Origin of the sequence: Mycobacterium colombiense (assembly GCF_001672755.1) — a bacterium.
Classification (GTDB): Bacteria; Actinomycetota; Actinomycetes; order Mycobacteriales; family Mycobacteriaceae; genus Mycobacterium; species Mycobacterium colombiense_C.
Window position 1 is genome coordinate 53,939 of the sequence record NZ_LZKI01000074.1, and the last position, 56,872, is coordinate 110,810.

At 67.4% G+C, this 56,872-nt stretch carries 54 protein-coding genes and 1 pseudogene (1 of these 55 only partly in view); 29 read left to right on the forward strand and 26 right to left on the reverse strand.

Annotated features, from left to right (window positions below):
• From A5708_RS11155 to A5708_RS11175, 5 genes are all read right to left on the reverse strand, one after another.
• On the reverse strand, positions 1–684 hold the 5' portion of the coding sequence (locus A5708_RS11155) for a lipase family protein (RefSeq protein ID WP_065028682.1). 171 nt of this gene lie to the left of the window's left edge; only the first 684 of its 855 coding nucleotides appear in the window; the start codon lies at positions 682–684; the stop codon falls past the left edge of the window.
• Between the two features lie 17 nt (positions 685–701).
• Positions 702–1,310: a YbhB/YbcL family Raf kinase inhibitor-like protein gene (locus A5708_RS11160; RefSeq protein WP_065028683.1), complete on the reverse strand. Its 609-nt coding sequence runs from the start codon at positions 1,308–1,310 to the stop codon at positions 702–704.
• Positions 1,311–1,377: 67 nt separating this feature from the next.
• Positions 1,378–1,824 (reverse strand): SRPBCC family protein, encoded by a 447-nt coding sequence (locus A5708_RS11165; RefSeq protein WP_065028684.1) that lies wholly within the window; start codon positions 1,822–1,824, stop codon positions 1,378–1,380.
• A gap of 41 nt (positions 1,825–1,865) precedes the next feature.
• On the reverse strand, positions 1,866–2,282 hold the full coding sequence (locus A5708_RS11170; protein ID WP_065028685.1) for an SRPBCC family protein: 417 nt from the start codon (positions 2,280–2,282) through the stop codon (positions 1,866–1,868).
• The gene (locus tag A5708_RS11175; protein WP_065028686.1) at positions 2,279–2,602 is read right to left on the reverse strand and encodes an ArsR/SmtB family transcription factor; all 324 of its coding nucleotides are present in this window, start codon (positions 2,600–2,602) and stop codon (positions 2,279–2,281) included. Before A5708_RS11175 ends, A5708_RS11170 begins: the two co-directional genes overlap by 4 nt.
• A gap of 96 nt (positions 2,603–2,698) precedes the next feature.
• Here A5708_RS11175 and A5708_RS11180 point away from each other — a divergent pair, with 96 nt between their 5' ends.
• The 6 genes from A5708_RS11180 (at position 2,699) to A5708_RS11200 (ending at position 8,792) form a co-directional block, all read left to right on the forward strand.
• Complete coding sequence (locus A5708_RS11180) at positions 2,699–3,412, forward strand: MBL fold metallo-hydrolase (RefSeq protein WP_065028687.1); 714 nt, start codon at positions 2,699–2,701, stop codon at positions 3,410–3,412.
• A gap of 246 nt (positions 3,413–3,658) precedes the next feature.
• Positions 3,659–5,947 (forward strand): isocitrate lyase ICL2, encoded by a 2,289-nt coding sequence (aceA, locus tag A5708_RS11185; RefSeq protein WP_065028688.1) that lies wholly within the window; start codon positions 3,659–3,661, stop codon positions 5,945–5,947.
• A gap of 261 nt (positions 5,948–6,208) precedes the next feature.
• Positions 6,209–6,427, forward strand: coding sequence for a hypothetical protein (locus A5708_RS26755; RefSeq protein ID WP_155765975.1), 219 nt, complete (start codon positions 6,209–6,211; stop codon positions 6,425–6,427).
• A 152-nt stretch (positions 6,428–6,579) separates the two neighbouring features.
• Positions 6,580–6,924, forward strand: coding sequence for a hypothetical protein (locus A5708_RS27225; RefSeq protein WP_196772606.1), 345 nt, complete (start codon positions 6,580–6,582; stop codon positions 6,922–6,924).
• A 167-nt stretch (positions 6,925–7,091) separates the two neighbouring features.
• A complete protein-coding gene (locus A5708_RS11195; protein WP_065028690.1) occupies positions 7,092–8,255 on the forward strand; it encodes an LLM class flavin-dependent oxidoreductase in 1,164 nt (387 codons plus the stop codon).
• Positions 8,256–8,420: 165 nt separating this feature from the next.
• A complete protein-coding gene (locus A5708_RS11200; protein WP_155765976.1) occupies positions 8,421–8,792 on the forward strand; it encodes a hypothetical protein in 372 nt (123 codons plus the stop codon).
• 57 nt (positions 8,793–8,849) lie between these two features.
• Here A5708_RS11200 and A5708_RS11205 read toward each other — a convergent pair whose 3' ends face one another.
• Entirely contained in the window at positions 8,850–9,317 is a 468-nt protein-coding gene (locus A5708_RS11205) for an SRPBCC family protein (RefSeq protein ID WP_065028692.1), read from the reverse strand.
• A gap of 207 nt (positions 9,318–9,524) precedes the next feature.
• On the opposite strand from A5708_RS11205, the gene A5708_RS11210 reads away from it, so the two are divergent.
• The 3 genes from A5708_RS11210 (at position 9,525) to A5708_RS11220 (ending at position 13,384) form a co-directional block, all read left to right on the forward strand.
• A complete protein-coding gene (locus tag A5708_RS11210; protein WP_065028693.1) occupies positions 9,525–11,372 on the forward strand; it encodes a fatty acyl-AMP ligase in 1,848 nt (615 codons plus the stop codon).
• A 65-nt stretch (positions 11,373–11,437) separates the two neighbouring features.
• Positions 11,438–12,670, forward strand: a complete 1,233-nt coding sequence (locus A5708_RS11215) for a serine hydrolase domain-containing protein (protein ID WP_065028694.1) — start codon at positions 11,438–11,440, stop codon at positions 12,668–12,670.
• 36 nt (positions 12,671–12,706) lie between these two features.
• On the forward strand, positions 12,707–13,384 hold the full coding sequence (locus A5708_RS11220; protein ID WP_065028695.1) for a hypothetical protein: 678 nt from the start codon (positions 12,707–12,709) through the stop codon (positions 13,382–13,384).
• A 9-nt stretch (positions 13,385–13,393) separates the two neighbouring features.
• Here A5708_RS11220 and A5708_RS11225 read toward each other — a convergent pair whose 3' ends face one another.
• Positions 13,394–14,164, reverse strand: coding sequence for an SDR family oxidoreductase (locus tag A5708_RS11225; RefSeq protein WP_065028696.1), 771 nt, complete (start codon positions 14,162–14,164; stop codon positions 13,394–13,396).
• Between the two features lie 57 nt (positions 14,165–14,221).
• Between A5708_RS11225 and A5708_RS11230 the strand changes: the two genes are divergently transcribed.
• Entirely contained in the window at positions 14,222–14,698 is a 477-nt protein-coding gene (locus A5708_RS11230) for a nuclear transport factor 2 family protein (RefSeq protein ID WP_065028697.1), read from the forward strand.
• A 65-nt stretch (positions 14,699–14,763) separates the two neighbouring features.
• Here the strand turns inward: A5708_RS11230 and A5708_RS11235 are convergent, their stop codons facing one another.
• Together A5708_RS11235 and A5708_RS11240 are read right to left on the reverse strand one after the other, a co-directional pair.
• Positions 14,764–15,507 (reverse strand): DJ-1/PfpI family protein, encoded by a 744-nt coding sequence (locus tag A5708_RS11235; RefSeq protein ID WP_065028698.1) that lies wholly within the window; start codon positions 15,505–15,507, stop codon positions 14,764–14,766.
• Positions 15,508–15,526: 19 nt separating this feature from the next.
• Positions 15,527–16,477 carry a GlxA family transcriptional regulator gene (locus A5708_RS11240; RefSeq protein ID WP_065028699.1) on the reverse strand — a complete coding sequence of 317 codons (951 nt, stop codon included), beginning with the start codon at positions 16,475–16,477 and terminating at the stop codon, positions 15,527–15,529.
• Between the two features lie 120 nt (positions 16,478–16,597).
• Between A5708_RS11240 and tpx the strand changes: the two genes are divergently transcribed.
• Positions 16,598–17,092 (forward strand): thiol peroxidase, encoded by a 495-nt coding sequence (gene tpx, locus A5708_RS11245; protein ID WP_065028700.1) that lies wholly within the window; start codon positions 16,598–16,600, stop codon positions 17,090–17,092.
• Between the two features lie 87 nt (positions 17,093–17,179).
• Here the strand turns inward: tpx and A5708_RS26200 are convergent.
• A pseudogene (locus A5708_RS26200) lies at positions 17,180–17,386 on the reverse strand (nitronate monooxygenase); the annotation flags it as partial.
• On the reverse strand, positions 17,383–17,763 hold the full coding sequence (locus tag A5708_RS11250) for an NYN domain-containing protein (RefSeq protein WP_065028701.1): 381 nt from the start codon (positions 17,761–17,763) through the stop codon (positions 17,383–17,385). The gene A5708_RS11250 and the pseudogene A5708_RS26200, both read right to left, overlap by 4 nt.
• A 78-nt stretch (positions 17,764–17,841) precedes the next feature.
• On the opposite strand from A5708_RS11250, the gene A5708_RS11255 reads away from it, so the two are divergent.
• The 8 genes from A5708_RS11255 to A5708_RS11290 all read left to right on the forward strand — a co-directional run bounded on the left by A5708_RS11255 (position 17,842) and on the right by A5708_RS11290 (position 30,895).
• Positions 17,842–19,026, forward strand: coding sequence for an acyl-CoA dehydrogenase family protein (locus tag A5708_RS11255; protein ID WP_065028702.1), 1,185 nt, complete (start codon positions 17,842–17,844; stop codon positions 19,024–19,026).
• A 253-nt stretch (positions 19,027–19,279) separates the two neighbouring features.
• Entirely contained in the window at positions 19,280–20,731 is a 1,452-nt protein-coding gene (locus A5708_RS11260; RefSeq protein WP_065028703.1) for a condensation domain-containing protein, read from the forward strand.
• A gap of 22 nt (positions 20,732–20,753) precedes the next feature.
• Positions 20,754–22,142, forward strand: a complete 1,389-nt coding sequence (locus A5708_RS11265) for a hypothetical protein (RefSeq protein ID WP_065028704.1) — start codon at positions 20,754–20,756, stop codon at positions 22,140–22,142.
• Positions 22,143–22,251: 109 nt separating this feature from the next.
• Positions 22,252–23,613, forward strand: coding sequence for a hypothetical protein (locus A5708_RS11270; RefSeq protein WP_065028705.1), 1,362 nt, complete (start codon positions 22,252–22,254; stop codon positions 23,611–23,613).
• 188 nt (positions 23,614–23,801) lie between these two features.
• A complete protein-coding gene (locus A5708_RS11275; protein ID WP_065028706.1) occupies positions 23,802–25,163 on the forward strand; it encodes a wax ester/triacylglycerol synthase domain-containing protein in 1,362 nt (453 codons plus the stop codon).
• 24 nt (positions 25,164–25,187) lie between these two features.
• Positions 25,188–26,549, forward strand: coding sequence for a hypothetical protein (locus tag A5708_RS11280; RefSeq protein WP_065028707.1), 1,362 nt, complete (start codon positions 25,188–25,190; stop codon positions 26,547–26,549).
• Positions 26,550–26,580: 31 nt separating this feature from the next.
• Positions 26,581–27,951 (forward strand): hypothetical protein, encoded by a 1,371-nt coding sequence (locus A5708_RS11285; RefSeq protein WP_065028708.1) that lies wholly within the window; start codon positions 26,581–26,583, stop codon positions 27,949–27,951.
• A gap of 97 nt (positions 27,952–28,048) precedes the next feature.
• Positions 28,049–30,895 carry an RND family transporter gene (locus tag A5708_RS11290; RefSeq protein ID WP_065028748.1) on the forward strand — a complete coding sequence of 949 codons (2,847 nt, stop codon included), beginning with the start codon at positions 28,049–28,051 and terminating at the stop codon, positions 30,893–30,895.
• A 4-nt stretch (positions 30,896–30,899) separates the two neighbouring features.
• Here A5708_RS11290 and A5708_RS11295 read toward each other — a convergent pair whose 3' ends face one another.
• Entirely contained in the window at positions 30,900–31,583 is a 684-nt protein-coding gene (locus A5708_RS11295) for a response regulator (protein WP_065028709.1), read from the reverse strand.
• Positions 31,565–33,250: a sensor histidine kinase gene (locus A5708_RS11300; protein ID WP_231117875.1), complete on the reverse strand. Its 1,686-nt coding sequence runs from the start codon at positions 33,248–33,250 to the stop codon at positions 31,565–31,567. Before A5708_RS11300 ends, A5708_RS11295 begins: the two co-directional genes overlap by 19 nt.
• 77 nt (positions 33,251–33,327) lie before the next feature.
• On the opposite strand from A5708_RS11300, the gene A5708_RS11305 reads away from it, so the two are divergent.
• Positions 33,328–34,230, forward strand: a complete 903-nt coding sequence (locus A5708_RS11305; RefSeq protein ID WP_065028711.1) for an NAD-dependent epimerase/dehydratase family protein — start codon at positions 33,328–33,330, stop codon at positions 34,228–34,230.
• Between the two features lie 12 nt (positions 34,231–34,242).
• On the opposite strand, the gene A5708_RS11310 is transcribed toward A5708_RS11305, so the two are convergent.
• A complete protein-coding gene (locus A5708_RS11310) occupies positions 34,243–35,064 on the reverse strand; it encodes an alpha/beta fold hydrolase (protein ID WP_065028712.1) in 822 nt (273 codons plus the stop codon).
• Between the two features lie 90 nt (positions 35,065–35,154).
• On the opposite strand from A5708_RS11310, the gene A5708_RS11315 reads away from it, so the two are divergent.
• The 3 genes from A5708_RS11315 to A5708_RS11325 all read left to right on the forward strand — a co-directional run bounded on the left by A5708_RS11315 (position 35,155) and on the right by A5708_RS11325 (position 37,586).
• Positions 35,155–35,604 (forward strand): helix-turn-helix transcriptional regulator, encoded by a 450-nt coding sequence (locus A5708_RS11315; RefSeq protein WP_065028713.1) that lies wholly within the window; start codon positions 35,155–35,157, stop codon positions 35,602–35,604.
• Between the two features lie 4 nt (positions 35,605–35,608).
• On the forward strand, positions 35,609–36,019 hold the full coding sequence (locus tag A5708_RS11320; RefSeq protein ID WP_065028714.1) for a VOC family protein: 411 nt from the start codon (positions 35,609–35,611) through the stop codon (positions 36,017–36,019).
• A gap of 112 nt (positions 36,020–36,131) precedes the next feature.
• Positions 36,132–37,586 carry an aldehyde dehydrogenase family protein gene (locus A5708_RS11325; RefSeq protein ID WP_065028715.1) on the forward strand — a complete coding sequence of 485 codons (1,455 nt, stop codon included), beginning with the start codon at positions 36,132–36,134 and terminating at the stop codon, positions 37,584–37,586.
• Positions 37,587–37,658: 72 nt separating this feature from the next.
• Here the strand turns inward: A5708_RS11325 and A5708_RS11330 are convergent, their stop codons facing one another.
• A complete protein-coding gene (locus A5708_RS11330) occupies positions 37,659–37,913 on the reverse strand; it encodes a hypothetical protein (RefSeq protein WP_065028716.1) in 255 nt (84 codons plus the stop codon).
• A gap of 185 nt (positions 37,914–38,098) precedes the next feature.
• On the opposite strand from A5708_RS11330, the gene A5708_RS11335 reads away from it, so the two are divergent.
• The gene (locus A5708_RS11335) at positions 38,099–38,761 is read left to right on the forward strand and encodes a hypothetical protein (RefSeq protein WP_065028717.1); all 663 of its coding nucleotides are present in this window, start codon (positions 38,099–38,101) and stop codon (positions 38,759–38,761) included.
• 30 nt (positions 38,762–38,791) lie between these two features.
• Positions 38,792–39,634, forward strand: coding sequence for a class I SAM-dependent methyltransferase (locus A5708_RS11340; protein WP_065028718.1), 843 nt, complete (start codon positions 38,792–38,794; stop codon positions 39,632–39,634).
• A gap of 10 nt (positions 39,635–39,644) precedes the next feature.
• Here the strand turns inward: A5708_RS11340 and A5708_RS11345 are convergent, their stop codons facing one another.
• The 3 genes from A5708_RS11345 to A5708_RS11355 form a co-directional block, all read right to left on the reverse strand.
• Complete coding sequence (locus tag A5708_RS11345; protein ID WP_065028719.1) at positions 39,645–40,493, reverse strand: glycoside hydrolase family 16 protein; 849 nt, start codon at positions 40,491–40,493, stop codon at positions 39,645–39,647.
• A 768-nt stretch (positions 40,494–41,261) separates the two neighbouring features.
• Entirely contained in the window at positions 41,262–41,903 is a 642-nt protein-coding gene (locus A5708_RS11350) for a carboxymuconolactone decarboxylase family protein (RefSeq protein WP_065028720.1), read from the reverse strand.
• A 222-nt stretch (positions 41,904–42,125) separates the two neighbouring features.
• Entirely contained in the window at positions 42,126–42,767 is a 642-nt protein-coding gene (locus A5708_RS11355; protein WP_155765979.1) for a cutinase family protein, read from the reverse strand.
• 175 nt (positions 42,768–42,942) lie between these two features.
• Here A5708_RS11355 and A5708_RS11360 point away from each other — a divergent pair, with 175 nt between their 5' ends.
• Complete coding sequence (locus tag A5708_RS11360; RefSeq protein ID WP_065028722.1) at positions 42,943–43,605, forward strand: class I SAM-dependent methyltransferase; 663 nt, start codon at positions 42,943–42,945, stop codon at positions 43,603–43,605.
• 12 nt (positions 43,606–43,617) lie between these two features.
• Here A5708_RS11360 and A5708_RS11365 read toward each other — a convergent pair whose 3' ends face one another.
• From A5708_RS11365 to A5708_RS11375, 3 genes are read right to left on the reverse strand one after another with little or no spacing between them, the layout of a single operon-like run.
• Positions 43,618–44,694 (reverse strand): prenyltransferase, encoded by a 1,077-nt coding sequence (locus A5708_RS11365; protein ID WP_065028723.1) that lies wholly within the window; start codon positions 44,692–44,694, stop codon positions 43,618–43,620.
• On the reverse strand, positions 44,681–45,439 hold the full coding sequence (locus A5708_RS11370; protein ID WP_065028724.1) for a class I SAM-dependent methyltransferase: 759 nt from the start codon (positions 45,437–45,439) through the stop codon (positions 44,681–44,683). Before A5708_RS11370 ends, A5708_RS11365 begins: the two co-directional genes overlap by 14 nt.
• Complete coding sequence (locus A5708_RS11375) at positions 45,433–46,683, reverse strand: glycosyltransferase family 4 protein (protein ID WP_065028725.1); 1,251 nt, start codon at positions 46,681–46,683, stop codon at positions 45,433–45,435. Before A5708_RS11375 ends, A5708_RS11370 begins: the two co-directional genes overlap by 7 nt.
• Before the next feature lie 321 nt (positions 46,684–47,004).
• On the opposite strand from A5708_RS11375, the gene A5708_RS11380 reads away from it, so the two are divergent.
• On the forward strand, positions 47,005–47,814 hold the full coding sequence (locus A5708_RS11380; protein WP_065028726.1) for a DUF1906 domain-containing protein: 810 nt from the start codon (positions 47,005–47,007) through the stop codon (positions 47,812–47,814).
• 64 nt (positions 47,815–47,878) lie between these two features.
• Here the strand turns inward: A5708_RS11380 and katG are convergent, their stop codons facing one another.
• The 3 genes from katG to A5708_RS11395 form a co-directional block, all read right to left on the reverse strand.
• Positions 47,879–50,119 carry a catalase/peroxidase HPI gene (katG, locus tag A5708_RS11385; protein WP_065028727.1) on the reverse strand — a complete coding sequence of 747 codons (2,241 nt, stop codon included), beginning with the start codon at positions 50,117–50,119 and terminating at the stop codon, positions 47,879–47,881.
• Between the two features lie 49 nt (positions 50,120–50,168).
• Positions 50,169–50,609, reverse strand: a complete 441-nt coding sequence (locus A5708_RS11390; RefSeq protein ID WP_065028728.1) for a Fur family transcriptional regulator — start codon at positions 50,607–50,609, stop codon at positions 50,169–50,171.
• A gap of 90 nt (positions 50,610–50,699) precedes the next feature.
• Positions 50,700–51,986 (reverse strand): L,D-transpeptidase, encoded by a 1,287-nt coding sequence (locus A5708_RS11395; RefSeq protein ID WP_065028729.1) that lies wholly within the window; start codon positions 51,984–51,986, stop codon positions 50,700–50,702.
• Positions 51,987–52,154: 168 nt separating this feature from the next.
• On the opposite strand from A5708_RS11395, the gene A5708_RS11400 reads away from it, so the two are divergent.
• Positions 52,155–52,970 carry a hypothetical protein gene (locus tag A5708_RS11400; RefSeq protein WP_065028730.1) on the forward strand — a complete coding sequence of 272 codons (816 nt, stop codon included), beginning with the start codon at positions 52,155–52,157 and terminating at the stop codon, positions 52,968–52,970.
• Positions 52,971–53,032: 62 nt separating this feature from the next.
• Positions 53,033–54,523 (forward strand): FAD-dependent oxidoreductase, encoded by a 1,491-nt coding sequence (locus A5708_RS11405; protein ID WP_065028731.1) that lies wholly within the window; start codon positions 53,033–53,035, stop codon positions 54,521–54,523.
• 9 nt (positions 54,524–54,532) lie between these two features.
• Here A5708_RS11405 and A5708_RS11410 read toward each other — a convergent pair whose 3' ends face one another.
• Both A5708_RS11410 and A5708_RS11415 read right to left on the reverse strand, forming a co-directional pair.
• Positions 54,533–55,576 (reverse strand): class I SAM-dependent methyltransferase, encoded by a 1,044-nt coding sequence (locus tag A5708_RS11410; RefSeq protein WP_065028732.1) that lies wholly within the window; start codon positions 55,574–55,576, stop codon positions 54,533–54,535.
• A gap of 60 nt (positions 55,577–55,636) precedes the next feature.
• A complete protein-coding gene (locus A5708_RS11415) occupies positions 55,637–56,803 on the reverse strand; it encodes a glycosyltransferase (protein WP_065028733.1) in 1,167 nt (388 codons plus the stop codon).
• Between the last annotated feature and the right edge of the window lie 69 nt (positions 56,804–56,872).

The window sequence follows — 56,872 nt, forward strand, 5'->3', positions numbered from 1 at the left end:
CTCGTAGTCGAGGGGCGGGGGCAGCGCGGGGACGATGTCCAGCCGGTTCGCGACCCGCCAGGAGTTTTTGACCACCTGGTCGAATGTGCCCGCAAACAGCGAATCGCCGGTGCGTGGACTGCCGTAGGTGTAAACGGCCGGGTTGGTAAACGTCGTGTTGGCGGCCACGTCAAGCGCGAGCAGTGTCGCGAGCGCGCCTCCCAGGCTGTGCCCGCAGATCGTCAGCGAGCCGACGGGTTGAGGGAACGCAACCGCCCCGAGCGCGTTGACCACCGCCGGCGAACCCGACGTGGCTCCGGTCCGCAGGGACTCGTACATTGCGGTGAAGCCGTCTTCGGTGTGGCCTGCGCCGGCCAGGAACGGGCATGGCACCTGGAGAAACTCGGCGTCGTGAATCCATTCCAGCCATCCCTCGGTGCCGCGGATTGCGATCGCGACGTCCCCCGTCTTGTCCTCCTGGCAGATCAGCCCGATGGACACTTCGTCGAGGGCACGGGCAGGGTTCATGTCGGTCGCGAGATCGTTGGCGTAGATCGTGGTGACCACCGTGTAGTCGACGCCGCCGGCGCTCAACGCTTGACCGGCCTTATTCGTCAGGTCGCCGGGCGGCGTCCCATAGGTCGCGTTGACGAGCTGGGCGAATTGTATTGCCTGCGTTACGTCTAACGTCGGTTGCGATGGCATGGCGGGCCCGCTCGGGTTCAGCCGCCGAACAATCCGGTGAGCTGCGCCTGTGCGGTCGCGGCGCCGGCGATCGTCTGCGCCGCCTGAACGCCGGCCAGGCCGCCGGGCAGTCGATAGTCATTGGGCAGCTGGTAGAGCGTGAACCGATAATGATGCGTCCCGGTTCCGCCCGGGGGACAGGGACCCTTGTATGCGGGCTGGCCCGCCGTGTTCGGCAGGGCGGTCGCCCCGGCCGGGGTCTGACCGTCGGCGCTGCTGCCCGAACCGGGGGCGATCCCGACGACGACCCAGTGGATGTACAGGCCGTTGATGGCGTCGGGATCGTCGACGACGAGGGCCGCGCCCAGCGGCGCCGACCAGGCCAGCGGCGGCGCGATATCGGCGCCTTTGCAGGTGTACTGCACCGGAATCGGCGCACCGTCGGCGAAGGCCGGGCTGCTGATCGTCAATGGCCCGTCCCCGGGCGCGTTCGGCACCGTGCGGCCGAGGGTGGTGATCTTCGGCGTCGACGGTGTGGTCTGGTGGCTATGACCTTGGCCGCCGCAGCCGGCCAGCCCCGGCGCGATCGCCAGCGCACCGATGATCGCCGCGATTCGGTGAAGCGTGCCCGCCGGCGTCGATTCCATGCATAACAGTCTGACTCGCGCGCCCGCGGTGGGGAAGGACCCGATTTTTCACCCGGGCGCGGTGACGTTACTTGCCGCGCTTCTCGACTTCGAGCACCCGCTTGCGCAGTCCCTCGGTGGCCGTGTCCATCAGGCTCTTGGCCCCCTTCTTGACCAGGAACCCGGGCACGGGCGCCACCAAATCCACCGTCAACTCGAAGCGAACCCGGGTGGAGTCGCCTTCACGGGTGAGCGTGTACCGACCCTCTTGAGCGCGTTGCTGTTTGGCGCTGATCAGGGTCCATCCCACGCCGTCGTCGTGGACGGTGTACGCCAACTCCTGTTCATCGCTGACACCGACGAGTTTGACGACCTGTCTGGATCTGATCGGGTGATTCTGGTCGTCCCGCTCGAGCACTTCGACCTTCTTGTGGACCGACGACCACTCGGTTAACGACTCGATGTCGAACAGCACGTCCATGATTTCGTCGGGCGTCGCCTCGATGACGACCTCGCGGGAATCGGTGATAGCCATGCCGGGGAAATAGCCAGCGCGGTGCGCCTCGAAACCGGGCGTCAGGGACCTGGTTGGGCGCAAATCCGAGCGAGCCGGGGGAGGACGACATCGCGCCATCCCGGCCCCATCCGCTTGAAGGCCTGCGCCATGCGATTGTCGTCGAGGTCAAAGCCGCTGTGTTCCAAGAACACTCGGGTACCGCCGCCTTCGGCTTCCAGCCGCCAGGTCAGCGTCCAGGCGGCGGTGAACGTGTAGACGAATAGATGCGGGGGGTCGACCTCGAGCACCGTGCACGGCTGCTCGCCGTAGCCCGGCATGTCGAGAGTGAACTGGTGGCCCACCACCGCGGCCACCTGGCCCTCGGCCCACCACAGCTTCATCAGCGCGGGTTCGGTCAGCAATCGCCACACCGTGGCCGGTGGCGCCGCCACGAATTGATCAACCCGGACGGTCGCGAACCGTGCCGTTTCGGTCATGTCAACTCCTCTGCTACCTCGGCGAGCTTGGCCAGTCGGGCACGCCAGAACTTCTCGAAGGGGTGCAACCATTCGCCGAGCTCCGCCAGTGGCTCCGCGGTCAGGCGGTAGATGCGGTGGCGCCCGTGCGGCTGGTCGGCCACCAGCCCCGCCTCACGCAACACCTTGAGGTGCTCGGCGACCGCCGGTCGGCTGAGCTCGAACCGTTCGCTGAGTTCCCCCGCCGACAGCGGCTTGTCGAAGAGGATCTCCAGCAGTTCGCGTCGCACCGGGTTGGCCAAGGCGAGGAAGACGCGATCGACACTGGCCACATCCGCCAACTTATGTCGGATATTCCCGACATGTCAACTGTTTCCGACATAAGGGCGTTGGAAAATGGCGGTGACCGAAACCCGGCGCGGCTACCTTCGGAGGGTGTGCACCTCGCCTGGGAACGACTGACCGGCGGCGTGCATCGCTGCCGGCTCCCGTTCTGCGACGTGACCATCGGACTGGTGTGGGGCAGTGACGGGGCGTTGCTCGTCGACACCGGAACCACACTCACCGAGGCGGCCGCGGTCGATGCCGACGTCCGGCTGCTCGCCGGGCGCCCGGTGAGCCATATTGTCTTGACGCACAAGCACTTCGATCACGTGCTGGGTTCAGCGCTGTTCACCGGGGCACGGGTGCACTGCGCTCCCGAGGTGGCCGAACACCTTCGCTCGGCAACCGACCAGCTCCGCGAGGACGCCCTGCGGCATGGCGCCGACCCCGCCGAAGTGGACGCGGCGATCGCGGCCCTGCGGCCCGCGGACAGCGGCGGTTACGACGCCGTCGTCAACCTGGGCGATCGGACGGTGGCGATCGCCCACCTCGGCCGTGGCCACACCGCGACGGACCTGGTGGTGGTCGCGCCAGGGACCGACGATGGCGACCGGGTCGTGGTGTTCACCGGTGACTTGGTGGAGGAATCCGGCGACCCCGCGGTGGACACCGACTCCGATGTCGCGGCCTGGCCGGCGACCCTGGACCGGCTGCTGGCGGTCGGTGGCCAGGATGCGATCTACGTCCCGGGCCATGGCGCCGTCGTCGACGCAGCGTTCGTCCGGCGCCAGCGGGACTGGCTGGCCCGCCGTGCAGCCGCGCCCTGATCGATACCGTGCCGAAAAGTATTGTCGCCCAAGGCGTTGACGCCCCGCCGGGCCGCGGCACCCCGGTCGGCGAGCATCCCGGGCAGCGAACGATCCGCGCCGATCACCGACCCGCCGCCGCAAAGCTCTCGCAAGTACTGGGTGCGGCAACAGTTTTGGCTCGAGTCCTTCGACCCCTGATTGAACTGGCGTTCCCGGGGATAGACTCACGTTCAGTGGAATCGTGTGCGAAGAGGAGCGTAAGACATGGCGATCATTGACAGGGACACGCAAGTCCGGCCATCGTTCGATGACGAGGTCGCTGCCACGCAGCAATACTTCGACGACCCGCGCTTTTCTCGCATCACGCGCCTCTTCACGGCCCGCCAGGTAGCCGAGCAGCGCGGCACCATCCCCACCGACTACACCGTCGCCCGCAACGCGGCGGCCGCCTTCTACGAGCGGCTGCGCGAGCTGTTCGCCGAGAAGAAGAGCATCACCACGTTCGGCCCGTACTCGCCCGGCCAGGCCGTCGCGATGAAGCGCATGGGCATCGAGGGGATCTATCTGGGTGGTTGGGCGACGTCCGCCAAGGGCTCCACCACCGAGGATCCCGGACCTGACCTCGCCAGCTACCCCCTGAGTCAGGTGCCCGACGACGCCGCGGTGTTGGTCCGCGCGCTGCTGACCGCCGACCGCAACCAGCAATACCAGCGCCTGAACATGAGCGAGCAGCAGCGGGCCACCGCCACGCAGTACGACTACCGGCCGTTCATCATCGCCGACGCGGATACCGGCCACGGTGGTGACCCGCACGTGCGCAACCTGATCCGCCGGTTCGTCGAGGTCGGCGTGCCCGGGTACCACATCGAGGACCAGCGCCCCGGCACCAAGAAGTGTGGCCACCAGGGCGGCAAGGTGCTGGTGCCGTCGGACGAGCAGATCAAACGCCTCAACGCCGCGCGTTTCCAGCTCGACATCATGAAGGTGCCGGGGATCATCGTCGCCCGCACTGATGCCGAGGCGGCCAACCTGCTCGACAGCCGGGCCGACGAGCGCGACCAGCCGTTCCTGCTCGGCGCCACCAACCTCAACATCCCGTCGTACAAGTCGTGCTTCCTGGCGATGGTGCGCCGCTTCTACGAGCTCGGTGTCAAAGACCTCAATGGTCACTTGCTCTACGCGCTGCCCGAGGGCGAGTACGCCGAGGCCGGCGCCTGGCTCGAGCGGCAGGGCATCCAGGGCGTGATCTCCGACGCCGTCAACGCGTGGCGCGAGAACGGTCAGAAGTCGATCGACGACCTGTTCGATCAGGTCGAGTCGCGGTTCGTGGCGGCCTGGGAGGATGACGCCGGGCTGATGACCTACGGCGAGGCCGTGGCCGACGTGCTCGAATTCGATGCCAGCGAGGGCGAGCCGGCCGACATGAGCGCCGACGAGTGGCGCGCGTTCGCGGCGCGTGCGTCCCTGTACTCGGCCAAGGCCAAGGCCAAGGCGCTGGGCGTCGACCCCGGTTGGGACTGCGAGCTGTCCAAGACCCCCGAGGGCTACTACCAGATCCGTGGCGGCATCCCGTACGCGATCGCCAAATCGCTGGCGGCCGCGCCGTTCGCCGACATCCTCTGGATGGAGACCAAGACCGCCGACCTGGCCGACGCCAAGCAGTTCGCCGACGCCATCCACGCCGAGTTCCCCGACCAGATGCTGGCCTACAACCTGTCGCCGTCGTTCAACTGGGACACCACCGGCATGACCGACGAGCAGATGAAGCAGTTCCCCGAGGAACTCGGCAAGATGGGCTTCGTCTTCAACTTCATCACCTACGGCGGGCACCAGATCGACGGCGTCGCGGCCGAGGAGTTCGCCACCTCGCTGCAACAGGACGGCATGCTGGCACTGGCCCGCCTGCAGCGCAAGATGCGCCTTGTCGAATCGCCTTACCGCACACCGCAAACCCTGGTCGGCGGGCCGCGCAGCGACGCGGCGCTGACCGCCTCCTCGGGCCGCACCGCGACCACCAAGGCGATGGGCGAGGGCTCGACTCAGCACCAGCACCTGGTGCAGACCGAGGTGCCGAAGAAGCTGCTCGAGGAGTGGCTGGCGATGTGGAGCGAGAATTACAACCTCGGCGAGAAACTCCGCGTGCAACTGCGGCCCCGGCGGGCCGGCTCGGACGTGCTCGAGCTGGGCATCTACGGCAACGACGACGAGCAGCTGGCCAACGTCGTCGTCGACCCGATCAAGGACCGGCATGGCCGCAGCATCCTTCAAGTGCGCGACCAGAACACCTTCGCCGAGAAGCTCCGGCAGAAGCGGCTGATGACGCTGATCCACCTCTGGCTGGTGCACCGCTTCAAGGCCGACGCGGTGATCTACGTGACGCCGACCGAGGACAACCAGTACCAGACCGAGAAGATGAAATCCCACGGCATCTTCAGCGAGGTCTACCAAGAGGTCGGCGAGATCATCGTTGCCGAGGTGAACCGGCCCCGCATCGCCGAGTTGCTGCAGCCCGACCGGGTCGCGCTGCGCAAGCTGATCACCAAAGAAAATTAGCCAGCGGGTCGACAGCGGCCGTTGCGTCGACGAGTGCGGCGGCCGCTGATCGCTGCTATCGATCCAGGCCGCCACCCTTTTCGCGCAACGTGCGCGCCCCGTCTCAGTCCATCCCGTCGGGCGCGTGGCCGTGCCGCGTCGTTTCGCCACCGTACCCGAGGCCAAGAATTCACCTTGCGAATAGTTGCCCAAGTGTAGAATTAGCTTGTAACAAATTTGTTTTGGATTTAACAAACGCGCCAGAGCAGAAAGGAGCGCCTGATGAGAACCCCAATCAAGAAGGCGATCGCCGTGTTCGGCGGTGCGGCAGCGGTCGTTCTGACGGTCGGATCCGGTGTCGGCGGTGTTAGCCCGACGAGTAGCGCATCGACCGCGGCAACGCATCCGTCACCGGGTGTCACGACGACGCGGCCCGGCGCACCCGAGCCAGGCGTGCACATCGCCACCCTCGCCGGTTGCATCCCGGGAGCCAACTGCTAGCCCTTCACCATTCGCGATGGCCCATCACACCGGCGTGATGGGCCATCTTCGTCTGGTGCGATCTCGGCGCCGAAATCTGTTTGCGCGGCCGCGCCCGGGGGTAAGAAAATGTGGGCGGGGCGAAGTGGCGCAAGTGAAGATCGGGGGATCTGATGAGATCTGGACCAAGGACGACGGTCGCGCTGTTCGGCGGTGCGGCGATGCTCGTGCTGTCGGTCGCCTGCGGCGGCGGCCATAAAGGCGGCCCGAGCAGCACCACCACTCCGACGACCACCCCGTCGTCCAGCGTTGCGCCCACTACAGCACCAGGTGGCGGCGAGCCCGGCGGCCCGAATGGCGGCGGCGGCCCCGGCGGTGGCGGCGGCAGTGTGCCCGGCGGCCCGACCGGTGGCGGTGGCCCCGGCGGTGGCGGCGGCAGCATTCCCGGCGTCGGCGGTGGCGGCGGCGGACCGGGCGGCGGTGGCGGTTGCGTCGGCAACGTCTGCGGCGGCTACTGATCGCCGGGCCGCTCTGAGTCGGCGCTGAAACGCACCACGAAGACTTGTTTCCCTAGCCGGTGGGGCCGGGATAACCTGGCCCCATCGGCTGAACCCTTCTCAGAGGCCTAGGGCGAGCCCACGATCCGGGTTATGGTTCTCCGCAACTCGGATGCAAGGGGACTTCAATGTCGAAGCTCAGGTTCGGATACTTCATCGCCCCGTTCCACCGCGCCGGCACCAACCCGACGCTGGCCTTGCAGCGGGATCTGGCGTTCGTCGAGCACCTCGACGCCCTCGGCTTCGACGAAGTGTGGTTGGGCGAACATCACTCGGCCGGCAGCGAAATCATCAGCTCCCCAGAGGTTTTCATCGCCGCCGCCGCCGAACGGGCAAAGCGGATTCGGTTCGGCACCGGGGTCATCTCGTTGTCGTATCACAACCCGCTCTGGGTCGCGGATCGGCTGATGCTGCTGGATCACCTGACGCATGGCCGCATCATCGGCGGCGTGGGGCCCGGCTCGCTGCCAAGCGACTCGTCGATGATCGGACTCACGCCCACCGACACCCGAGAGCTGCTGGAAACCAACCTCGACATCGTGGTGCGATTGCTGGCGGGGGAGACGGTCAGCGCCAAGACCGCAACCCACCAACTCTTCGATGCCAAGCTGCAGCTTGCTCCCTACTCAGACGGCGGAATTCCGCTGTCCGTCGCCGCCGTCGCGTCGCCGACGGGCGCGCGGCTGGCCGGCAAGCACGGCATCGGCCTGCTGTCCATCGGGGCGACCCTGACGGTCGAGGGTTTCAATGCGCTGTCCTACCACTGGGGCATCGTCGAGGAGCGCGCCGCCGCCTTCAGCACGCAGGTAGACCGCAAGAACTGGAGCCTGGTCGGGTTGTTCCACCTCGCCGAGACCGAGAAGCAGGCCCGCGAAGAGGTCAAGTTCGGCATCGAGCCGTGGTTCCACTACTTCCAAAAGGTGGCCGCTTTCCCGCAGATGACGATGCCCGGCGAGCAGCTCGACGAGATGATCGACGTCATCAACGAGAACGGGGCGGGCGTCATCGGCACCCCCGAGCGCGCGCGCGAACAGGTGCAGCGGTTGTGGGATCAGTCCAGCGGTTTCGGCTGCATGCTGCAGATGGGCCACGAGTGGGCCAACCCGGCCGCCACCCGGCGGTCGGCCGAGTTGTTCGCCGCCGAGGTGATGCCCCATTTCCAGGGGCAGGCACAGCCGACGCTGGACGCCGCCGCGCGCGCCGGCCAGGCCCGGGAGAACCTCGCGCAGTCGCAGTTGGACGCCGTGGCCCACATGACCAAGAAGTACCAGGATGAGGTCGACGCGAAGTAGCGCTGAGCATTCGTACCCGCGAATTCCCTTCGCGGTCAACGTCTTTCGCAGGGATCCGGGATGGCTTCCGACGACGGCCGGGACCCGGCGGTCATCGCGCGGCTTCATATCCAGGCGACAGCCCGGTCCCAGGGGGCAGCTAGGGACGCGGCGCATACCTGGAGGATGACCACCAACACCCCCGGCCCCACGATCGCCGGCGGATGCCGCCGGCGCCTACTGCGCCTCACCCTCGCGGGCGCCGCGACCCTGGCCGTCCTGGCCCTCTACGACGCGGCGCAGCCCCAGACACCCGGAACCACGCTGGGATCCGGATCGGTGCGCCTGACGGACATGGCCTTATCACCCCAGGCGCCGCCAGGCCTCACCGGCGGCGGCCTCGCGGCCGATGACGGCGACGACCAGGCTCAGCTGCAACAGCAGCTGAATCAGCAGTCCATGCAACAGGCCGAAGAGCAAAACGAGCAGGCCCAGCAGCAGTTCAATCAGGACATGCAGCAGCAACAGACCTACGAGAACCAGTTCAACGACCCGTAAATCGTAAATCGAAGCGTGGCGGCCGCTGTGCGCGGCCGTCACGCGCCATGCGAGAACCTAGCGGCCGCCGGTGGATTCGCGATCGGCCGCCTTCACCAGTCGGCCCGCGAAAAACCGGACCGCTCCGCCCATCGCAGCGCGCATCAGCGGGCCCGTCCCGCGAACGCCTTCGATGAACGAGCCGGTCCAGCGGATATCGGTCCCGCCCGACGCATTCGGCGTGAGGACCACCTCGCCGGCGTAGTCCTTGGCCGGGGTGGCCGGGCCCACCAGCTTGTAGGCGTGGCGACGGTCCGGCTCGTACGCGACCGTCTCCTCCTGCACGTAGACCGGCCACATGCCCACCTTGCGGATGGCCCCGACGCCGCCCGGCGCGGGATCACCCTGGCGAGCCCAACTCGAGTGCATGACAATCGGCTTGGCCCACTGCGACCAGTTGGCGCCGTCGGCTACCAGCCGGAACACCGTCGCGGGCGGCGCGCTGCTGGTGCGGGTGATTTCGAAGGAAAAGTTCCGGCCCGGCATGACAACTCCTGGTGGTAGCAACGGACGGCCCTGGACGCCGCTCGCCGTAGGCTACCGCCCACGCCGGGCGTCGGCCGGATCGGGTGGATCGCCGCTGTCAACCCGGTGACCGAACGTCTGCCGGAATCGGCGAATGCGTCGGCCGCTCTTGATGTTTGCCGATTCACCGCGCCGGGACCATCGCATCGGCTTGCCTAGACTGCAGTCATGGATCGCGGTTCCCGGCAGGACGGCACAGGTGTCGGTGGGCTACTTCGGATCGAGGACTGCCTGGACGCGGCCGGCCGGATCGCGCTGCCGCCCTGGGTCAATCTGATCTCGCTCATCGACCGCAACATCGCGAACGTCGGGAACACCGTGGCGTATCGCTACCTCGATTACAGCCGTTCGGCCGACGGCGACGCCGACGAGGTGACGTGGAGCCGGTTCGGCGTCCGGCTGGAGGCCATCGGCGCGCGCATCCAGCAGGTGGCCGGTCACGGTGAGCGCGTTGCGGTCCTCGCGCCGCAGGGCATCGACTACGTCGCCGGCTTCTACGCGGCGGTCAAGGCCGGAACCATCGCGGTGCCGTTGTTCGCTCCGGAACTGCCCGGGCACGCCGAACGGCTTGATATCGCGCTGCGCGACTCCGAGCCCACCGTCGTACTCACGACGACACCCGCGCGAGACGCGGTGGAGAAGTTTCTGGCCGGCCACCCGCACTTGCGCCGGCCGTGGGTGATCGCCATCGACCAGATACCCGATTCGGCGCGGGAGTCGTTCGTGCCCACCGAGCTCGGCATGGACGACGTCTCGCACCTGCAGTACACGTCGGGCTCGACCCGGCCGCCGGTCGGCGTCGAGATCACCCACCGCGCGGTGGGCACCAACCTGGTGCAGATGATCCTGTCGATCGACCTGCTGGACCGAAACACCCACGGCGTCAGCTGGTTACCGCTCTACCACGACATGGGTTTGTCGATGATCGGCTTCCCGGCCGTCTACGGCGGCCACTCCACGCTGATGTCTCCCACCGCGTTCGTCCGCCGGCCCCAGCGCTGGATTCAGGCCCTGTCCGACGGGTCGCGGCTGGGAAACGTCGTCACCGCCGCACCGAACTTCGCCTACGAGTGGACCGCGCAGCGCGGCCTGCCCGCCCGCGGCGCGGACATCGACCTGCGCAACGTGGTGATGATCATTGGCTCCGAACCCGTCAGCATCGATGCGATCAGAACCTTCAATAAAGCGTTTGCGCCGTACGGGTTGCCGCGGACCGCGTTCAAGCCGTCCTATGGCATCGCTGAGGCGACGTTGTTCGTCGCGACCATCGGCCCCGACGCCGAGGCGACGGCGGTGTACCTCGACTCAGAACGGCTGGGCGCGGGGAATGCGGTGCGCGTCGGCGCGGATGCTCCCAACGCCGTCGCGCAGGTGCCGTGCGGTCGGGTCGCGCGCAGCCAATGGGCCGTCATCGTCGATCCCGCCGGCGGATCCGAGTTGCCGGACGGCGCGGTGGGCGAAATCTGGTTGCAGGGCAACAACGTCGGACGCGGCTACTGGGGTCTGCCGGACGAGACACGGCGGGTGTTCGGCGCCGAGCTGCGATCCCGGCTCGCCGAGGGCAGCCACACCGACGGTGCCGATCCGGACCGGCCCTGGCTGCGCACCGGCGACCTGGGCGTGTACCTGGACGGTGGGCTGTACGTGACCGGCCGGATCGCGGACCTGGTGACGATCGACGGCCGCAACCACTACCCGCAACACATCGAGGCCACCGTCGCCGAAGCGTCGGAATTCGTCCGGCGTGGATACGTGACGGCGTTTTCCGCGCCGGACGGCGATGACCCGGATGCCGCCCGGCTCGTCGTGATCGCCGAACGCGCCGCGGGCACCAGCCGTCAGGATCCACAGCCGGCGATCGAGGCGATCCGCGCGGCGATCGCGCAGCGGCACGGCCTGAGGGTCTCGGACGTGCGTCTCCTGCCGGCCGGCGCCATCCCGCGCACCACCAGCGGCAAGCTGGCCCGCAGGGCCTGCCGGGCGGAATACCTCGACGGCGTCCTGGGTGCCCGCTAACCGGTGAGCTCTCAAAAGGGCCTGGGCGCGAACCGGGCTGGATAGTCTCCACTCGGAGGCGCGAGATGGTTCTCAAGTTGAGGGTGTCGCCGGATTTGATCGGCGGCGACGTGGAGGCCGGCTACGGCAAGGTGGCGGACGCTTTTCGCGCGACCTTCCGCGACGGCGCCGAAGTCGGCGCGGCCGTCGCCGTCTACCGGGACGGCGTGAAGGTGGTCGACCTGTGGGGCGGCTACCGCAACGGGCTGACCAAGGATCCGTGGCAGGCCGACACGATGGTGAACATGTTCTCCACGACCAAAGGCGTCGCCGCCCTGGTCGTGGCGGTGGCGGCATCGCGCGGACTGATCTCCTACGACGCCAAGGTCGCCGACTACTGGCCGGAATTCGCGCAGGCCGGCAAGGGCGACGTCACCGTCCGCCAACTCCTGGCGCATCAGGCCGGAGTCTGCGCGCTCAAGCCGAAGCCGACGCTGGCCGACGTGGCCGATCCGCAACGGTTGTCACCGATCCTGGCGGCCCAGGTGCCGGCGTGGCCGCCGGGCACCCGGCACGGCTATCACGCGATCACGCTCGGCTGGTACGAGTCCGAGTTGATCCGCCGCACCGACCCGGCCGGGCGCACGCTGGGCCGGTTTCTGGCCGACGAGATCGTCGCGCCGGCGGGACTCGACCTGCACATCGGCCTGCCGGCTTCAGTCGACCGCGCCCGGGTCGCCCATGTTCACAATTGGGTCCGCGCGGAAACGGTGCTGCATCTGGGCGTGATGCCGGCTGGCTTCGTGGGCGCGTCGCTGAACCCGGTTGGCCTGACGGCGCGCACCATCGCGGTCCCGCGCGGCGTCAACCCGTTCGACGGGGACTACAACCGCGACGACGTCCGGGCCGTCGAGATCCCGTCGGCCAACGGGATCGGCACCGCCCGGTCGGTGGCGCGCATGTACGGCAGCGCGGCGCGCGGCGGTGCCGAAGTTCCGCTGAGCCCAAACACCCTCGAGGCGTTGATGGCACCGGCGGTTCCGCCGAGCCACGGTGTGCGCGACAAGGTGATGCACATCGACGTGGCTTATTCACTGGGGTTTTGTAAGCCGGTGCCGCAGTTCGTGTTCGGCTCGTCCGACAGGGCCTTCGGCACGCCGGGGTTCGGAGGATCCTTCGGGTGCGCCGACCCGGATACCGGCATCGGGTTTGCCTACGTCATGAACCGGCTCGGGTTTCACCTGTGGAGCGATCCGCGTGAACTCGCGTTGCGGCAGGCGTTGTTTCGCGATGTGCTCGGGGCGCGCCCGCAGAGTTGACCGAACGCCGGCCGTCGCGGGTGGCATCCTGGCCAGGTGGGCTTGATATTCCGGTTGGCGGAGCTGTTGATCTTGATCCTGCCGCTGACGGGCGCGATCGTCGCCGCGGTGCGCGCGTTCGGCGCCTACCGCCGGCGCACCGACGAACGGTCGCGGGAAATCGACCGGACACCACCACCCGAGGCGCCCCCCGCGGATGGGGCCGGCGTGAATCAGGCTGCCCGGTGGCGCTCGATCCGCCGCGTTCTCGATGAGCACGGCCGAACCGACGCGCGCTGGCTCGAGTACGAACTCGACGTCGCCAAGCTGCTCGACTTCCCGCTGATGACCGACATGCGCGACGCAAACACCATCGCGTTCCACAAAGCCAAGCTGCGGGCCGACTTCCTGCGCCCCATCAAGGCCGAGGATCTGCTCGACGACCGCGACGGCGCCGCGCGATACATGGCCGCCGTCGAGGACTACGTCACCGCGTTCAACGCCGCCGAGGCCGAAGCGATCCGCCGGCGTCGCAACGATTTCTCCCGGGCGGATCAGCAGCGAATTGCGCGGGCGCAGAACCTGTTACGGGTCGCGGTCGACCCCGCGGCCGCGGCGCACGAACGCCGGCGCGCCTATGACGTGGCCCGCAACGAACTCGACGGCCTGCTGGTGCTGCCGTCGGCGACACAGGCGAGCCTCGAACGCGGGATATCCGGCGAGCTGGAGCGATAGCCGGCCCGGCTAGGGGCAGGTGTAGCCGCCGTCGATCACGACGTCCGAACCGGTCATGTAGCTGGAGGCTTCGCTGGCCAGGTAGACGTAGAGGCCGGTGAGCTCCTCGGGGCGGCCGATGCGCCCGAGCGGAATTTTCGGCTCCCACTGGCGGTGGTATTCCGTCAACGGCTCGACGAGCTCGGTGAGGATGTAGCCGGGGCTGACGCTGTTGACCCGAATGTTGTGCGGCGCGAATTCGACCGCCATGGCCTTGGTCAGGTGGATGACGGCCGCCTTGGAGGCGCAGTAGTGGCCGACCTGTTGTGGGACGTTGATGATGCTGCCCGACATCGAGGCCGTGGTGATGATGACGCCGCCGCGCCCCTGGGCCACCATCGCCCGCGCCGCCGCCTGCGCGGTCAGGAAGACACCGGTGACGTTGGTGTCCTGGATGCGCTGGAATTCTTCGGGCGACATGTCCAGCATCGGGACGACGTCGATGACGCCGGCGTTGCAGACCGCGATGTCGACGCCGCCCAGCTCCGCGATCACCCGGTCCACCATGCCGGTCACCTGGTCGGGCCGGGTCACGTCGCATCGGAGCGGCACCACCTTGCCGGCACCGTCCGCCGCCAGCTCGTCGGCGATGCGTTGCAGCGCCTCGACATTGCGCGCCGCGATGGCCACGTCGGCGCCGGCCTGCAGGTAGGCCTGGGCCACTTTTCTGCCGATGCCGCTGGACGCCCCGGTGACCAATGCCCTCTTGCCCCGCAGGCCGAACAAGTCCATCACGTTCATCCGAGACCCCATCCATACGAGCGACCCAAAACCGGAACACGTTCTAGTGTGTCCGCTATGGGCAAATTCACCAGGGCAGAAATCGATAAAGCCGTCGACAACTACACCAAAGTCGTCGAAGGGTGCAGCGCTTCGGGCGACTGGCGGCCGTTCGCGGACCTCTTCACCGAGGACGTCGTCTACACCGAGCACCACTACGGCGTGTTTCACGGGCGCGAGGCGGTCCGCGACTGGATCGTCGCGGTGATGGCGCCCTTCCCGCACATGCGTTTTCCCAATGACTGGGTCGCTCACGACGAGGACAACGACGCCGTCGTCGTCATGATCAAGAACCTGCTCGATCACCCGACCGATCCGAACGGTGAACCGTTCTGGTTTCCGAACTGGACCCGGCTGGTGTACGCCGGCGACGGACTGTTCTCCAGCGAGGAAGACATTTACAACCCCGACCGGGACGCTCCCGGCGTCGTTGCGGCGTGGCTGCAGGCCGGCGGCCAGCTCGCCACCACCGAGATCCTGCAGCCCGGCGCCTAGCGTCGAAGAGCGATAGTCCTTGCGCGCGAAGCGCTATCACCGGCGCTGGCTGTTTTCTGGCTCACCTACGCCGTCCCGGACGCGACCGCCCGCCCGCGGCGCCGCGACCGGACCTTCCCCAGCGCCTGCTCCCAGGCGAGCAGGGTGGCTGCTTTGACGTTGACGGGCTTCACGCTGTCGCGCGACAGCAGCGCGGTCGCGGTGGCCTTCGTGGTGGCCGAGGCCTTCGACATGTGACCCGAGTCGAACGGCGGCTGTGGGTCGTATTCGAGCGCGAGCTGGATTGCCTTCGCACGGGATTCGCCGCCGATCTGGCCGGCCAGCCACAGCGCGAGGTCGAGCCCGGCGGACACGCCCGCACTGGTGACGATGTCATCGGAGTGCACGATCCGTTCGTCGGCCACCGGGACCGCGCCGAATGCCTTCAGCGCGGGGACCGTCAGCCAATGCGACGTCGCCCGGCGGCCGTCGAGCAGGCCGGCGGCCGCGAGAATCACCGATCCGGAGCACACCGACGTCGTCCAGCTCGCGCTGTGGTGCGCCTGGCGCAGCCAGTCCAGCAGCGCGTCGTCACGGGCGTGAACCGGTGTCGACGGGCCCCCGGGAACGAGAATCACGTCGGGGGAGGGGGTTTCGGCGAGCGAGTGGGTGGCGCCGATGACCAGCACCCCGGAGTCGGCGGTGATCGGTCCGGCTTCGTGCCACACGAAGCGCACATCGGCACCAGGCAGGTTGCGCAGCACCTCGTAGGGACCGATCATATCCAGTGCGGTGAATCCCGGATAGGCCACGATGGCGATTTGGGTCATCAGAGTCGTCCTTTCGAGGTCAGGCGAAGGCCTTGCGGTATTGGTCGGGCGAAATGCCAACGCGGCGAAGGAAATTGCGTCGCATGGTTTCCGCGGTGCCGAAGCCACACCGAGCGGCGATCGCGACGACGGTGTCGTCGGTCTCCTCCAACTGCCTGCGTGCGGCCTCGGTGCGGATGCGTTCGACGTATTGGCCGGGCGCCTCACCGATTTCGGCGGTGAACACCCGGGTGAAGTGCCGCGGGCTCATCGCGGCGCGGCGAGCCAGCTCGTCGACGCTGTGCGGACCACCCGGCTCGGCCTCGATCGTCTCCTGCACCTCCCGGATCGAGTCCCGTCTGGCCCGCGGCATCCACACCGGCGCGGCGAACTGGGTCTGGCCGCCCGGCCGGCGCAGATACAACACGAGCCAGCGGGCGACAGTCTGCGCGAGCTCGGTGCCGTGGTCGTCTTCGATCAGCGCGAGCGTGAGGTCGATGCCCGCGGTGACGCCCGCGGCGGTCCACAGGGTGTCCGAGCTTCGCACGAAGATCGGGTCGGCATCGACGTCGATGGCGGGGAATTCACTCGCCAACCGCTCGGCGAAGGCCCAATGGGTGGTCACCCGATGCCCGTCCAGCAGGCCCGCCTCGGCGGCGAGGAACGCACCGGTGCACACCGTGACCATCCGGCGCGCATGGGTGGCGACGGTCTTGATCCAGGCGACCAGGTCGGCGTTCGAGCGGGCGGCGTCGACGCCGGCCCCGCCCGGGAGAACGACCGTGTCGATCGGGCCGCGCGGGTCCGGTAACGGGGTAGCCACGAAGGCCAGCCCGGTGGCCGTCTGCACCGGTTGGCCACCGACCGAGGCCATCGCGACGTCGTAGCCGCCGCCGGTCAACAGCGATGCGCCGGTGAACACGTCATACGGGCCCACCACGTCGAGCGCCTGCACGCCGGGAAACCCGACGATGACCACCTTGCGAGGCATGGATTCAGTGTTGGGCACGCCGGGGCCTGTCGTCTACGCCATGTATCCCACTGATTAGGACACGGGACCTGCCCCACCCTGCCCAGTGGCGGCCACGGCGGCCTTGGCAGACTGTTGCCCATGGCACAGATAACGTTGCGTGGAAACCCGATCAACACTGTCGGCGAGCTGCCTGCCGTCGGATCCAAAGCCCCGGCCTTCAGTCTGGTCGGCGGCGATCTGGCCGCGGTGAGCAGCGAGCAATTCGGCGGTAAGCCCTTGGTCCTCAACATCTTTCCGTCCGTCGACACGCCGGTGTGCGCCGCCAGCGTGCGCACCTTCAACGAGCGCGCCGCCGGCGGCGGGGCGACCGTGGTGAACGTCTCGAAGGACCTGCCGTTCGCTCAGGCGCGATTCTGTGGCGCCGAGGGCATCGAGAACGTCAAGAGCGGTTCGGCGTTCCGCGACAGCTTCGGTGAGGACTACGGGGTCACCATCACCGACGGTCCGATGGCCGGATTGCTCGCCCGGGCCATCGTGGTGATCGGCGCCGACGGCAACGTGGCCTACACCGAGCTGGTGCCCGAAATAGCGCAGGAGCCCAACTACGACGCGGCGCTGGCGGCGGCGGGCTGACCTCCGCGCCCGCCCCGGGCTAGGCCTCTTCGAGTTCGGCCCGGCCCACCCGCTCCGACGTGGCCGCCAGCATCTCCCGGCAGCCTCGCCGCCGGTCAGTTCGCGCACTCGTCGCAGGTCGGCGCGACCCTGGTCCGAGGTGGGCTCGATGATGCCCAGGGCGCCCGCATTGGATACCGCTGCGGCCAGCTGGGCGCCCGCGATGTAGGTCATCGGCGCCTGGAGGATCGGGATGTCGATGTGCGCGAGCGCGCAGACCCGGTTGGGCGCGGGACTCGGGCCGCCGGTGGTCATCGGTCCCGCCGATCGATCAGGTCGCGGAAGGCCTCCGACCGGCGGACTGATGCGCCGAGACTCCGCACTCGCTCAGTCAACGCTCGGTCGGACGTGACGACGCGAATGTCGTGCGGCGCAGCGTCGGCCGCGACCAGCCGGACGATCTCGTCATCGGCCGAATTCGCGGCCGCCCTGGGTGCGTGCGCAATCTCGACCACCGATGACGTGATGGCCGCCGACGGCGGGCGTTCAAAAACCACTGTCACCGCTTCTCCTTGACCCGACGCCCATCGGTCCAGGCTCTCCACCAGTGCGACCATGGCCCCGTCGCGGTCTTTCCACCAGCCATCGGGACGACTTCCGATCACATTCATGCCGTCGACGATCCAGCGCACAACCCACACCGTAAACGACCCGGCGCGACCGATTGAATTTCGTTCGGGAAGCCATCAGTGGTTGATACGGTCACCCTCATGACCTCGATCGCCGACACCGAAGACCGGGTGATCGCGCTGGCCCGCGGTATGCGGGACCTGGTGCGCGCCGAAGCCGCCGAATCCGAGCGGGCGCGAACCCTCACCCCGGCGATCGTCGACGCGATGTGGGCCGGTGGGCTGATGTCGGCGTTCAACCCGATCGTGGCCGGCGGTGTCGAGCCGTCGTTCACCGAGATGATCGAAACCTGGATCGAAATGGCTTGGCAGGATGGATCGTTCGGCTGGGTGGGAATCGCCAACCTGCCGTCGTCCTTCGCCGCGGCGGCCTACCTGCCCGACGAGGGCTTCGCCGAAGTGTTTACCGCGCACGACAACCGGGTCACCATCGGGGGCCAGTTCTTTCCGAACGGGCAAGGCGCCGCCGTCGACGGCGGCTACCGGGTGACCGGCGCGTGGAACTTCGGTTCGGGCACCGGTCACGCGCAATATGTTGCGGCTGGTTTCCTGCCGATGGACAACGGCGAGATGCGCTGGATCAGTGAGGGTTTCCCGGAGATGCGGGTCGCCGTGATTCCGCGGGACGAGATCAGTTTCAACGACGGCTGGTTCGTGCAGGGCCTGAAGGGGACCGGCTCCTACGACTACAGCGCTCAGGACCTGTTCGTGCCCGAGAGCCGCACTTTCGAACTGTTCGTGCGGCAGCCCTGCCGGGGGACCTCGCCGGCCACCCGGATGGGGCTGATGCCCGTGACCGCCGCCGGACACGCCTCGTGGGCGCTGGGCGTGGCCAAGAGCATGCTCGACGACGTTCAGGAATTGGCCGCGACGAAATTCCGGATGAGCGACATGGCGGCACTGGCCAGCCGACCCACCTTCCAGAAGGGGCTGGCGCATCACCGCGCGGCCTGGCGTGCGGCTCGCCTGCTGGTGCTCGACGCGTTCACCACCGCCGAGGCGGCGGTGGCGTCCGGGCAGGACCTGACACCGGCGCTGCGCGCCGACATGCGGGTGGCCGCCGTCTACGCCACCGACACGGCCCGCGGCTGCGCCGAATGGGCACACCTGGTCGCCGGGACCAGCTCGATCCGGGAGGGCAGCCGGCTGGAGCGCGCCTTCCGCGACATCTACACCGGAACGCAGCACGCCTTCATCAGCGAGAAGGTCGCCATCGACGTCGCCCAGATCTGGCTGGGCATCATCGACGACCAGCCCGGTTTGTAAGTCACCGATTTCGGCGCGAGTCCGCGTCGGCTCCACTGAGTCGTGGTCGAGCACAACGCGCAAAACCCCGAAATCGTCGGTTATCCCGACTATCGCCTACAAGCGCGACACCGGTGCGGGGGCGCCGTAACTTCGGTTTCACCGATAACCGAATACGCCGCCCGGCCGCAGCGTGAAATCCGTTCTCCAACAGCACTTTCGCGATTCCGCGCCACGCACCGAAGGTCGGCATCGCAGAGAACAGGATTCAGACATGGTCACGCTGGGCAAGATCACCGGATGGCAGCCGCCGGCGGGTTCGGTTACCACCTGGACGGCCTCACCCGCGGCGCGAGAAGCGGCGCGAAACGCACGGCGAAGCGATCTGCCGCCTGGCTACCAGCGAGCCCGGCACCTCCGCGCGGCCCACCACGGCGAGGCCGCGGGCGTGCAGCTTCCCCGGCTGATGGTGGTGGCGTGGGATATCCCCGGCGTGTGCGACGTCGAGGCCATGACGGCGACGATCAATGCGCACGTCCGCCGGCATGACACCTACCACGATGCGTTCGAATTCGCCGGCGACGTCGTTGTCCGCCGGACCATCGACAATCCCGACGTCATCGACTTTGTCCCAATGGAATTCGGCTACCTGACACCCGAGCAAATACGCGAGCACGCGTTGACGACGACACCGGGCACGCTCGAATGGGATTGCTTCACCTTCGGCATCGTCCAGCACGCCGATTACTTCTCCTTCTACGCCAGCGTCGACCATCTCCACATCGACGGCATGTCCGCCGGCCTGATCTTCTTCGACATCCATTTGACGTACCAGGCCATTGCGCACGGCGTCGAAGGGCCGGCCATTTTTCCGCGGACTGCGAGCTATCGCGGCTACACGCAACGCCAGCACGACAACCTGGCGAAGCTTTCCCTGGCGTCCCCCGAGGTCGAGGCGTGGGTCGAGTTCGCCCGCGACACCTCGGGCGAGTGGCCGAGCTTTCCACTTCCGCTGCGCGCATCCGAAACCGACACCGCAGGCGACTTTCTGACCGTCGATCTGTTGGACGCGCCCCAGACGGAGTCGTTCGACACCGCCTGCCGCGCGGCCGGGGCGCGGTTCAGCGGGGGAGTCCTGGCGTGCGCCGCGTTGACCGAGCACGAGCTGACGGGCAACGACACGTTTCACGGCTTCACCCCGTACGACACGCGGACGCCGGCACTGGACTCGATGACCGTGGGCTGGTTCGCCAGCCTGATCCCGGTCACCGTGCCGACCATCGCCGGCTCCTTCCCGGAGGCGGCGCGGGCCGCACAGGAATCATTCGACGGCGCCAAGCATCTCGCCGCCGTCCCGCTCGACCGGGCCATCGAGTTGGCCGACCCGCATGGACTCTGGATCGAGCCACCCACGGCCCGCGCAATGATGGTGTCGTTCATCGACTTCCGCGCCGTGCCGGCCGCGGACCTGTTGGACCAGTACAACTTCGGAACCTACGCCGACAACCTGTCGCACGGCGGAATCAACCTGTGGATCAACCGCCACGCCGACAAGACCACTGCCACCATCTCCTTCCCCGACAACGCCGAGGCGCGCGCGTCGGTGCAGCACTACCTCGAGTCGCTGACCCGGTCGTTCGCCCGGGCCGTCAAGACCACCTCCGACTGGGTGGATGCGGTTGCCGCGCACGCGAACTGCGGCCACCGCGCAGCCATCAACGCGTGACAACGAAGGGACATCGAGGAACATGGACAACGTACTCGACCTGGTCGACGACACCTTTTTCCGCGTCGAGCGGGCGGCCGGCGTGACCAATGTGATTCAGTGCATGTGGATGTACGACCGGGCCATCGACATCGACGGCCTGCGCCGGTTCCACCACCACCTCCAACGCGGCCGGTTGTCGCGACGCATCGAACGCTCGCCCCTACCGTTCGGCCGCTACCGCTGGGTATCGCCGGGCGATCAGCCGGAGATCGAGATCGCCCAAACCGCCAGGCCGCGTGCGGACTTCGACACCTGGTGCAATGAGCAGTCCAACACCTGGCTGGACGCCGAGCGGGGACCGGGATGGCACCTCGCGGTGCTGCCCTTCACCGACGGCGGCGCCGGGATCAGCTTGATCGCCTCGCACTGCCTCACCGACGCCGTCGGGCTGTGCCAGGCCCTGGCCGACGCGGCCGGCGGTGATGACAACGCCGTCGACTGGCCCGCCGCCGGGTCCCGCAGGCGCTTGCAGGCGCTGCGCGAAGACACCCGCCAGACCGTGCGCGACATCCCCGCGATCGGCCGCGCCGCCGTCGCCGCCGCACGATTCCTTCGCGACAACGCCACCACCGGACCGGCGGTCCCGGCGCCGGCCGTCGCGGTCGACGAGGCCATCACGTTCCCGACGGCGACCTTCTTCGTCGACGCCGGTGAATGGGACGCCCGCGCACAGGCGCTTGCGGGGACCGCCAACGGGTTGTTCGTGGCGTTGGCGGCCCGCCTTGCCCAGCGAGTCGGCCGCGTCGGTGCGGACGGCTCCGTTGCCGTGACGATGGCCATCAACGAGCGCACGGACGGCGACACCCGCGCCAACGCCATCAAGAATGTCGACTTCACGATCGACCCCGCCCCGGCGGCCACGGACCTGCGCGGCATCCGCGCCGCGACCAAGCAGGCGCTGGTCCGCTCGCAACACGAGCCCGACGCGCGATGGACGCTGCTGCCGCTGATGCCCCTGGTCCCGGAGCGCCTCGGCAAGCGATGGGTCGGTGCCGCCACCAACAGCGCGGCCACCGTCGGCTCATCCAACATCGGTGCGGTCGACCCCGCGATGAACCGACCGGACGGCACCGACGCCGACCACTTCGCCATCCGGTCGCTGAGTGCGCGGATGACCACGGGCATCATGCACCAACTCGGTGGGATGCTGTCCTTGCTCTCGGGAAGAATGAACGGGCGGGTCTTCGTCTCGGTGGTCTCGTACAACCCGATCGGAGTCAACTCGGACACCGCACTGCGGCAATGCATTTCGAGCGTGCTGGACGAATTCTCACTCGCGTCGACGATGGGTTGGCCATCCGACGACCCGGTCCTTCCGGCGGTGAGCACAATGCGCACAATCGGGCCGATCGCCGCTAATTCCGACTAACGCTCACAAGCGCGACAGGGCGACAGGTCCGCCGTAGCTTCAAATTCAAGCGATGAACCCAATGTCGTTCGCCGCCAGGGCAACTGCACATGGAAAAGGATCCTCCGACATGGACAACGTACTGGATTTGCTCGACCAGACCTTCTTTCGCCTCGGGGCGGCAGCTGGCGTCGGTCAGAACGTCTGGGTGTACAACCGCGCGATCGACCTCGATGGTCTGCGCCGGTTCCATCGGCATCTGCAGCAGGGGCGGTTGTCGAGGCGCATCGAGCGCTCGCCCCTGCGGTTCGGCCGGCATCGCTGGGTCGCGCCCAGCGATCGCGACGGGCTCGAGATCGCGACGCCTCGGCCGCGCGAAGAGTTCGACGCCTGGCTGGCCGAGCAGGCCAGCATCCCCCTGGATGCCGAGCACGGGCCCGGATGGCACCTCGCGGTGCTCCCGTTCACCGACGGCGGCGCGGGGGTGAGCTTCGTCGTCACGCATTGCCTCACCGACGGCATCGGAGGGTGCCTGGCCCTCGTGGAAGCGGCTTGCGGCTACGACCACCCGATCGACGTGCCCGCCGCCGGGTCACGCCGGCGGTGGCGTGCCCTGCGCGAGGATGCCCGCCAGACCGTGCACGACATCCCCGCCATCCGCCGGGCCTTGAGCGCTGCGGTCGCCGCGGCGCGATCGGCCCGCCGTGACCGCCACAGCGCCGGATCGGTCGCTCCGGCCCGTTCCACGCCACCGATCGCCGAAGCCGACGAAATCATCACCGTCCCGACGGCGGCGTTCTTTCTCGACGCGGACGAATGGGACGCCCGCGCGCACGCACTCGGAGGGACCAGCAACACGCTGCTCGCGGGAGTGGCGGCCCGCCTCGCCCAGCGAGTGGGACGAGTCGGCGCGGACGGTTCGGTCGCCCTGGCCCTACCCGTCAGCGAGCGAACCGCCGACGACACCCGCGCCAACGCCGTCACGATGGTCGACATCACCGTCGACCCCGTACCCGCGACGACGGATCTGCGCGGGATCCGCGCCACAACCAAGCGAGCCCTGATCCGCCACCGGGAGGTTCCCGACGAACGGCGCACACTGCTACCGCTCGTTCCCCTGCTGCCCGAGCGGCTGATCAAGCGAATGGTCAGCGTGGCCACCGGTGGTGCGAGCAACGTCGTCGTCGCATCCAACATCGGTGCGGCCCCGCCGGCCGCAAACCGGCCGGACGGCACAGACGCCGACTACGTCGCCCTGCTGTCGCGCTACCCGGGCCTGACCCGGGCGATGATGGACCAGCTCGGCGGGCTGATGGTGGTGCACTCCGCGACGGTGCACCGGCAGGTCTTCATCTCGGTCCTCGCGTATCAGCCGGCAAGACTCACCTCGAACGATGATTTGCGGCAGCATGTTTCGAGCGCTCTGCGTGAGTTCTCGCTGACTGCCACCACGGGCTGGAGCCCCTTCGGCCAGCCGGCGGCCGCGCGGTAGGCGGACGAAAGGCCCACGTTCCGCGGGCGAGCACAATGCGCGAAACCGGGTAATCGCGGCTAAGTCCGACTATCAAGCACAAGCGCGACAGGGCGGCACGCGCCGCCCTACGGTGAATTCAAGTGAGACAAAACGCATTGCACCCCAACGAATTCGGCACCGCGACAGGCGAAAGGACCTGAAGAAAAATGAGCAACGTACTCGATCCGTATGACCAGGCCTACTTCGACTTCGAGCGGGCGGCCGGAGCCACCTGCGCGCTGCAGTGCGTGTGGATGTACGACCGCGCCATCGACATCGACGGCCTGCGGCGGTTCCATCACCATCTGCAGCGGGGACGGCTGTCCAGGCGCATGGAACGCTCGCCCCTGCCGTTCGCCCGTCATCGCTGGGTCGCGTCCGACAAGCAACCCGACCTCGAGATCGTCGAAACCCCGCGCGCACGCGAAGAATTCGACGAGTGGCTGACCGAGCAGGCCAACAGCCCGCTGGACGCCGAACGTGGACCCGGATGGCACCTCGCGGTGCTCTCGTTCACCGACGGTGGCGCCGGGGCGAGCCTGGTCGTCTCGCACTGCCTCATCGACGGCGTCGGGTTGTGCGAGGCGCTGACGGAAGCGGCCACCGGACAACACGACCCGAACAAGTGGCCTGCCGCCGCGTCACGTCCGCGGTGGCAGGCGCTGCGCGAAGACACCCGTCAGACCGCACGCGACATCCCCGGCATCGGCCGCGCCGTCGTCGCGGCGGCACAATTCACTCGACGGCGCGGCGACCATGCCGCAGCGCCCATTGCTCAGCCGGCCGCGCCGACCGGGGGGCCCACCGAAAAAGCCGCTCTGTCAACGACAACGATTTTTCTCGATGCCGATCAGTGGGATGCCCGCGCGCGGGCGCTCGGAGGGACCAGCAACTCCCTGCTCGCGGGCCTGGCGGCCCGCCTGGCCCAACGGGTGGGACGGCTCACCGCGGACGGCTCGGCCACTCCGTCCATACCCGTCAACGAACGCACCGCCGGCGACACCCGCGCCAACGCCATCACCAACGTCGACATCACGGTCGACCCCGCACTCGCGGCGACGGACCTGAGCGAGATCCGGGCCGCGACCAAGCAAGCGTTGATCCGGCACCGCGAGGTACCCGACGCGCGGTGGGCACTGCTGCCCCTGATTCCGCTGCTGCCTCAGCGACTGGTCCGGCGACTGGTCGGCGTGGCCACCGGCGGTGCGACCAATGTCGTGTCATCCAACCTGGGTGTCCTCGAGGCTGCCGCCATCCGGCCCGACGGCACCGACGCCGACTACTTCGCCATGAAGTCCCTCTACCCGGGCGTGACCACGGCGATAATGCGCCGCACCGGCGGGGTCTTGGCCTTGCTGTCCGGAAGAGTGCACCGACAGATCTTTGTCTCGGTCCTCGCGTATCACCTGGACAACCCCAACTCGAACGACGCCTTGTGGCAGGACGTTTCGAGCGTTCTGAGCGACTTCTCGCTCACCGCGACGAATGGCTGGCCGGGCCCGGCGTCAGTGGCCGACCTGGCGGCATAGGCAAGCGAAAGGACCTTGACGAAAATGAGCAACGTACTCGATCTGTTCGACCAGACGGTGTTTCTCGGCGAGCGGGCGACCGGCGCCACCAACCTGCTGCAGTGCGTGTGGATCTACAACCGCGCCATCGACATCGACGGTCTGCACCGGTTCCATCGGCATCTGCAACGGGGGCGGTTGTCGAGGCGCATCGAGCCGTCGCCCGTGCCGTTCGGACGGCATCGCTGGGTCGCGCCCAAGGGTCAGTCCGGCCTGGAGATCGTCGCGACACCACGCTCGCGCGACGGCCTCGACGCCTGGCTGGGGGAGCAAGCCGACACCCCTCTTGACGCCGAGCACGGGCCCGGATGGCACCTCGCGGTACTGCCGTTCACCGACGGCGGCGCGGCCGTGAGCCTGGTCATCTCGCACTGCCTCAGCGACGGCGTCGGATTGTGCGAGGCGCTGGCGGACGCGGCGGCCGGGCGCCACGACCCGATCGACTGGCCCGCGGCCGGGTCACGCGGGTGGTGGCGAGCCGTGCGTGAGGACGCGGGCCAAACCGCGCGCGACATCCCCGGCATCGGGCGTGCCATCGTGGCCGCGACGCGAATGGCGCGGCGTAACAGCGCCGACGCCGCGGCGCCCATTGCCAAGCCGCCCGTCATCTCCGGCCGGCCCGACGAGCGCGTCACCCTGCCAACGGCGACGATCTTCGTCGACGCCGACGAATGGGACGCCCGCGCAGAGTCACTGGGCGGGACCAGCAACACGCTGCTCGCGGGACTTGCGGCTCGACTCGCCCAGCGAGTGGGACGGATCGCGGCGGACGGCTCGGTCGCCGTGACGATGCCCGTCAACGAACGCGCCGCCGGCGACACCCGCGCCAACGCCATCACCAACGTCGACTTCAGCGTCGACCCCGCACCCGCGGCGGCGGACCTGAGCGACATCAGGGCCACCATCAAGCAAGCGCTGATCCGCTCTGCGGACGAGACCAACGCGCGGTGGCAGCTGCTGCACCTTGCTCCTCTGTTGCCGCAGTGGCTGGTCCGGCGATGCGTGGGCTTCTCCGCCAACGGTGCGGCCAGCGTCATCTCGTCCAACCTCGGTGCGGTCGACCCGGCCTGCCGCCGGCCGGACGGAGCCGACGCCGACCACTTTGTCATGAAACCTCTCGGCCCGGGTGTGACCAAGGCGGTCATGCACCGGCTCGGCGGGTTGCTGGTGTTGCTGTCGGGGAGAACGCACGGCCGGGTTTTCGTTTCGGTCCTTGCATATCAGCCGGGCAGTACCAATTCGAACGACAAGTTGGGACAAGACCTTTCGAACGCCCTCGCCGACTTCGCGCTCACCGCCACGATCGGCTGGCCACGCCCGGTACCGGTGGCCGGTCTGCCGGCGTAGGCACGCGAGTCAGAAAAGGAGCTTGAGGAAAATGGACAACGTCATCGACCTGGTTGACCAGAGCGCGTTTCTCGGCGAGCGGGCGACCGGAACGACCAACCTGCTGCAGTGTGTGTGGATCTATGACCGCGCGATCGACTTCGACGGCCTACGCCAGTTTCATCGGCATCTGCAGCGAGGACGGTTGTCCCGCCGCATCGAACGGTCGCGATTCCCGTTCGGCCGCCATCGCTGGGTCGCTCCCAGAGATCAGTCCGACCTGGAAATCGCCGAAAGTCCAGGCGCACGAGAAGAATTCGACGCCTGGCTCAGCGAGCAGGCCAACACCCCACTGGATTCCGAGCTCGGACCCGGATGGCATCTCGCGGTGCTGCCGTTCGCCGACGGCGGCGCCGGGGTGAGCTTCGTCATCTCACATAGCCTCATCGACGGCGTCGGCTTATGCGAGGCGTTGGCGGACGCCGCAACCGGGCGCCACGACCCGATCAACTGGCCCGCCGCCGGATCACGTCGCCGGTGGCAGGCGTTCCGCGAGGACGCTCGCCAGACCGCGCGCGACATCCCCGCCGTCGGCCGCGCCGTCGGCGCCGCGGCACGATTCGCGACGCATGATCACAAGTCCGGCCCACGGCCAGAGCGCGCCCCGTTCGTCGGACCCGACGAACGCGTTGATCTCGCGAAGGCAACGTTTTTCGTCGACGCCGACGACTGGGATGCCCGCGCACGATCGCTGGGAGGCACCAGCAACGCGCTGCTCGCGGGGTTGGCGGGTAGCCTGGCCCAGCGATTGGGACGGGTCACCGGGGACGGCGTAGCCACGTTGGCGATACCCGTCAACGGGCGCACCGACGGCGATACCCGCGCCAACGCCATCACCAGTGTCGACATCAGGATCGACCCCGCGGATGCGCCAACGGATCTGCGTGAGATCCGGGCCTCGATCAAACAAGCGCTGACCCGCCATCAGGAGGTCCCCGACGAACGATTGGCGCTGCTGCCGCTGGCCCCGCTGATGCCGCGCTGGCTCATCAGGCGCATGGCCGGTGTGGCCCTCGGCGGCGCAACGACCAGCGGCTCGTCCAACCTCGGCGCGGTCAATTCGGCTGCCAACCGGCCGGATGGCACGGATGCCGACCACTTCGCCGTCAGGTTGCTCGTCCCGGGGGTGACCAAGGCGACGGTGCAGCAGACCGGCGGACTGCTGGGGTTGCTCTCGGGAAAGGCGCACGGGCGGGTCTTCGTCTCGGTCGTTGCGTACGAGGAAGACGGACCCAATTCGAATGACGGTTTGCGGCAACATATTTCGAATGTGCTGAGGGACTTCTCGCTCACCGCCACGATCGGCTGGCCACCCTCGGGGCCGGTGCGAGCACAACGCGCAGAACCGCAAGATCGTCGGTAATTCCGACTATCGCTGACAAGCGCGACACGGGTGCTGGCGCAGCCATAAGTTCGGTCTCGACCAAGTAGTACACGGTTCACCGATGAAGGGTTTCGCCATGACCACAAAGCCCGACGCCCCCGGCACCTCGACACCTCGCGGCGTGTTCGCGGTGCTGGGTCGCTTCGCCGTCCGGGCGCCATGGCTCATCATCGCCGCCTGGGTCGCCGCGGTGGCCGTGCTGACCGTGGCATTCCCGCCGTTGACGAAGGTGGTCGAAGGCCAGACGGTGCAGCCGCTGCCGCCCAACGCCATGGCTGCGACCGAGCAGATGGCCAAGGATTTCGGTGAATCCGGTCAGAACATTCTGATCGTCGTGCTCACCGACGACCGGGGCCTGCGACCGACCGACGAGGACGTCTACCGCACGCTGGCCGCCACGTTTCGCGGCGACACCAAGGACGTGGCCGGCGTGCGGGACGTCGTTGCCACACCGGCGCTGCGGTCGTTGCTGGTCAGCCAGGACAACAAAGCGTTCTACATGGCGGTGATCCTGCGGGCGCCTGTCGGGTCCCCCGAGTCGTCGCAGGCCTACCAGCGGATCACCGAAATCGCGAGACGCTCCACCGCGGGCACGCCGCTGACCGCGCAGGTGACCGGACAGGGTGCCATGGCCGGCGACCTGGCGATCGTCACCGCGCACGATATGCGCGTGATCGAGCTGGCCACCGCGTTGTTGGTGCTGATCATCCTGTTGGTGATCTACCGGCGACCCGTGACCGTGTTGCTGCCGTTGATCACCATCGGCATTTCGGTGGCGTCGGCCCAGGGCGTGGTGTCCGGACTGGTTCAGCTCGGGCTCGGCGTGTCCTCGCTGACGATCGCCTTGATGACGGCGATGATCTTCGGCGCCGGCACCGACTACGCCGTCTTCTTGATCAGCCGCTATCACGAGTATCTCCGCTCCGGCATCGACTCCGACCTGGCGGTACAAAGGGCACTGAGCTCCATCGGTGAGGTGATTGCGGCGTCGGCGGCCACCGTCGCCGTCACGTTTTTCGGCATGATCTTCACCCGCCTGCCCGCATTCACGAGTATCGGTCCGGCACTTGCGATTTCGATCGGGATCGCGTTCCTTGCCGCGATCACGCTGTTGCCCGCCATCCTGGTTCTCGCCGGCCGGCGCGGATGGGTCGCGCCGCGGGCGGCGCTCACCGGCCGCCTGTGGCAGCGCTCAGCCGTTCAGCTCGTTCGCCGGCCCAAAGCCCATCTGCTGGGGAGTCTCGCGGTGTTGATCACGCTGGCCGGTTGCGCCGCGTTCGTGCGGCCCACGTTCGACGACCGCCTGCAACTGCCGCAGTCGGCCCCGAGCAACGTCGGCTTTTCGACGATGGCAGATCACTTTTCGAAGAGTATGTTGCTGCCGCAGTACATCTACGTCCGGTCCCCGCACGACCTGCGGACGTCGCGGGCGCTGGCCGATTTGGACCAGATGGCTCAGCGGGTCTCGCAGCTGCCCAATATCGCTGCGGTGCGCGGCATCACGCGACCCGGCGGTCAGCCGCTGGATCAGGCCAAGATCAGCTTTCAAGCCGGAGAGGTCGGCGGCAAGCTCGAAGACGCCTCGACACAGATCAACGACCGGACGAGTGACCTCGACGCGCTGACCAGCGGTGCGGACCAATTGGCTGCCGCCCTCGCGCAGGTGCGCGACCAGATCCGCGGCGCCAGTGGGCCGATGACCCACCTCACCACGACCCTGAACCTGGTGCAGCAGCAGCTCGGCACCGCGGGGATTGCCCTGGACAACGTCCGCGGGCTCACGAACGGGTCCGTTTCCGCGCTCGCGAACAGCATCACCGCGGCGGCTGGCCCGATGTTCGACGGCGTGGCCAAGCAGCCTGCGGTGCAGGGCGTGCAGGCGGTGGTGCAGAGTCTGACCGCGCAGTTGGCAAGCGCGAGCAAAGGTCTGCGGGCGCTGGGTGACAACGCCGCCGGCATGGAGCGCAAGATTGCGGGCATGCAGGCGGCGGCCGATCAGCTCGCCGAAGGCAGCCGGCGGCTCGCCGACGGCGTGCGGACACTCGTGGACAAGGTCAAGCAGATGGGTCTTGGCATGAACCAGGCGGCCGACCTGCTGCTGTCGATGAAGCGCGACGCCACGCAGCCCTCGATGGCGGGCTTGTACATCCCGTCGCAGGTGCTCACCTCGGACGAATTCAAGAACGCGGCGAAGTTGTTCTTCTCGCCCGATGGCCATTCGGTGCGCTATTTGGTCGAAACGAAATTCGACCCCTTCAGTTCCGCCGCACTGGACCAGGTGTCATCGATTCTGGACACGGCGCGCGGCGCCCAGCCGAACACCGCACTCGCGGACGCATCGATCTCGGTGGTCGGACCCAACGCGATGTACAGCACCCTGCGCAGCTACTACAACGACGACTTCCGACTGATCGTCATCATGACGCTGCTCGTTGTTTTCGCCACCCTGGTCATCTTGCTCCGCGCGGTCGTGGCACCGCTGTATCTGATTGCCTCCGTGGTGATCTCGTATCTGTCGGCGATGGGTCTGGGAGTCGTCTTCTTTCAGCTCCTGCTGCACCAGGGGATGTCCTGGAACGTGCAGGCGACGGCGTTCATCGTGCTGGTCGCCGTCGGGGCGGACTATAACCTGCTGCTGATCACGCGAATTCGTGAAGAGTCGCGCACGGGCATCCGCTCCGGAATCATCCGGGCCGTCCGTTCCACGGGTGGTGTCATCACCTCGGCCGGCATAATCTTCGCTGCCTCGATGTTCGGTCTTTTGTTCGGCAGCCTGTCGACCATGGTGCAAACCGGGCTTATCATCGGCATGGGCCTGTTGATCGACACCTTTGTGGTGCGGACCGTCACGGTGCCGGCCATGGCGGCATTGGTCGGGAAGGCCAACTGGTGGCCGTCTCACAAGACTCACGCGGACCGATAGGCACTCAACGCGGGGGCCCGGCCGGCCGCTTCGCGGCGGCCGCGAATTCTTGTTCGGGTCGTCCGGTCGTCCCGTACCGCAAACCGACGGTGACGTCGCGGGCCGTGGCCAGCGCCGCCAGATACCGTTGCGCGGTCGCCCGTGATATTCCGATGGCGGCGGAGACCTCGGCCGCCGACATCGGCTGCTGGGCCGTTCGTAACGCCTGCAGCACAAGCTGTTTGGTCGATGACGCCGCGATGGTGGCGGCCGGCGGGGGAGCGACCCTGGGCCGAAGCGCGTCTAGGGCCGCGTCCACGTCGCCGGCGGTCAGGTTGGGGCCGGCCAGCACCTTGCGGTAGCGCGCGTAGCCGGCGAGCCGCGCCGCCAATTCGGGGGGTGCGAACGGCTTGACGAGATAGCTCAGCGCCCCGGCTGACATCGCAGCCCGGATCGTCGCTGCCTCGGTGGCCGCGCTCAGCACCATGCTGTCGCCGTCGCGTTCGCGGACAAAGTCGACTCCCGACCCGTCCGGTAGGTAGACGTCGACCAGGGCCAGGTCGACGGGATCGGCCTTCCGCGCGGCCTCGAGCGTGTTCGCCGTGCCGCGCACCGTGAAACCGGGAAGCGTGTTGACGACCTCGGCGTGCAGATTCGCCACGCGGAAGTCGTCGTCTATGACCAGTACCGTCAGGTCTGGGTCGCCCATTGCTCCTCCTCTACCATCACGCCCGGCAGCCGGGCGATGAACTCCGCACCGCGCAGCCGCAGTTGTGGATCACCGGCGCTGGCCAGCCACAGGTCACCGCCCAGCGCCCGAGAAATCTGGCGCGACAACGCAAGCCCGATACCGCGGCCACCCGGTATCCCGGAGTCCGGCTTGGTCGTGGTGCCCTCGGTGAAGAGGTGATCGACGAAGTCGGGCGCTACACCGTCGCCGCTGTCGGCGACGGTGATATGTAGCGTCGAACCATTCTGCAGCAGTTCGACTTCCACTTCCTTCACGTCGTTGCCGCCCGTCCGGGCCGCGTCGATCGCGTTGTCCAGCAAGTTACCCACCACGGTGGTCACATCGACGGGCAGCCCGAGACGGCCGGACACCCAGGTGTTTTCGCCGATCGTCAGCGTCACCCCGGCTTCGCGGGCGGCCGCGCCCTTGGCAGCCAGAAATGCTTGCAAGTACGCATCGCGGATGGCCTCGATGCCCGGCAGCGCGGATCCCAGCGGGCCCGACCCGAGAATTTCCTCCAGATATTGCAATCCCTCGCCCACATGACCGGCCTGCAACAGCCCGTTCAGCAGGTGCAGACGGTTGGCGAATTCGTGGCGCTGCGCGCGCAGCACCGTGCTCATCACCTGCACCGCGTCGAGTTGCCGCGTCAGCGATTCCACATCGGTTCGGTCCCGCACCACCAAAACCGTTCCCAGCGCCCGTCCTTCGCGCGATACCGGCCGCGCCGAGACAACGACGATGCGCTCGCCCACGCTGGCCAGCACCGGGGCCGAATCGGCGGCCTCGAACACGTCGAGAACCCTTAAGGTCAGGCCGATCTGGTCGACCGGCCGCCCCGTCTTGTTGGCGATCTCGAGCAGCCGGCATGCCTCGTCGTTGACGAACGTGGTGTAGCCGGACGTATCCGCAGCGAGCACGCCTTCGCCGATGCCCTGCAGCACCGCCGCTTGGGTTCGCACCAGCCCGGTGATCTCCGCCGGCCGCAGACCCAGCGTCAGCCCTCGCCAGCGCCGGGCCAACACCGCCGAGCCGGCAACAGCGATGACCAGCAGAGCACCGGCCATCCCGGCCAGCACTTGGAGGTTCTTCGAAAACTGCTCGTCAAATGCCTTGGTGGACAGGCCGACGACGACTACCCCCAGCACCCGGTTGGAACCCGGCTCGAACACCGGGATCTTCGCAACGATCGCCCGTCCGAGAACGGTGTCGTCATGCGCTGCCGTCTCCTGCCCGGCCAATGGTCCCGCGATGTCGGCGCTGATATGACGACCCAACCTGTCGCGCTGGGGATCGGCCACCCTGACGCCGTCCGCATTGGCGATGACGACGAACAACACATGGGTACGCTCCTGGACCCGGGACGCCACGCCCTGGATCGGGCCCCTGGCAAGTTCGTCGACCAGCTGCGGGGTCGGGGTCAGCGGGGCGCCGTCGTAGCGCGCGATGTTGGTGATCACCGTGGGGGATGAGGCGACCACGCGAGCGATATCCGTGGCATGAACGTGATATTGGCTGTCCAGGCGCGCCCGGTTGAATGCGGCGAATAGCCCGAAAGCGACGATCAACGTCAGCGTCACGATGACGAGCTGCAGCAGCATCACCTGGGTGGCGAGTCGCAAGTCGATGCGGCCCCTGGGAGCCATGGACAGACACTACCGCGCAGATGAGCAGAATGCGCGAAACCACGATCATCTCTCGCGATGTCGCTACCATTGCGCGCATGCGCGGCTCAAAAATCCTGATCACCGGCCCGACCGGCCAAATCGCCACCCCCATCGCCCGAGCGCTTGCCGCCGACAACGAGGTGTGGGGAATCGCCCGTTTCACCAACCCCGCCGCGCGAGAAGGACTCGAGAAGGCCGGGATTCATTGCGAGAAGGTGAATCTGGCGGCCGGCGACTTCACCGCTCTGCCAACGGATTTCGACTATGTTCTGAACTTGGCGGTGGCCAAGAGCGGAAGCTGGGACAAGGACCTCGCGGCCAACGCGGAGTCGGTCGGCCTGCTGATGGCCCACTGCCGCAACGCGAAGGCCTTCCTGCACTGCTCGTCGGCCGCCGTGTACGACCCGCCTGGCGACGACCCCCGCAGCGAGCAGTCCGCCCTGGGCGACAACCACAAGCCGTTGTTCCCCACCTATTCCATCTCCAAGATCGCCGGGGAGGTGGTCGCCCGGTCGGTGGCGCGCGTCGTCGGCGTGCCCACCACGATCGCCCGGCTCAACGTCCCCTACGGCGACAACGGTGGGTGGCCGTTCTACCACATGGAGATGATGTTGGGCGGTATCCCGATTCCCGTTCCACCCGGTGAACCCGCCCGCTACAACCCCATTCACGAGGACGACATCATCGCGACCATCCCCAAGCTGCTCGAGGTCGCGTCGGTCCCGGCGACCACGGTCAACTGGTGCGGCGACCAGACGATCAGCCTGCAGGAGTGGTGCGATTACCTGGGCTCGCTCGTCGGCAGGGAGCCGATCTTCGAAGCGAGCGACCAAGCGCTGCGCGGCAATCCCACCACCATCGACCGGATGCACGAACTCATCGGCGGTACCTCGGTCGACTGGCGCGACGGAATCCGCCGCATGGCGGCCAAGTTCCACCCCGAGCTCGTCGGCGTCTAGGGGCCGTCTCTCTCACAGGTGAACCAGGACGCGTTCGGCGAACGACTCGGGATGCTCCCGATGCATGAAATGTCCGCCCCGGACCTCCTCGACGATGTACTCGTTGTCGAACATCCGCGCGGCGCGCCGATAGTCCGACGGCTCGGCGACCGGATCGTCTAACCCTGCGAATGCGACCACCGGCACCGCGATTCGCGCCTTCAGTGATGCGCTGGGCTTGGGGGAAAGCTTTCGGTAGTAGCCGAACGCCGCGTTCAAGCTTGCCGGGTTGGAGAAGCTCGCGCGGACCGCGTCGAATTCCCGCGGATCGGGATTCCACGTCGGGGACCACCGTCGATAAATCGCCGGCAGCGCCGCGAAGTCGTTGCGCGCGAAGCGCTCCGGTGCTCCCGGCAACTTGTATGCCGCAAAGTGGCGGACGCCCCACAGCTTCTTGAGTGTCGGCTTGAGCGTGGCAGGGTGCGGAATGCCGATGACGAACAGCTTTTTCACCCGGTCAGGGGCCAGGGCCGCCGCACCGTATGCGGCGGCGGCTCCCCAGTCGTGCCCGATGATGACGGCGTCGCGGGCGCCGAGCGCTTCGATGAGTGCCAGCGGGTCGCGCGCCAGAGTCTCCTGGTCAGCGTCGGATGCCGGGATCGCGCTGGGGTGGTATCCGCGCATGTAAGGGCTGACCGCACGGTAGCCCTCGGCGGCAACGCGTGGGCGAAGGCCATCCCAGGTATGCGCCGTGTCGGGGAAACCGTGCAGCATGAGCACGAGGGGCCCCGAGCCCTGTTCGATGTAGGCGAATCTCAGTCCGTTCGCTTCGACGAAAGCGATCTCATCGCCCATGCTTCGGGGACAGTACGCTCCTGCACGGCTGGCGCAAGGGGCGTTCGACGATGCTGGGCAACTGCGGAACGAACATGACAACATCACCGGGTGACCAACGGACAAGACGCGGCGCAGCGCCTGCGCACGCTGGTGCTGTTGCGCCGCGTCCGCGACCGCATCGACCGTGACTACGCGCAGCCGCTGGACGTCGAAGCGCTCGCGCGCGGGGTGCACATGTCCGCCGGCCACCTCAGCCGCGAATTCCGGCGCGCCTACGGCGAATCGCCGTACTCCTATCTGATGACGCGGCGCATCGAGCGCGCGATGGCGCTGCTGCGCCGCGGCGAATTGAGCGTTACCGAGGTGTGCTTCGTGGTCGGGTGCTCATCCTTGGGCACGTTCAGCACCCGATTCACCGAACTGGTCGGCGAATCGCCCAGCGCGTACCGGCGCCGAGCGGCCGGCGCGCTGGCCGGCATGCCGCCCTGCGTGGCCAAACAGGTGACGCGACCGGTCAGGAATCGAGAAGCATCCGCCGTCGGGCCGCACTTAGCCTGACCGCATGAACATCACCATTCACTCAAGCTTCCTTCCCCACGAGGACCCGGAAGCATCGCTTGCCTTCTATCGCGACATCCTGGGGTTCGAGGTTCGCCTCGACGTCGGTAAGGGCGCGATGCGCTGGATCACGGTCGGGCCGCCGAACCAGCCGGATACGTCCATCGTTTTGAACCCGCCGGCCGCCAACCCGGGCATCACCGACGACGAGCGCCGCACCATCGCCGAAATGATGGCCAAGGGCAGCTACGCCACACTGCTGCTGGCCACCAAGGACCTCGACGGCACCTTCGAACGGCTGCAGGGCGGCGACGTCGACATCGTCCAGGAGCCCACCGACCAGCCGTACGGGCTGCGCGACTGCGCCGTCCGCGATCCCGCGGGAAACCTCATTCGCATCCAACAACTGCGCTGAGCGGGTCCGCGTGCGGATGCTTGACCAGGCGTGTGCACAATGCTAAGCAAGTGCTCAGCACTGAGCGCATTGGGCGCCGGGGCCCCACGACCGGCAAGACGAAAGGGATCAGATGACGGTGCAGGCGGTATTGGACGACATACGCAAGCGCCCCGGAACGGGCGACGTCATCTCGGTCATCGATCCCGCGACCGAGGAAACGATCACCGAATTCACCGACTGCGGGCAGGAAGCGGTCAATGACGCCGCGGCCAAGGCGAAGGCAACCTTCGAGTCGGGGGTCTGGGCGGACCTGCCGGGCCGCGAGCGGGCCAAAATCCTGTGGCGGATCGGCGAGCTGATCGACGAACACGCCGAGGAGTTCGCGCAACTCGATTCGCTCAACACCGGCATGCCGCTGATGCAGGCCCAGTTGCAGATGTCGACCTGTTCGGAGTTCTTCCGCTACTACGCCGGTTGGTGTTCGAAGATCAACGGCGTCGCATACGACGTGAAGACCGACGGCATCGCCACCGACAACTACGTCAACATGCACGCCTACACGCTTAAAGAGCCGTACAGCGTGGTGGGCCTGATCTTCCCGTGGAACGGCCCGATCTTCAACGCCAGCGCGAAGCTGGCGCCGGCCCTGGCCGCGGGCGGCAGCCTGCTGGTCAAGCCGGCCGAGGAGACACCGTTGTCGGCACTGCTGTTGGACAGGCTCATCCACGAGGCCGGCGTGCCCGAGGGGGTCGTCAACCTGCTGACCGGCTACGGCCACACCGCGGGTGCCGCGATCACCGCGCACCCCGACGTCCAGAAGGTCGCCTTCACCGGTTCCACCGAGGTCGGCAAGGAGATCGTGCGGGCGTCGGCCGACAACCTGAAGAAGGTCACGCTCGAACTCGGCGGCAAGTCGCCGGTGCTGATCTTCGACGACGCCAACCTGGACAACGCCATCATGATGGCGTCGCTGGGCATCTTCGTGCACTCCGGCCAGGGCTGCGTGTGCGGGTCGCGCATCTTCGCCCAGCGCGGCGTCTACGACCGGGTCGTGGAAGGCATTGCGATGATGGCGAATTCGTTCAAGCTCGGCGCCCCCAGTGAGGAGGGCTGCGTCAGCGGGCCACTGATCAGCGAGAAGCAGCTGAACCGCGTCATGGGCTTCATCGACGAGGGCAAGAAGGACGGCGTCGAGGTGGTCACCGGCGGGCACCGCCTGGACCGCAAGGGCTACTTCGTGCACCCGACGGTGCTCACCAACGTCGACACCGGCATGCGGCTGTACCAGCAGGAGATCTTCGGGCCGGTGGTCACCATCCTGCCGTTCGACGACGAGGACGAGGCCGTGGCCCTGGCCAACGACACCACCTACGGCCTGGCGGCCACCGCCTGGACGGAGAACCTGGGCCGGGCCCACCGCATCATGAGGCGGCTGCAGGCCGGGAGCGTTCAGGTCAACTGCCAATTGGTCTTCGACCACGATGTGCCGTTCGGCGGATACAAGCAGTCCGGCTGGGGTCACGAGTTCGGAAAAGAGGGCCTCGAGATCTACCTCAAGACGAAGTCGGTCTGGGCCCAGCTCTAAACCTGTTGTCGCACAACGGAAAGTCCCGGACCCCAACCAGGTCCGGGACTTCTCCGACGGCCGTCAGGCGAGTCAAGATCCCTTGTTGTAGCGGGCGAGGAACCCGACGGAGGCCACCGCGGCCGCGGTCCCGATCACACCCCACAACACCACCTGGAAAGCCATCGCGCCGAAGAACCAGCCGAAAGTCATTCCGAGATAGAGCATCCAGATCAGCCGGTAAACGCTCCAGATCGCGAGCAGGCCGGTGCTGATCCCGATGTAGAGGCTTCGTTGGCGATCGACACGGTTGATCTGCTCTTGGATGCTGGTCGGCACGATGTTCATTTGCTGTCTTCCTTTCGTGGGGCGCCACCTCCGTGGCGGCGTCGTTGCGGTAAGTACAGACCCGTCCGGCGGCTACCGATCCCAATCACGCGCCCCCAACCGGACGCCGGCAACGGACCCGGCCGTTTCGGGCCGCCGGCCTCGCGCGCGCTCTACTCTGCACAAAGGGGAGAAGGGTTGGCTCGATGAACGTGGTGACCCGCATGGTGCCGGTCTGGGTCGCCTTCCTGGTTATGGCGACCTCGACGGCCGGACCCGCGGGCGCGGATCCGCCGGCCACCCAGGTGATCACCGTGATGGCCGTCGGGCCCAGCGGCGAAGCGATCAACGGGTACAAGGTGGCATCGGGGCCGGGCAACGTCGGGCAGGCCGGCGACTGCTCGGAACCGTCGCCGTCGGCGGTTGCCGACAACGTCTACTACTGTTCGCCGAGTGCGGCCGGGGCCGGCACCTGCTGGCCGTCGACGCCGGGATCGCTTCTGTGCGTAGACAATCCGTGGGACATGCAGATGCACCGGGTGACGTTCGACGGCCAGCTTCCGCCCGTGCACGCGACCGCCACCCCGGATCCGTTCGCGCTCACCCTCGACGACGGCACCCGCTGCCTGCTGCGCAACGGCGGTGCGTGGGGCGGACGAGCCGACGGGTACACCGGCGTCTACGGATGCGGCAGCGACCTTGCCGTGCTGTGGCTGCCCAGCCAGGGCGCCGGATCCTGTATCGACCGCTCATCGCCGGCATGGACCGTCAGGGTCGGTCGGCTCGGCGCACCCGACGCCGTCCTCCCGCCGCCCGCGACCCGGACCGTGACCGAGGCCTGGTTCGCCGGAGGCAGGGCTGGTCAGTAGGACGCGGACGGTACTGCTATAACGCAACGTATGTCTGGTCCAGCGCACACCATCACCCACGTCTCCGATACGGCCCGCTGGACGGCGCTGCACCGAGCGACCGAATCGGCCCGCCCCGATGCGCTGTTCAACGACCACCTCGCGGAACGCCTCGCCGGTGAGCAGGGCCGCGCGATCGTCGCAGGAGTTCCATGGACGGACCGCAGCGGTTGCTGGCTGGTCGCACGGACCAAGCTCATCGACGACGCCATCGCCGACGCACTCGCGCACGGCTGTGACCGCGTTCTGAACCTGGCCGCCGGCCTGGACACCCGGCCCTATCGCCTCGACCTCCCGCCGGACCTGATCTGGATCGAGGCCGACCTGCCCAAGCTGCTCGCCGAAAAGACGCAAGTACTCGCCGATCAGACCCCGCGCTGCCGGCTCAACCGCATACCGGTTGACCTCGCCGACCCGCACGCGCGAGACAGCTTCTTCAGCGAAGCGCTGGACGGCGCGACGAAGGCCTTCGTGCTGACCGAGGGGTTGTCGATGTATCTGGAGGCCTCCGACATCGCGGCCCTTTCGGGTGCGATCAAGCGACCTCAGGTCGCCTGGTGGATGATCGATTTCGCCTTTCCCGGCCTGAAGGAGCGGGTCAACAAGAATGTCGCCGGGATCTCGGAGAACGCACCCTTCAAGTTCGCGCCCGAAAACGGGCTGGCCTTCTTCGAAGAGCTCGGCTGGCGAGCCGTCGAGGCGGAATCGCTGATGGTGGCGGCCAACCGGTTCGGCCGCTTACCGATCTGGATGCGCCCGCTTGCCTGGCTGCGATCGGATTTGCGACGTCCGGGTGGCAGGCCCACGAGCGCGATCGCGCTGCTGACGCACTGAGACGTGCCGACTACCAGACGCGTATCCAGTCGATGAGCATGTCGGCGGGGTAGCTGCCGGGGCCCGGGTCTTCGCCACCCGACCCGGCGACTGCCAGGTTGAACACCGGATAGACCGTGTAGCCCGCCCCGTTGAACGGCCAGTCCGGCAGCGAGCTCGCCGGCACGTCGAAGTAGGGGGCAGCGCCGTCGGTGTAGTCCTTCCAGAACCGGATGCCCGCCTCGTCCCACTGCGTGCGCCAGGTATGCCAGGCGCTGTCCACCGCGATGTTGTGCGTCTTCCATTCGCCGCCGTTGGCCTTGGCGTGCACGGTCGTGGCCGACGGCCATTTGCCGTTGCCGTACCACTCCATGACGTCGATCTCGCCCTGATCGTCATTGCCGAGCCAATATGCGGGCCAGGCGCCCGGGGTCAGGCAGTTCAGCTTGATGCGGGCTTCCCAGGTGTGGCCGACACCGCCGCGCCACAGGCTTTGCACCTTGCCGCTGTAGTAGGTGGGGCCGTCCTTGGCGGCGCGCAGCACCAGATTGGAATTGCCGTCGACGAACACATTGCGGCGATCGTCGCGGTACTGCCCGATGTGCTCGGGCAGCTCCCAATAGGTCGGGTCCTTGATCGTCTCGCGGGCTTTGGCGATCGCCCATTTCGATGCATCGGGGGCGGAGCCTGCCGGACCATCGAACTCGTCCGAGAAGATGTAGCTCCCGGACTGGCCGCTGGGCGCCGCGGGCGGCGGTATCCGACCGGCAGGTTCGTCCTGTCGGGGTGGGTAGGCCCAGGCTTTCGAGGCCGGCAGCGTAGCTGCCAGCACGCCGATCCCGGTTGTCAGAATCATGCGGCGGCGATCGATCTCCGGCATAAGCACAGGACCCTAGCAGGCAACCGTGCATGAGGCTCAAACGGGAATTCTGTCGGTGCCCGTCGCTAGGGTTTTGATCGCGGTCGTACCAGTACGGACGACAGCACGGCAGTGGCAACGGATTACATTCGTCGAATTCACGGCCAATTCTCACCTTGACAGGTGGTTTGGTCTCAGGATTCGGCGGGCATTCTGGAATCACGATCCGATAACCACACTGTTGTAGCTTTTGCGGGTGGTGCTGAGAGGAGTGACGATCGTGGCGAATACACCAGAAGGCACGGTTATATTCCTTCAAGCCCATCCAGCATGGGCGGCCGCTCAACGTCGAGAACGCGAACGCAATGAAGCAATGCGCCGTCACCCGTCTTTCCGCGCCCGCCAGCGCGCCGCAGCTGGTAATCCGGTCGTTCCGATGGTCCGCAACTTCAAGCCGTACTCCAGCGGCAACACCCCCGCCTGAATTCTCCATCCAATTCGCGTGGACCCGATCGTTATTCGCGCCTCTGAAAAGTAGGCCGCGGAGCAAACAGTTAATCGGGCCGTATCTGCCGAAACTCTCAAGTTCTAGTTGAGGTATCTGGAGCCTGCCCAACGCTACTACTATTCGTAGTATCCGTTAGTGGGCGCTGCCAGTGCCCGACGACCAGGGTGCGGCGACAACGCCCCGTTCGCTTACCGCAGCAATCGCCTTTGCCGCCGCGTTTGCCCTCTTGCGATCGACCATTTTTGGCTGAGACAGCTCGAGAAACCGCTCAACGCGACACGTCAGTCACGCCCGGAGGTCGCGGCGCCGATATCGAGCACACCGCCGCCCGCCGGATCGTCAACCTCGACTACCGGGTCGTCGACGTCGTCGAACTCCAGCCGCAGGGCCCGAGACATGATCGCGTGCATCACGTACATGGTCGTGGTGTAGGTGAATTCGAGGATCTCGGTGTCGGTGAAGACCTCACGCAGCTGGGTGAACAATTCCTCGGGCACTCGGCCATGTTGTCCCGCCAGGCAATCCGCGTACGCCAGCAACAGCCGCTCGGTCTGGTCGAAACACTCGGCGGTCTGCCAAGACGGTATGGCCGCGATCTTCTCCTCGGATAGTCCCGCCGACCGGCACGCCTTGCAGTGCTGCGAGAAGACAAACCGGCTGCCGACCACCCAGCCCGCCCGGATCTGGCCCAGCTCGCGCTGATCGGCGCGGATGGAGACCTCTTCGCGGTAGAGGCGGAAGCCGCGCACCGCATGGCGCAGCGCTGCAGGGGACTGCGCCATCACTGTCCACCAGTTGCCGGGTGTGCCGCCCACCGCGCCCGGCTCGGCAACCGGATCACGATCGCCGAACATGAAGTCGTACATCTTGAGCGTGAATTCGTCGCTGACATCACTCCGCGGGATCGGATCAAGACGCGGCATCGCGTCTCCTCTCAGCTGGCGGCGCAGATCTGGAATTAGCGCAGATTGCTCTCGATCCTAAGTTCTGCGATTGCCGGGGATCGAGGTCCTCGGGCGCCTGCCGGCCCGCATTCTCATCGGCATGCCGACACGCACTGGCGAACTGATCGACGCGCGAACCCGCCTAGCGGATGTGAGCCTTGCCCAGCGGTCGGGAGGGAGGGCGCCGTTGGGCGAAGCGGGTCAGAGCTTGCCGGCGACGAAGTCCGCGGCCTGGTTGGCCATGCCCGCGTCGATGTAGGCGCCGGCGAGATGCTGTGGCCAGTTTTCCTTCCAGGTGTTCGGATCGGCCGGGTTGCAGATGGGATCGGCGCCGTGGCACAACTCGATGGTCCGGTCGTTGTAGGTCGGGTTGAAGTTGGTGATCGGACCCACCCACTGGCTTCCGTTGCCGAACAAGGCGACGGCGGCGATGTGCTGATCGGTGCCGGGCGGTAGCGGGCTGTCGAAGCCGAACGCGCCGATGGGCGCCGCCAGCACGACGTCGGTGACCGCCGCGCCCAGCGAATAGCCGCCCAGCACCAGCCGGGTGTCGGGGCAGTTGTTGACCATGTCCTGGATGTGGTGGCTCATGTCGTTGGCGCCCTGCGCGACCTCGGTGTCGGCCGGGTACTGCACGGCGTACGCGCCGACGGTCCTGTTCACCTTGCTGCGCACGTCGCTGATGAACGCATTGCCCAGCACGCCGGGCCCGGGTGATTCGTTGCGCCCGCGCGCGAACACGATCTGCACCGGCGGGCAGTTCGCGGCCGCAGCCCGCGGTGCCGCCCCCGGTGTCCCGGGCGGCAGCACCGCGGCGGGCAGCATCAGGGCGGCCGCGGCCATCACCGCGGCAAAGCCAACACCAGCAAATTCACGGATAAGCAAGGCGCGCACAGAATGATGTTAGAGCGAACCCGCTCCGCCCGCTGGGCAGCCGGGATACAGATCGCGAGCGATCGCTCAGCGCGAACAACGACCACGGTGCCGGCTGCGTCGATCGAGACGATAGGTTCAGCTGATGAGTCACGTCGACGCGCATGCGCCCGAGCGCTTGTTCGCGCTGGCCGAGCAGGTGCAAGGTTTCATGCCGGCCGACGAGGGCCGCGCGCTGTACGAGGCCGCGCTGCGGTATCTCGGCGGCGGGATCGGCGTCGAGATCGGCACATACTGCGGCAAGTCCACCCTTTTGCTGGGTGCGGCGGCGCAACAGACCGGTGGCGTGGTCTACACCGTCGACCACCATCACGGTTCCGAGGAGCACCAGGCCGGGTGGGATTATCACGACGCGTCGATGGTGGATGAGGTCACGGGCCTGTTCGACACGCTGCCGACGTTTCGTCGTGCGCTCGATACCGCCCGGTTGGGCGACCACGTCGTCGCGATCGTCGGCAAGTCACCGCTGGTGGCGCGGGCCTGGCGCGCGCCACTGCAGTTCCTGTTCATCGACGGCGGCCACAGCGAGGTCGCCGCGAACCAGGATTTCGACGGCTGGGCCAAATGGGTCGACACCGGCGGCGCGCTGGTCATCCACGACGTGTTCCCCGACCCCAAGGACGGCGGGCGGCCACCGTATTACATCTACTGTCGCGCACTCGATTCCGGCCAGTTCCGGGAGGTCTCGGCCACCGGATCGCTGCGGCTGCTCGAACGTGTCAGTGGTGAGCCGGGGGAGCAGCTCTAGGGGAGCGGCCCGTTATCGGCCCGGACCGGTGACAACGCATTCGCAATCGAAGTCGGTCTGCAGGCCCACCGGCAGCTCGTCGCCGCGGAAGATTCCCGCCCCGGCGGTGGTGTTCGACAGCGCGTCGGCCGCCAAAATCATCGCCGCACCGGTCCAGGTGGTGCGCTCCTCGGGCCACCGCTTACCGTCCGCGAAAACCAGTCCCGTCCAATAAGATCCGTCGCCTTCGCGCAGATGCTGCATCGCGGCGAACTGCCGGTGCGCATCCGCGTGCTGCCCGATGGCGTCCAGCGCCATCACCAGCTCGCAGGTTTCGGCCCCGGTCACCCACGGACGATCGCCGACACACCGGATGCCCAGGCCCTCGACCACGAACGCATCCCAACGCTGCGTGATGCGCGCGGCCGCCGCCGGACCGCGCAGGGCGCTACCGAGGATGGGGTAGTACCAGTCCATCGAGTAGCGGTCCTTTTCGGTGAACGCCTCCGGGTGCGCGGAGACGGCGTGACCCAGCCGGCCCAGCGCCAATTCCCACTCCGGCTGCGGGTCCTCGACCAAGGCGGCCAGGGCGAGCGCACAGCGGATGCTGTGAAAAATGCTCGAGCATCCGGTCAGGAGGGCTTCCGGTAACACGCCGGCTTCGCTTCGCGCCCAACCGATCTCGCCGTAGCCGAGTTGCATGTCGATGACGAAGTCGATCGCCTTGTGCACCACCGGCCACATCTCGGTCGCGAACGTCTCGTCGCCGGTGACCAGCACGTGATGCCACACTCCGGCGCCGATGTAGGCGCAGAAGTTGCTGTCACTGTTGGCGTCTTCGATGACACCCGCGCGGAACTGGATGGGCCACGAGCCATCGGGGCGCTGGGTGCGGCGGCTCCAGTCGAAGGCGGCCCGCGCCGGCTCCAGCAGCCCGGCGGTGGTGAGCGCCATCGCGCACTCGATGTGATCCCACGGATCGGTATGGCCGCCCTCGAACCACGGGATGGCACCCGACGGTTCCTGTGCGGCGGCGATGGACAGCGCGGTCTGCCGGCATTGTTCGGGAGTCAGGACCCCCGGAACTGCGGGCGGGTTAGACCGATGCAACTGAATATCCTTCAGTCGCTTCGCTTTTTGCCTCCTGCGGTTTGACGAAGTACATTGCCACACTCTTGCCCACCAGCGGATTGAGCAGCGACTCCGCCAGCTGGGTGATCTTCGGCCGGTGCATCAGGTCCCACACCAGCAGCTTGTGGTAGGTGGTCACCGCGCGGTGTTCGGTGTTCTCCACGCCGACAGCGCATTTGAGCCACCAGAAGGGGGAGTGCAGTGCGTGGGCGTGATGGGTGTGGGTCAATTCCAGTCCACCGCCCAGGATCTTGCCGCGCAATTCGCTGGCGCGGTAGATGCGTACGTGGCCACCCTCGTTGGCGTGGTACTCGTCCGACAGCCACCAGCACACCTGCTCGGGCAGCCACCGCGGCACGCTGATCGCGAGCGTGCCACCGATTTTGAGCACCCTGATCAGCTCGGCGATCGCCGCGTCGTCCTGGGGAACGTGCTCCAGGATCTCCGACGCGATGACGCAGTCGAACGTCTGATCGGCGTAGGGCAACTTGAGCGCGTCACCGACGACCACCGTCGCCGAGGCGCCGCCGGGCGCCTCGCCCGTTTCGGCCATCGCGCGCAGAATTGTATCCACGGAACGCAATTCGGCTTCGTCGCGGTCGAAGGCGACGACGTCTGCGCCGCGCCGATACGCTTCGAACGCGTGCCGGCCGGCTCCGCACCCCACGTCGATGACCTTGGTCGACGGCCCGATCCCGAGCCGGTCGAAATCGACTGTCAGCATGGCGCTCCGCTCTGCGCGTTGCGTGCGATCGCCCGCTCGTAGACCCGAACGGTCTGAGCGGCGACCGCTTCCCAGCTGAAGACGTTGACGGCACGGGTGCGGCCCGCCTTGCCGAGGCTGCGGCGCTTTTCCGGGGAGTCCAGGAGTTCACCGAGCGCGTGCGTCAGCGCATCCACGTCGGCGGGCGGCACCAGCTCGGCGCAAGCACCGTCCGTCCCAAGGACTTCCGGCAGTGCGCCGACCCGGCTGGCGACGATCGGGGTGCCGCTGGCCATGGCCTCCACCGCAGGCAGCGAAAACCCTTCGTAGAGCGACGGGATGCAGGCGACCTCCGCGGACGCGAACAAAGCGGCCAACTCGGCGTCGGACAACCCGCTGGTGATGTGCACGATGTCGGAGATCCCGAGTTCGGCGATGAGCTTGTGGGTCGGGCCGTTGGGCTCCACCTTGGCAACCAACCGCAACTCGAGATCACGGACGGTGCGCAGCCGGGCGACCGCCTGCAGCAGGGTGCGCACACCCTTGAGCGGGGTGTCGGCGCTGGCGATCGCGATGATGCGGCCGGGTTCGCGGGGGCCTGATCCCGGTTTGAACAGCTCGGTGTTCACTCCCAGCGGGACGACGTGAAGTTGCTCGGGTGCCACGCCGAAATCGGCGATGATGTCCGAGGCCGACGAGGACGAGACGGTCAACAGGTCGGGGATGTGCCGGGCGACCTCTTGTTGCATGTCCAAGAACCCATACCAGCGGCGTACCAACGGCTTTCGCCACCATCGCGCGGCGGCGAGGTCCAGCACCCGATCGCGGGTGATCGGGTGGTGCACGGTGGCCACGACCGGAAGTCCCGCCTCGACGATGCTGAGCAGTCCGGTGCCCAGGCTCTGGTTGTCGTGGACCACGTCGAAATCGGCTGTCCGCTGGGCAAGTAACCGCGCGGCCCGCATCGTGAACGTTCGCGGTTCGGGGAAGCCCGCTGTCCACATGGTGAGCAGTTCCAGAAGGTCGATGGAGTCACGAATCTCGCTCGGCCGCGGGACCCGGAAGGGGTCGGGTTCCCGATACAGATCAAGGCTGGGCACCTCGGTGAGCCGGACCCGCGGATCGAGCAGGTCGGGATACGGCTGCCCGGAGAACACCTCGACGTCGTGACCGAGTTCCACCAGACCGTGGCTGAGATGGCGCACGTACACGCCCTGTCCGCCGCAATGGGTCTTACTACGGTAGGACAGCAGGGCAATTCGCATACTCAACTCTTCTTTGCTGGAAAGTGACCGCGGAATGGCGCCGAATCCATCGCGGTCAACGGGCTCCCGAACCCCGTGACAGCAAACTGGACATGTGTCCAGACTATAGTTCGATCACCTAATCGAGCGCAACGAGCCGGAGATCCGCCGTCCCGCGCGCAGGCGGCCCCCAGGATGTCCGACACGCAAAGATCATGCCACTGGTCGGTATCCGTCATCTTTCCGACCGGTCCGTTCGGGCCACGCGGCCCCCCAAGTTGGCCCACGCTGACCGGCGAAGATCGGCCGAAAGAAGGCGCGGCATTTTGTTACCATCGCGCGGTGCGGGATTCGGCCGGACCGGGCGCGCGCGGCGATCAGCGGTCGCCGTCGCGGCGTGACCTCTTCAAATACGCCGGCGCCTATGCCATGGCGCCGGCGCTGCTGAGCCTGGGCTCGGGCGCCGAGGCCCCGAAGGCGTCGGCGGCCGGCATGAGGCTGATCGATTTCGCCGAGCGCCGGATCGCTCCCGACGAGATCAAGTCGGCCGGCTACGACGGCGTGGTGAATTACGTGTCGCAGTCGCGGCCGGGCGCCAACTTCGAGGCCAAGCCGCTGACCCGGGACTACGCCGACGCGCTGCGCGCGGCGGGGCTGCACATCGTCAGCAACTTCCAGTACGGCAAGCCCGGCTGGCCCGACCCGTCGGATTTCACCCGGGGCTTTGACGGCGGCGTGGCCGACGCCCACACGGCCATGCAGTTGCACTCCGCGGCGGGAGGCCCGAACTCGGCCCCCATCTTCTTCAGCGTCGACGACGCCATCGACGCCACCGCTTGGAATAGCGCTGCTGTCCAATGGTTTCGAGGGATCAACTCGGTGTTGGGCGTGGGCCGTACCGGCATCTACGGAGACGCCCAGGTGTGTGGATGGGCGATCAGGGACGGCGTCATCGGTCCGTCCACCAGCGCGGGACACCAATGGGTGTGGCAGACGCGGTCCTGGTCGCACGGCGATCGCGAACCCGCCGCGGTCCTCTACCAAACGGTCGTCAACAGTCCGGGGAATCCGGGACCACTGCTGGGCGGCATCAATGTCGATGTCGACGATGTCCTCGCCGCCGACTTCGGGCAGTGGGATCTCGATCGCTGAACCAGACCCGAAAGAACGCCCCGCGGGCCGATGACCCGCGGGGCGTCGTTCGGTATCCGGGGAATTACGTGAGGTCGAATCGGTCGTTGTTCATGACCTTGACCCACGCCGCGACGAAGTCCTCCACAAACTTGCCCTGGGCGTCGTCCTGCGCGTAGACCTCGGCCAATGCGCGCAGCACCGAGTTCGAGCCGAAGACAAGGTCATTCGGAGTCGCGGTCCACTTGAGCGCGCCGGAGGCCCGGTCGTGCCCTTCGTAGACGTTCTCCGCGGTCTCCGATGCCTTCCACTCGGTGCCCATGTCGAGCAAATTGACGAAGAAGTCGTTCGTCAACGCGCCCGGCCGGTCGGTGAACACGCCGTGTTTGCTGCCGCCGTGGTTGGCGCCCAGCGCACGCAGTCCGCCGACGAGCACCGTGAGTTCCGGACCCGTCACACCGAGTAGGTACGCGCGGTCCAGCAGAAGCTGCTCGAGCGGGGCCTTCTCGCCCGGCCGCGCGTAGTTGCGGAACCCGTCGGCCCGCGGTTCGAGCACGGCGGCGGACTCCACGTCGGTGGTCTCCTGCGAGGCGTCGGTGCGCCCGGGGGCGAAGTGGACCGAGATCTCGTAACCGGCGTCCTTGGCCGCCTTCTCGACCGCCGCGGAACCGGCCAGCACGATCAGGTCCGCAATCGAGATCTTCTTGCCGCCGGAGGCCGAGGCGTTGAAGTCCTGCTGGATCTGCTCCAGCACGGGCAGCACCTTGTCCAACTCGGAGGGCTCGTTGACCTCCCAATTCCGTTGCGGCTGGAGGCGAAGCCGGCCGCCGTTGGGACCACCGCGCTTGTCGGTGTTGCGGTAGCTGATCGCGGCCGACCAGGCGGTCTTGACCAGCTGGGGGACGGAGAGACCCGATGCGAGCACCTTGCTCTTCAGGTCCGCGACGTCCTTCTCGTCGACGAGCTTGTGGTCGACGGCCGGAACCGGGTCCTGCCACAGCTGCGCCTCGGGGATCCAGGGTCCCAGGAAGCGGGAGACCGGACCCATGTCGCGGTGCAGCAGCTTGTACCACGCCTTGGCGAAGGCGTCGGCCAGCTCCTCGGGGTGATCGAGCCAACGCCGGGTGATGTCGCGGTAGATCGGGCTTTCCCGCAACGAGATGTCGGTGACCAGCATCGTCGGCGCGCGCCCCGGTCCACCGAACGGATCGGGGATGGTTCCCGCGCCGGCGCCGTCCTTGGCGGTGAACTGCCACGCCCCGGCGGGGCTCTTGGTCAGCTCCCACTCGTAGCCGTACAGCGTCTCCAGGAAGGAGTTGTCCCACTTGGTCGGAGTCGGCGTCCAGACGACCTCCAGGCCGCTGGTGATGGCGTCCTTGCCCACGCCGCTGCCGTAGGCGCTCTTCCAGCCGAGCCCCTGCTGTTCGATCGGGGCGGCCTCGGGCTCGGGTCCGACCAGGTCGGCGTCACCGGCACCGTGGGTCTTGCCGAAGCTGTGGCCGCCGACGATCAGCGCGGCGGTCTCTTCGTCGTTCATCGCCATCCGGCCGAAGGTCTCGCGGATGTCGATCGCGGCCGCGACCGGGTCCGGCTTGCCTTCGGGCCCTTCGGGATTCACGTAGATCAGGCCCATGGTGGTGGCGCCGTAGGGCTGCGCGAGATCGCGTTTGCCCGAGTAGCGCTTGTCGGTGCCCAACCATTCCTCTTCTTCACCGAACAGGATTTCCTCTGGCTCCCAGACGTCTTCGCGGCCGAAGGCGAAGCCGAACGTCTTGAATCCCATCGATTCCAGGGCCGTGTTCCCGGCGAAGAGCAGCAGGTCCGCCCAGGAGATCTTGTTGCCGTACTTTTTCTTCAGCGGCCACAGCAGCCTGCGCGCCTTGTCCAGGCTGGCGTTGTCGGGCCAGCTGTTGAGCGGGGCGAAGCGCTGCATACCCTGGCCGCCACCACCGCGACCGTCATAGATGCGGTAGGTGCCGGCCGCGTGCCAGCTCATCCGGATGAACAGGCCTCCGTAGTGGCCGTAGTCGGCGGGCCACCAGTCCTGCGAGGTCGTCAGCAGCGTGACCATGTCGGCCTTCAGCGCGTCGACGTCGAGCTTGGCGAACTCCTCGGCGTAGTCGAAGTCGTCGCCGAGCGGGTTGGACTGGGGCGCATGCGGGTGCAGCCTGGACACGTCGACCTGGTTGGGCCACCAGTCCTGGTTCGTCAGTGGAGCATTCGACTTCGGCTGCGGTGAAGGGATTGCTGGGTTTTCGCTTTCGCTTGTGCTGGCCGTCCCGGCGTCGGGTTGGGGTGGACGGCTAGCGGATGTATCAGATGACACAGCATTCCTTTCGGGGGTGGGTGAATCGGGCTGCGATCACGGCTGTGATCTAGGAGCCTGTTGTCGAGCAATCGGCACACAGGCCCCAGTAGATGACTTCGGCCTCGTCGAGAACGAAGCCATCAAGAACGTTGTCGTTGTCCGAGGGGGTGAGGCAGGGAGCGTCGCCGACGGCGCAGTCGATGTCGGCGATGATCCCGCAGGATCGGCAGACGACGTGGTGGTGGTTGTCGCCGACGCGCGATTCATAGCGCGCGACCATGCCCAGGGGCTGGATCCGGCGCACCAGACCGACGGTGGTCAGCGCATTGAGCACGTCGTAGACGGCTTGGCGCGAGACTTCGGGCAGGCCGACGCGGACCGCCGAGAAGATCGTCTCGGTGTCGGCGTGCGGATTGGCGTCCACGACTTCGAGCACGGCAACTCTGGGCCGGGTCACCCGCAGATCGGCCATCCGCAACCTGTTCGCGTAATCGGCCGTCGATGACACGCCACCAATATGACGCACTTATTTGGAACGAGTCAAGACTTTATTGTGAAGTGCGGCACAACTGCCGGTGACGAATGAGCCAGATCACGGTCAGGTCGGCTTCAGCGCGCTGCCTTTGCGCCACTCGTCCCAGCTGAGCGTCCAGTCGCCGTTCTGCGCCAGCGTCAGCGGGGGCCCGCCGCTGTTGCGAACCTCGACCACGTCGCCGGGCACCGAAAAGTCGAAGAACCATTTCGCGTTGTCGGCATTGAGGTTCAGGCAGCCGTGCGACGTGTCGCGGTGCCCCTGGGCCCAGACCGTCGCGTCGAGCTCATGCAGATAGATGCCGTCCGAGCTGATCTTGGTGGCCCAATTGATGGTCTCGCGGTAGCCGAGCCTCGAGTTCTTGGGCAGGCCGAAGGTCGAGGAGTCCATGATGACGGGATTGCCCTTGTCCAGGACGGTGTAGACGCCGGACGGGGTCCACAGCGAGATGGTCCTGCCGCCGACGTCTTCGGTGCCGCCCATTCCCATGCTCGTGGGCATCGTGCGCTGCAGGTTTCCGTTGCTGAACACGCTGACCTGGTGGGTGGCGTCGTCGGCGATCGATACGTGCGCATCGCCGACACGGAAGGACACCTTGGTGTCGTCTTGCCCGAACAGGCCGTCTCCCAGGGCAATTCCGTAGATCTTCGCCTCGGCGGTGACGTTCGTGCCCGGTGCGTAGTAGCGCTCGGGCCGCCAGTGCGCGTTCTGGCCGTCGACCCAATACCAGGAACCCTCGACTTTCGGGTCGGTGGTCACGGACAGTTGCCGCTCGGCCGTGGCACGATCGGCGATCTTCTCGTCGAAGTGCGCCACGATCACCGTTCCGACGCCGTAGGTGCCGCCGTCGCGCAACGTAGCTTCCGACGTGGTGGTGAAGGACACCTTGGTCTGGTTCGACGGCTTCAGCGTGGAGAACGACGAAACCTGCTTGGCCGCAACGCCACTGACGCCGCTGCTGCTGACCGTCAGCGTGTAGGTGCGCCCGTAGCCCAGCGGGACCGTGGGCTTCCACACGGTGTTGTCCGGGGTCATGACACCCTCGACGGGTTTGCCGCTCTCGTTGACCATGTCGACGCCGGTCAACGTCCCGTTGTCGGCTTTGACCGTGACCGGGGCGACGGGGTCGACATCATGCGCGTTGGGACCCGGGGTGATCGTTATTCGGGCCGGCTCAGCGGTTTTCGTGGGTGCACTGGATTGACTGCAGCCGGGGCCTGAGCAGTGCGAAGTCGACGCGACGTATATCGCGCCCACCACGGCGACGATCACGCACACCGCGAGCAGCAGCTGGCGAGGGCGGCTCATCCGGAGGATCCGGCCGACGAACTGATCGCTGAACTTGGACGTCATGAAGCTGCCGAATCCCTGCTCTCTGTTGCTCGCAGGCTGCGAAGTTCCGCCCGGCGAAGTCGAATGTTGTAGTTGAGATATCCCGCGACGTGCGTGTTCTAAACCGACGGGCGGTTCGGCTTCGTCACTCCAAGCCGCACCGGCCGTCCCGCGAGAGATCATGGCTTCATGGCCGATGAGGAACTCGACAGCCTCTACGAGGTGCCGCCAAAGGAGTTCACCGCGGAGCGCACCAGATTGGCCGCTGCGGCCAAGCAGCGCGGCGATACCACCGCCGCGAAACGGATTGCCGCCGCCAACAAACCGACGACGGCGGCGTGGATCGTCAACCGGCTGGCGCTCCGGCACGCCGACACCCGGCAGCGGCTGGCAGACCTGGGCGAGCGACTGCGCGCCGCGCACGCGGCGATGGACGGCGGGAGCATCCGGGAACTGTCAGCCGAACAACACGAGCTTCTCGACGAACTCACCCGCACGGCGCTGCGGGCGGCCGACGTGGCGCAACCGTCGGCGGCCGTGCGCGAAGACCTGACCAGCACCCTGCAAGCCGCGATCGCCGACCCGCAGATCAGCGCGCGGCTGGGCAGGTTGACCCGGCCCGAGCAGTGGTCGGGTTTCGGCGCCTTCGGCGACGGCGACACGGTGCCGGAATCGGTGGATATGCCCAACAAACCGGCAAAGGCACAGACCGCCCCGGCGCCGAAGCGGTCCGCGGACGACAAGGCACAGGAGCGACGGCGCGAGAAATTGAGCTCGGCCGTTGCCAGCGCCGAACGCGCGAAGGCCGAGGCCGACGACATCCTGACCGAGCGACAGGCCCAGCGGGATGCCGCCCGGCAGCAACATGACGATGCGGCCCGGGCACTGCGGGCGGCCGAGCGGGAACTCAGTGCCGCCGAAAAGCACTACGACAAGGCAAGGGAAGCGGCCCGAACCGCCGCGGACGCCGTCAAGGAGGCGAAAACCCGGCTGAAGCGGGCGTGAGCTGGTGGCGGCGTTTCCCCGGGCCGGGCCGGGGTATCAGGTCAGCCGTGACTTCTTTGTGGATGACCGAACGCACCGAACAGCCTTGGGCCCCAAGCCGGCTTGATCAGGGCCCCGCGTCGGCCGATGTCATCGTCGTGGGCGCCGGCATCACCGGCCTGATGACGGCGGTGCTGCTGGCACGCGCGGGCAAGGATGTGCTGGTGCTGGAGGCGCGCACGGTCGGCGCGTGCGCGACCGGAAACACCACCGCGAAAATCAGCCTGCTGCAGGGCAGTCAGCTCTCCAAGGTGCTGCCACGGCACGGCCGCGATGTCGCGCGCGCCTACGTCGACGGCAACCGCGAGGGCCAGGAGTGGGTGCTGGGCCACTGCGAGGCGCAGGGCGTGGCGGTGCAGCGCGAGGATGCCTACACCTACGCCCAGTCCGTGCGGGGCGTCCCGTCGGCGCGCGCCGAGCTCGCGGCGTGTCAGGCGGTGGGCCTGCCGGTGGTGTGGGACGACGACGCCGAGGTGCCGTTCGCATATCACGGCGGTGTGCGGCTGGCCGATCAGGCGCAGTTCGACCCGATGTCCTTCCTCGACTCGCTGGCCGTCGAGCTGCTGAGTCGCGGTGGACGGCTGGTCGAGCACGCTCGGGTACGGCGGGTGTCCTGGCGCGGCAAGGGGGTGCGCGTTCAGGTCAACGACGCCGCGCAGCGGGACGTCGAACTTCATGCGGCCCAACTGGTGCTCGCCACCGGGATCCCCATCCTGGATCGCGGCGGATATTTCGCGCGGGTGAAGCCGATGCGGTCGTATTGCTTGGCCTTCAAGGTTCCGGGCAACGTCACCCGGCCGATGATGATCTCCACCGACTCGCCGACACGGTCGGTGCGCTACGCGCCGGTCGCGGACGGGGAGCGGCTGATCGTGGGCGGGGCCGGCCACACCGTGGGCCGCGAGAAGAGTCCGTCCGAGGCGCTGGACGAGCTGTCGACGTGGACGCGCAAGCACTATCCGGGTGCCGTGCAGACCCACTTCTGGTCGGCGCAGGACTACACGCCCATCGACCACCTGCCGTACGTGGGCCCCATCCTGCCGAACACCGACAGCATCTTTGTCGCAACGGGTTTCAACAAGTGGGGGATGACCAACGGCCCCGCCGCGGCGTTGGCGCTGTCCAGCCGCATCCTGGGCGGGCGGATGGACTGGGCCCGCGCGTTCGCCAGCTGGAGTCCGCACGAGCTGTCCGGCGTGGCGACGGCCCTGCAGTCCAACCTCGAAGTCGGCTTCAATCTGACGAAGGGCTGGATCACCCCGGCGGTGCGAACTCACCGCCGCAGCCCGGTCGACGGCGAAGGCGGTGTGGTGAGTGGCCCGCCGTGGCACCTGGAGGCCCGCTGCCGCGTTGACGGGACCGAGCACCGCGTCTCTCCGGTGTGCCCGCACCTGGGTGGGATCGTGAACTGGAACGACGCCGACAACGCGTGGGAGTGTCCGCTGCACGGCTCGCGGTTCGCACCCGACGGCACCTTGCTCGAGGGCCCGGCGACCCGCGATCTGACCGCGTAGTCGCCGCGGTCAGCCCGCCTTCTGAAACACCAGCCAGCGCAACTCGATTGGTGAGTCGTCGCGCGGGACGTCGAACACATCGAGGCCGCCGGCCCATCCCTCGAACCAGCCGGTGGGCGGCCAGGCGTCCGACGGTAACCGGGCCTTCTCGTATTCGTAGGCGGAGTCGTCGGCGATCGGCTCGAGGGGCAGTCCGGCCGCCGCGGCAGTCACCTCGTCGCGGGTGAAGATCATGCTGTTGCACTGCTGACTGAGTTGCACCGCGACGTCGTCGGGAACGTAGCCGTCGCGGGCCAGGAAGGTGTTGAAAACCAAGCGCCCGCCTTGGGCCAGGCAATCGGTGGCGAGTTCGAACATGCCGCGCAACTCGTGCGGCGTGCGGAAGTCGGACACCACCTCCGAAACCACCATCAGCTGATACCGATCGCGCACGCCCTCCATCGCCGTGAATACGTCGCTTTGAATGACGTTCACGCCCAACGATTCACCGGCGGCTTCGGCGACAATCACCTCCGCGAACTTCGCGGTCATCTCGACCGCGTCGACCGGGTGTCCGCGCCGGGCCAGGGCCAACGCGTTGCGTCCGGTTCCGGCGCCGACGTCCAGCACCCGATAGACCGAAGGGTCGGCCGCCTCCGCCGCCAGTGCGAGCACGCGCGCGTCGGGCTCGGTGCCGAACAGCGGCGGCGGTCGGACCGCCATCCACTGGTCGTAATCGGCCTCGACCGTGCGCCAATCGGCTTGGACCCGGAAATTCACGCCGGTCCCGAATGGAGCCTGATACGAGATGAGGACCTCGGAACGGGGGGAGGCCTTGAAGGCCTTCGCCAACTCGGCCACCAGCGCGGTCCGTAACTGTGCGGACTGTTCGGGAGGGCACCAGACGCCCAGGGTGGCGCAGACGTTGTTGCACAGCTGGACGTACTCGTCGATCAGCCCCGGCACCGCCGGAACCCGGATGTGGCCCTCGGCCGACAACTTGCGATACAGCCGCCGGATCATCGCCTCGCGCAGCATCGACAAGTCGAACGACCTATTCGGCGGATCCTGCACCAGAACCTTCTACACGACCAACGGGGTTTGCACCACCGCTGGGCGGGACCGGCGGTGCGGCTACGCCCGGCGAGCGGCGGATTCGAGAAGGTCGGCGGCCGCGGCGACGCTTTGGTCGGGGGTGGTCATCTGGGTGGCGACCTCCCTGGCTCGGCTGAGGTAGTGCGCCGACCGCACCGAGCGCAGGTCGGCCACCAGCGAGTCCAAGGTGGAAGCCGAGAACGCCCGCCCCACGCCGACTTCCAACCTGCCGACCGCATCCGCCCAGATCGGCTGATCAAGCCAGAGCCAGAGAATCAACATGGGCACGCCCGCCCGCATGCCCGCGGCAGTGGTGCCGGCGCCGCCGTGGTGCACGATCGCACGGCACGCCGGAAAGACGGCGGCGTGATTCACCGCCTCCACGATCTTCACGTGGTCGGCGGGCGGGATGCGGGTGAAATCGTTTGGGCCACTGCAAATCAACGCCCGCTCGCCTATCTGCGCGCAGGCGGCGCCGATCACCGCGACGGTCTCGGCGGGGGAGGTGACCGGCGTGCTGCCGAATCCGAAATAGATCGGCGGCGTCCCGTCGGCGATCCAGGACAACACCTCGTCGTCCGCATCGGCCGGCAGCCCGAGGGTCAGCGACCCGACGAAGGGCCGCCGGTACCCGCCCCCAGCCCATTGCTTCGCCAGTTCGGGCGCCCACAGCTCGTCGTAGATCTGGATCTCGAGCGCCGGCTGCGTCGACGTGTTGTCGGGCAGGCCCAGCGCCCGACGTTGGGCCGCTTCGGCCGCGCCGGTGACTTCGGATTGCAGCCGGCCCAGTTCCAAGGTCTCGGCGGGAAAGAAGTGCAGCGCGGCCAGCGGTATGCCGAAGCGCTCCCCGACATTGGCGGCCAGGCGCTGCTCGTTCATCCCGGCCACCAGCAGGTCGGCACCGGCCGCCACCGACGTCAGCGTCTCGCTCTTGCCGGTCCACACCGTGGTGACGCGCTCGATGAGTTGCGGCAACGCGCTTATCGGATTCCCCACGTTGCGGACGAAATTGGTCGCCATGTTGATCTGCTCGCGACTGTCGGGCCCGTACGCGACCGCGGCAAGCCCCGCCGACTCGGCCATGTCGAGCTTGTCGGGGGGCACCGCGATCACGACGTCGTGGCCTCGGCGGCGCAACTCCCGTGCAACGGCGGCGCAGGGCTCGACGTCGCCACGGCTGCCATAGGCGGCCAGCACAATTCTCATCAACAAACCTCACTCGCGGGGACGCCACAAATCCAAGCAGAAGCGGCGCGGCCGGACCCGCTGGACGCG

Coding starts and splice junctions, on each gene's coding strand:
- A5708_RS11235 (WP_065028698.1), bottom strand. CDS start 15,507: ATGACCCAAATCGCCATCGTGGCCTATCCGGGATTCACCGCACTGGAT.
- A5708_RS11320 (WP_065028714.1), top strand. CDS start 35,609: ATGAACATCACCATTCACTCAAGCTTCCTTCCCCACGAGGACCCGGAA.
- A5708_RS11290 (WP_065028748.1), top strand. CDS start 28,049: ATGACCACAAAGCCCGACGCCCCCGGCACCTCGACACCTCGCGGCGTG.
- A5708_RS11275 (WP_065028706.1), top strand. CDS start 23,802: ATGAGCAACGTACTCGATCCGTATGACCAGGCCTACTTCGACTTCGAG.
- tpx (WP_065028700.1), top strand. CDS start 16,598: ATGGCACAGATAACGTTGCGTGGAAACCCGATCAACACTGTCGGCGAG.
- A5708_RS11395 (WP_065028729.1), bottom strand. CDS start 51,986: ATGACGTCCAAGTTCAGCGATCAGTTCGTCGGCCGGATCCTCCGGATG.
- A5708_RS11335 (WP_065028717.1), top strand. CDS start 38,099: ATGAACGTGGTGACCCGCATGGTGCCGGTCTGGGTCGCCTTCCTGGTT.
- A5708_RS11330 (WP_065028716.1), bottom strand. CDS start 37,913: ATGAACATCGTGCCGACCAGCATCCAAGAGCAGATCAACCGTGTCGAT.
- A5708_RS11340 (WP_065028718.1), top strand. CDS start 38,792: ATGTCTGGTCCAGCGCACACCATCACCCACGTCTCCGATACGGCCCGC.
- A5708_RS11215 (WP_065028694.1), top strand. CDS start 11,438: ATGGTTCTCAAGTTGAGGGTGTCGCCGGATTTGATCGGCGGCGACGTG.
- A5708_RS11270 (WP_065028705.1), top strand. CDS start 22,252: ATGGACAACGTACTGGATTTGCTCGACCAGACCTTCTTTCGCCTCGGG.
- A5708_RS11325 (WP_065028715.1), top strand. CDS start 36,132: ATGACGGTGCAGGCGGTATTGGACGACATACGCAAGCGCCCCGGAACG.
- A5708_RS11360 (WP_065028722.1), top strand. CDS start 42,943: ATGAGTCACGTCGACGCGCATGCGCCCGAGCGCTTGTTCGCGCTGGCC.
- A5708_RS11260 (WP_065028703.1), top strand. CDS start 19,280: ATGGTCACGCTGGGCAAGATCACCGGATGGCAGCCGCCGGCGGGTTCG.
- A5708_RS11405 (WP_065028731.1), top strand. CDS start 53,033: ATGACCGAACGCACCGAACAGCCTTGGGCCCCAAGCCGGCTTGATCAG.
- A5708_RS11195 (WP_065028690.1), top strand. CDS start 7,092: ATGTCGAAGCTCAGGTTCGGATACTTCATCGCCCCGTTCCACCGCGCC.
- A5708_RS26755 (WP_155765975.1), top strand. CDS start 6,209: ATGAGAACCCCAATCAAGAAGGCGATCGCCGTGTTCGGCGGTGCGGCA.
- A5708_RS11160 (WP_065028683.1), bottom strand. CDS start 1,310: ATGGAATCGACGCCGGCGGGCACGCTTCACCGAATCGCGGCGATCATC.
- A5708_RS11200 (WP_155765976.1), top strand. CDS start 8,421: ATGACCACCAACACCCCCGGCCCCACGATCGCCGGCGGATGCCGCCGG.
- A5708_RS11225 (WP_065028696.1), bottom strand. CDS start 14,164: ATGAACGTGATGGACTTGTTCGGCCTGCGGGGCAAGAGGGCATTGGTC.
- A5708_RS11280 (WP_065028707.1), top strand. CDS start 25,188: ATGAGCAACGTACTCGATCTGTTCGACCAGACGGTGTTTCTCGGCGAG.
- A5708_RS11310 (WP_065028712.1), bottom strand. CDS start 35,064: ATGGGCGATGAGATCGCTTTCGTCGAAGCGAACGGACTGAGATTCGCC.
- A5708_RS11305 (WP_065028711.1), top strand. CDS start 33,328: ATGCGCGGCTCAAAAATCCTGATCACCGGCCCGACCGGCCAAATCGCC.
- A5708_RS27225 (WP_196772606.1), top strand. CDS start 6,580: ATGAGATCTGGACCAAGGACGACGGTCGCGCTGTTCGGCGGTGCGGCG.
- A5708_RS11300 (WP_231117875.1), bottom strand. CDS start 33,250: ATGGCTCCCAGGGGCCGCATCGACTTGCGACTCGCCACCCAGGTGATG.
- A5708_RS11415 (WP_065028733.1), bottom strand. CDS start 56,803: ATGAGAATTGTGCTGGCCGCCTATGGCAGCCGTGGCGACGTCGAGCCC.
- A5708_RS11375 (WP_065028725.1), bottom strand. CDS start 46,683: ATGCGAATTGCCCTGCTGTCCTACCGTAGTAAGACCCATTGCGGCGGA.
- A5708_RS11370 (WP_065028724.1), bottom strand. CDS start 45,439: ATGCTGACAGTCGATTTCGACCGGCTCGGGATCGGGCCGTCGACCAAG.
- aceA (WP_065028688.1), top strand. CDS start 3,659: ATGGCGATCATTGACAGGGACACGCAAGTCCGGCCATCGTTCGATGAC.
- A5708_RS11255 (WP_065028702.1), top strand. CDS start 17,842: ATGACCTCGATCGCCGACACCGAAGACCGGGTGATCGCGCTGGCCCGC.
- A5708_RS11230 (WP_065028697.1), top strand. CDS start 14,222: ATGGGCAAATTCACCAGGGCAGAAATCGATAAAGCCGTCGACAACTAC.
- A5708_RS11240 (WP_065028699.1), bottom strand. CDS start 16,477: ATGCCTCGCAAGGTGGTCATCGTCGGGTTTCCCGGCGTGCAGGCGCTC.
- A5708_RS11350 (WP_065028720.1), bottom strand. CDS start 41,903: ATGCCGCGTCTTGATCCGATCCCGCGGAGTGATGTCAGCGACGAATTC.
- A5708_RS11210 (WP_065028693.1), top strand. CDS start 9,525: ATGGATCGCGGTTCCCGGCAGGACGGCACAGGTGTCGGTGGGCTACTT.
- A5708_RS11295 (WP_065028709.1), bottom strand. CDS start 31,583: ATGGGCGACCCAGACCTGACGGTACTGGTCATAGACGACGACTTCCGC.
- A5708_RS11285 (WP_065028708.1), top strand. CDS start 26,581: ATGGACAACGTCATCGACCTGGTTGACCAGAGCGCGTTTCTCGGCGAG.
- A5708_RS11205 (WP_065028692.1), bottom strand. CDS start 9,317: ATGCCGGGCCGGAACTTTTCCTTCGAAATCACCCGCACCAGCAGCGCG.
- A5708_RS11265 (WP_065028704.1), top strand. CDS start 20,754: ATGGACAACGTACTCGACCTGGTCGACGACACCTTTTTCCGCGTCGAG.
- A5708_RS11165 (WP_065028684.1), bottom strand. CDS start 1,824: ATGGCTATCACCGATTCCCGCGAGGTCGTCATCGAGGCGACGCCCGAC.
- A5708_RS11355 (WP_155765979.1), bottom strand. CDS start 42,767: ATGGCCGCGGCCGCCCTGATGCTGCCCGCCGCGGTGCTGCCGCCCGGG.
- A5708_RS11400 (WP_065028730.1), top strand. CDS start 52,155: ATGGCCGATGAGGAACTCGACAGCCTCTACGAGGTGCCGCCAAAGGAG.
- A5708_RS11345 (WP_065028719.1), bottom strand. CDS start 40,493: ATGCCGGAGATCGATCGCCGCCGCATGATTCTGACAACCGGGATCGGC.
- A5708_RS11170 (WP_065028685.1), bottom strand. CDS start 2,282: ATGACCGAAACGGCACGGTTCGCGACCGTCCGGGTTGATCAATTCGTG.